The sequence below is a fragment of the Niameybacter massiliensis genome (assembly GCF_001282685.1).
GTDB lineage: Bacteria > Bacillota > Clostridia > Lachnospirales > Cellulosilyticaceae > Holtiella > Holtiella tumoricola.
The window spans coordinates 1-57,671 of record NZ_LN875030.1 but is presented as its reverse complement, the minus strand read 5'-3'; the positions used below and the strand labels follow the sequence as shown (position 1 = coordinate 57,671).

At 34.0% G+C, this 57,671-nt stretch carries 57 protein-coding genes, 9 tRNA genes, 2 rRNA genes, 1 other RNA gene and 1 other annotated feature (1 of these 70 running past the window's edge); of the genes, 17 read left to right on the top strand and 52 right to left on the bottom strand.

The window, feature by feature from the left end:
* The 7 genes from BN2390_RS00630 to BN2390_RS00600 form a co-directional block, all read right to left on the bottom strand.
* Window positions 1-340, bottom strand: partial view of an ABC transporter ATP-binding protein gene (locus BN2390_RS00630; RefSeq protein WP_053982430.1) — the 5' end (the start) only. Its footprint begins 596 nt before the window's first position; the window shows 340 of its 936 coding nt (coding positions 1-340); the start codon lies at window positions 338-340; the stop codon falls past the left edge of the window.
* Between the two features lie 101 nt (window positions 341-441).
* Window positions 442-1,062 (bottom strand): response regulator, encoded by a 621-nt coding sequence (locus BN2390_RS00625; protein WP_053982429.1) that lies wholly within the window; start codon window positions 1,060-1,062, stop codon window positions 442-444.
* Window positions 1,063-1,066: 4 nt separating this feature from the next.
* Window positions 1,067-2,185, bottom strand: coding sequence for a sensor histidine kinase (locus BN2390_RS00620; protein WP_053982428.1), 1,119 nt, complete (start codon window positions 2,183-2,185; stop codon window positions 1,067-1,069).
* Window positions 2,186-2,256: 71 nt separating this feature from the next.
* Window positions 2,257-2,835 carry a recombination mediator RecR gene (gene recR / locus BN2390_RS00615; protein WP_053982492.1) on the bottom strand — a complete coding sequence of 193 codons (579 nt, stop codon included), beginning with the start codon at window positions 2,833-2,835 and terminating at the stop codon, window positions 2,257-2,259.
* Between the two features lie 23 nt (window positions 2,836-2,858).
* Window positions 2,859-3,197 (bottom strand): YbaB/EbfC family nucleoid-associated protein, encoded by a 339-nt coding sequence (locus BN2390_RS00610; protein ID WP_053982427.1) that lies wholly within the window; start codon window positions 3,195-3,197, stop codon window positions 2,859-2,861.
* 12 nt (window positions 3,198-3,209) lie between these two features.
* Entirely contained in the window at window positions 3,210-4,817 is a 1,608-nt protein-coding gene (gene dnaX / locus BN2390_RS00605) for a DNA polymerase III subunit gamma/tau (RefSeq protein ID WP_053982426.1), read from the bottom strand.
* A gap of 55 nt (window positions 4,818-4,872) precedes the next feature.
* Window positions 4,873-5,232: an arsenate reductase family protein gene (locus BN2390_RS00600; protein WP_053982425.1), complete on the bottom strand. Its 360-nt coding sequence runs from the start codon at window positions 5,230-5,232 to the stop codon at window positions 4,873-4,875.
* Window positions 5,233-5,366: 134 nt separating this feature from the next.
* Here BN2390_RS00600 and BN2390_RS00595 point away from each other — a divergent pair, with 134 nt between their 5' ends.
* Complete coding sequence (locus tag BN2390_RS00595; RefSeq protein WP_207642815.1) at window positions 5,367-5,627, top strand: hypothetical protein; 261 nt, start codon at window positions 5,367-5,369, stop codon at window positions 5,625-5,627.
* 80 nt (window positions 5,628-5,707) lie between these two features.
* Here the strand turns inward: BN2390_RS00595 and ffs are convergent.
* From ffs to BN2390_RS00585, 3 genes are all read right to left on the bottom strand, one after another.
* Window positions 5,708-5,972: signal recognition particle sRNA large type (ffs, locus tag BN2390_RS21285), an RNA gene on the bottom strand.
* Window positions 5,973-6,040: 68 nt separating this feature from the next.
* A complete protein-coding gene (locus tag BN2390_RS00590) occupies window positions 6,041-6,481 on the bottom strand; it encodes a hypothetical protein (RefSeq protein WP_053982423.1) in 441 nt (146 codons plus the stop codon).
* A 68-nt stretch (window positions 6,482-6,549) separates the two neighbouring features.
* Window positions 6,550-7,008 (bottom strand): nucleoside deaminase, encoded by a 459-nt coding sequence (locus tag BN2390_RS00585; protein WP_053982422.1) that lies wholly within the window; start codon window positions 7,006-7,008, stop codon window positions 6,550-6,552.
* 110 nt (window positions 7,009-7,118) lie between these two features.
* Between BN2390_RS00585 and BN2390_RS00580 the strand changes: the two genes are divergently transcribed.
* Both BN2390_RS00580 and BN2390_RS00575 read left to right on the top strand, forming a co-directional pair.
* The gene (locus BN2390_RS00580; protein WP_053982421.1) at window positions 7,119-8,546 is read left to right on the top strand and encodes a spore germination protein; all 1,428 of its coding nucleotides are present in this window, start codon (window positions 7,119-7,121) and stop codon (window positions 8,544-8,546) included.
* A 74-nt stretch (window positions 8,547-8,620) separates the two neighbouring features.
* Window positions 8,621-9,421, top strand: coding sequence for a protease inhibitor I42 family protein (locus tag BN2390_RS00575; RefSeq protein ID WP_053982420.1), 801 nt, complete (start codon window positions 8,621-8,623; stop codon window positions 9,419-9,421).
* 29 nt (window positions 9,422-9,450) lie between these two features.
* Here BN2390_RS00575 and BN2390_RS00570 read toward each other — a convergent pair whose 3' ends face one another.
* From BN2390_RS00570 to BN2390_RS00530, 9 genes are all read right to left on the bottom strand, one after another.
* Window positions 9,451-9,885, bottom strand: a complete 435-nt coding sequence (locus tag BN2390_RS00570; RefSeq protein ID WP_053982419.1) for a hypothetical protein — start codon at window positions 9,883-9,885, stop codon at window positions 9,451-9,453.
* A gap of 101 nt (window positions 9,886-9,986) precedes the next feature.
* Entirely contained in the window at window positions 9,987-10,565 is a 579-nt protein-coding gene (locus BN2390_RS00565) for a restriction endonuclease (protein WP_053982418.1), read from the bottom strand.
* Between the two features lie 77 nt (window positions 10,566-10,642).
* Window positions 10,643-11,434 (bottom strand): endonuclease/exonuclease/phosphatase family protein, encoded by a 792-nt coding sequence (locus tag BN2390_RS00560; protein ID WP_053982417.1) that lies wholly within the window; start codon window positions 11,432-11,434, stop codon window positions 10,643-10,645.
* Window positions 11,435-11,439: 5 nt separating this feature from the next.
* On the bottom strand, window positions 11,440-13,104 hold the full coding sequence (locus tag BN2390_RS00555; RefSeq protein ID WP_053982416.1) for a PTS transporter subunit IIBC: 1,665 nt from the start codon (window positions 13,102-13,104) through the stop codon (window positions 11,440-11,442).
* Between the two features lie 32 nt (window positions 13,105-13,136).
* On the bottom strand, window positions 13,137-14,783 hold the full coding sequence (locus tag BN2390_RS00550; RefSeq protein WP_053982415.1) for a glycoside hydrolase family 13 protein: 1,647 nt from the start codon (window positions 14,781-14,783) through the stop codon (window positions 13,137-13,139).
* Between the two features lie 158 nt (window positions 14,784-14,941).
* A complete protein-coding gene (locus BN2390_RS00545) occupies window positions 14,942-15,940 on the bottom strand; it encodes a LacI family DNA-binding transcriptional regulator (protein ID WP_053982414.1) in 999 nt (332 codons plus the stop codon).
* Between the two features lie 125 nt (window positions 15,941-16,065).
* Window positions 16,066-16,139: transfer RNA gene (locus BN2390_RS00540), tRNA-Arg, on the bottom strand.
* 132 nt (window positions 16,140-16,271) lie between these two features.
* Window positions 16,272-17,171, bottom strand: coding sequence for a DUF3881 family protein (locus BN2390_RS00535; protein WP_053982413.1), 900 nt, complete (start codon window positions 17,169-17,171; stop codon window positions 16,272-16,274).
* A 150-nt stretch (window positions 17,172-17,321) separates the two neighbouring features.
* A complete protein-coding gene (locus BN2390_RS00530; protein WP_053982412.1) occupies window positions 17,322-17,519 on the bottom strand; it encodes a hypothetical protein in 198 nt (65 codons plus the stop codon).
* Between the two features lie 151 nt (window positions 17,520-17,670).
* Between BN2390_RS00530 and BN2390_RS00525 the strand changes: the two genes are divergently transcribed.
* Entirely contained in the window at window positions 17,671-18,546 is an 876-nt protein-coding gene (locus BN2390_RS00525) for a DegV family protein (protein WP_053982411.1), read from the top strand.
* 126 nt (window positions 18,547-18,672) lie between these two features.
* Here BN2390_RS00525 and BN2390_RS00520 read toward each other — a convergent pair whose 3' ends face one another.
* The 10 genes from BN2390_RS00520 to BN2390_RS00480 form a co-directional block, all read right to left on the bottom strand.
* A complete protein-coding gene (locus tag BN2390_RS00520; protein ID WP_053982410.1) occupies window positions 18,673-19,596 on the bottom strand; it encodes a polysaccharide deacetylase family protein in 924 nt (307 codons plus the stop codon).
* A 31-nt stretch (window positions 19,597-19,627) separates the two neighbouring features.
* Window positions 19,628-19,930 carry a hypothetical protein gene (locus tag BN2390_RS00515; protein WP_053982409.1) on the bottom strand — a complete coding sequence of 101 codons (303 nt, stop codon included), beginning with the start codon at window positions 19,928-19,930 and terminating at the stop codon, window positions 19,628-19,630.
* 269 nt (window positions 19,931-20,199) lie between these two features.
* On the bottom strand, window positions 20,200-20,580 hold the full coding sequence (locus BN2390_RS00510) for a ribosomal maturation YjgA family protein (protein WP_053982491.1): 381 nt from the start codon (window positions 20,578-20,580) through the stop codon (window positions 20,200-20,202).
* 220 nt (window positions 20,581-20,800) lie between these two features.
* Window positions 20,801-20,944 (bottom strand): hypothetical protein, encoded by a 144-nt coding sequence (locus BN2390_RS21520; RefSeq protein WP_154668743.1) that lies wholly within the window; start codon window positions 20,942-20,944, stop codon window positions 20,801-20,803.
* 20 nt (window positions 20,945-20,964) lie between these two features.
* A complete protein-coding gene (locus BN2390_RS00505) occupies window positions 20,965-21,228 on the bottom strand; it encodes a hypothetical protein (protein ID WP_207642814.1) in 264 nt (87 codons plus the stop codon).
* Window positions 21,176-24,025, bottom strand: coding sequence for a polysaccharide lyase family 8 super-sandwich domain-containing protein (locus BN2390_RS00500; RefSeq protein ID WP_053982407.1), 2,850 nt, complete (start codon window positions 24,023-24,025; stop codon window positions 21,176-21,178). The genes BN2390_RS00505 and BN2390_RS00500 overlap by 53 nt, the downstream gene beginning before the upstream one ends.
* Before the next feature lie 380 nt (window positions 24,026-24,405).
* Window positions 24,406-24,479: transfer RNA gene (locus tag BN2390_RS00495), tRNA-Arg, on the bottom strand.
* 55 nt (window positions 24,480-24,534) lie between these two features.
* Window positions 24,535-24,987, bottom strand: a complete 453-nt coding sequence (locus BN2390_RS00490; protein ID WP_053982406.1) for a DUF3021 domain-containing protein — start codon at window positions 24,985-24,987, stop codon at window positions 24,535-24,537.
* An 11-nt stretch (window positions 24,988-24,998) separates the two neighbouring features.
* The gene (locus BN2390_RS00485; protein WP_053982405.1) at window positions 24,999-25,439 is read right to left on the bottom strand and encodes a LytTR family DNA-binding domain-containing protein; all 441 of its coding nucleotides are present in this window, start codon (window positions 25,437-25,439) and stop codon (window positions 24,999-25,001) included.
* A 199-nt stretch (window positions 25,440-25,638) separates the two neighbouring features.
* Window positions 25,639-26,547 (bottom strand): prenyltransferase, encoded by a 909-nt coding sequence (locus BN2390_RS00480; protein ID WP_053982404.1) that lies wholly within the window; start codon window positions 26,545-26,547, stop codon window positions 25,639-25,641.
* 166 nt (window positions 26,548-26,713) lie between these two features.
* Here BN2390_RS00480 and BN2390_RS00475 point away from each other — a divergent pair, with 166 nt between their 5' ends.
* From BN2390_RS00475 to BN2390_RS00465, 3 genes are read left to right on the top strand one after another with little or no spacing between them, the layout of a single operon-like run.
* Complete coding sequence (locus BN2390_RS00475) at window positions 26,714-27,646, top strand: ABC transporter substrate-binding protein (protein ID WP_053982403.1); 933 nt, start codon at window positions 26,714-26,716, stop codon at window positions 27,644-27,646.
* Entirely contained in the window at window positions 27,646-28,380 is a 735-nt protein-coding gene (locus BN2390_RS00470; RefSeq protein ID WP_053982402.1) for an ATP-binding cassette domain-containing protein, read from the top strand. Before BN2390_RS00475 ends, BN2390_RS00470 begins: the two co-directional genes overlap by 1 nt.
* Window positions 28,377-29,129: an ABC transporter permease gene (locus tag BN2390_RS00465; protein WP_053982401.1), complete on the top strand. Its 753-nt coding sequence runs from the start codon at window positions 28,377-28,379 to the stop codon at window positions 29,127-29,129. The genes BN2390_RS00470 and BN2390_RS00465 overlap by 4 nt, the downstream gene beginning before the upstream one ends.
* A 63-nt stretch (window positions 29,130-29,192) precedes the next feature.
* Here the strand turns inward: BN2390_RS00465 and BN2390_RS00460 are convergent, their stop codons facing one another.
* On the bottom strand, window positions 29,193-29,831 hold the full coding sequence (locus BN2390_RS00460; protein ID WP_053982400.1) for a TetR/AcrR family transcriptional regulator: 639 nt from the start codon (window positions 29,829-29,831) through the stop codon (window positions 29,193-29,195).
* A 337-nt stretch (window positions 29,832-30,168) separates the two neighbouring features.
* Between BN2390_RS00460 and BN2390_RS00455 the strand changes: the two genes are divergently transcribed.
* On the top strand, window positions 30,169-31,437 hold the full coding sequence (locus BN2390_RS00455) for a D-alanyl-D-alanine carboxypeptidase family protein (protein ID WP_053982399.1): 1,269 nt from the start codon (window positions 30,169-30,171) through the stop codon (window positions 31,435-31,437).
* 39 nt (window positions 31,438-31,476) lie between these two features.
* On the opposite strand, the gene BN2390_RS00450 is transcribed toward BN2390_RS00455, so the two are convergent.
* The 3 genes from BN2390_RS00450 to BN2390_RS00440 are packed head-to-tail and all read right to left on the bottom strand — an operon-like array spanning window position 31,477 to window position 32,658.
* Window positions 31,477-31,878, bottom strand: a complete 402-nt coding sequence (locus tag BN2390_RS00450) for a zinc-ribbon domain and TM2 domain-containing protein (protein WP_053982398.1) — start codon at window positions 31,876-31,878, stop codon at window positions 31,477-31,479.
* 12 nt (window positions 31,879-31,890) lie between these two features.
* Window positions 31,891-32,247, bottom strand: a complete 357-nt coding sequence (locus BN2390_RS00445; RefSeq protein ID WP_053982397.1) for a DUF2752 domain-containing protein — start codon at window positions 32,245-32,247, stop codon at window positions 31,891-31,893.
* A gap of 15 nt (window positions 32,248-32,262) precedes the next feature.
* Entirely contained in the window at window positions 32,263-32,658 is a 396-nt protein-coding gene (locus BN2390_RS00440; RefSeq protein ID WP_053982396.1) for a DUF4190 domain-containing protein, read from the bottom strand.
* 127 nt (window positions 32,659-32,785) lie between these two features.
* Here BN2390_RS00440 and BN2390_RS22380 point away from each other — a divergent pair, with 127 nt between their 5' ends.
* On the top strand, window positions 32,786-33,124 hold the full coding sequence (locus BN2390_RS22380) for a DUF2752 domain-containing protein (RefSeq protein ID WP_082238512.1): 339 nt from the start codon (window positions 32,786-32,788) through the stop codon (window positions 33,122-33,124).
* Window positions 33,125-33,343: 219 nt separating this feature from the next.
* Here BN2390_RS22380 and serS read toward each other — a convergent pair whose 3' ends face one another.
* On the bottom strand, window positions 33,344-34,618 hold the full coding sequence (gene serS / locus BN2390_RS00435; protein ID WP_053982395.1) for a serine--tRNA ligase: 1,275 nt from the start codon (window positions 34,616-34,618) through the stop codon (window positions 33,344-33,346).
* A 66-nt stretch (window positions 34,619-34,684) separates the two neighbouring features.
* Window positions 34,685-34,887 (bottom strand) — a binding site (T-box leader).
* Window positions 34,888-35,133: 246 nt separating this feature from the next.
* Window positions 35,134-35,700, bottom strand: coding sequence for a sugar O-acetyltransferase (locus BN2390_RS00430; RefSeq protein ID WP_053982394.1), 567 nt, complete (start codon window positions 35,698-35,700; stop codon window positions 35,134-35,136).
* A gap of 365 nt (window positions 35,701-36,065) precedes the next feature.
* Here BN2390_RS00430 and adhE point away from each other — a divergent pair, with 365 nt between their 5' ends.
* From adhE to BN2390_RS00415, 3 genes are all read left to right on the top strand, one after another.
* Window positions 36,066-38,678 carry a bifunctional acetaldehyde-CoA/alcohol dehydrogenase gene (adhE, locus tag BN2390_RS00425; protein WP_053982393.1) on the top strand — a complete coding sequence of 871 codons (2,613 nt, stop codon included), beginning with the start codon at window positions 36,066-36,068 and terminating at the stop codon, window positions 38,676-38,678.
* Window positions 38,679-38,827: 149 nt separating this feature from the next.
* Window positions 38,828-39,550 (top strand): gamma-glutamyl-gamma-aminobutyrate hydrolase family protein, encoded by a 723-nt coding sequence (locus BN2390_RS00420; RefSeq protein ID WP_053982392.1) that lies wholly within the window; start codon window positions 38,828-38,830, stop codon window positions 39,548-39,550.
* A gap of 62 nt (window positions 39,551-39,612) precedes the next feature.
* Window positions 39,613-40,473: a stalk domain-containing protein gene (locus BN2390_RS00415; RefSeq protein WP_053982391.1), complete on the top strand. Its 861-nt coding sequence runs from the start codon at window positions 39,613-39,615 to the stop codon at window positions 40,471-40,473.
* Window positions 40,474-40,547: 74 nt separating this feature from the next.
* On the opposite strand, the gene BN2390_RS21275 is transcribed toward BN2390_RS00415, so the two are convergent.
* Complete coding sequence (locus BN2390_RS21275) at window positions 40,548-42,257, bottom strand: hypothetical protein (protein ID WP_082238511.1); 1,710 nt, start codon at window positions 42,255-42,257, stop codon at window positions 40,548-40,550.
* A gap of 133 nt (window positions 42,258-42,390) precedes the next feature.
* Between BN2390_RS21275 and BN2390_RS00405 the strand changes: the two genes are divergently transcribed.
* Entirely contained in the window at window positions 42,391-43,302 is a 912-nt protein-coding gene (locus BN2390_RS00405) for a patatin-like phospholipase family protein (RefSeq protein ID WP_053982390.1), read from the top strand.
* A 62-nt stretch (window positions 43,303-43,364) separates the two neighbouring features.
* A complete protein-coding gene (locus BN2390_RS00400) occupies window positions 43,365-44,042 on the top strand; it encodes a peroxiredoxin (RefSeq protein WP_242847628.1) in 678 nt (225 codons plus the stop codon).
* A 52-nt stretch (window positions 44,043-44,094) separates the two neighbouring features.
* Here the strand turns inward: BN2390_RS00400 and BN2390_RS21270 are convergent, their stop codons facing one another.
* From BN2390_RS21270 to BN2390_RS00390, 3 genes are all read right to left on the bottom strand, one after another.
* Window positions 44,095-44,256 carry a FeoB-associated Cys-rich membrane protein gene (locus BN2390_RS21270; RefSeq protein ID WP_198524836.1) on the bottom strand — a complete coding sequence of 54 codons (162 nt, stop codon included), beginning with the start codon at window positions 44,254-44,256 and terminating at the stop codon, window positions 44,095-44,097.
* 18 nt (window positions 44,257-44,274) lie between these two features.
* Window positions 44,275-46,299: a ferrous iron transport protein B gene (gene feoB / locus BN2390_RS00395; protein ID WP_082238509.1), complete on the bottom strand. Its 2,025-nt coding sequence runs from the start codon at window positions 46,297-46,299 to the stop codon at window positions 44,275-44,277.
* A gap of 62 nt (window positions 46,300-46,361) precedes the next feature.
* A complete protein-coding gene (locus BN2390_RS00390) occupies window positions 46,362-46,589 on the bottom strand; it encodes a FeoA family protein (protein WP_053982389.1) in 228 nt (75 codons plus the stop codon).
* A gap of 247 nt (window positions 46,590-46,836) precedes the next feature.
* Between BN2390_RS00390 and BN2390_RS00385 the strand changes: the two genes are divergently transcribed.
* Entirely contained in the window at window positions 46,837-47,220 is a 384-nt protein-coding gene (locus BN2390_RS00385; RefSeq protein WP_053982388.1) for a metal-dependent transcriptional regulator, read from the top strand.
* A gap of 127 nt (window positions 47,221-47,347) precedes the next feature.
* On the opposite strand, the gene nifJ is transcribed toward BN2390_RS00385, so the two are convergent.
* Entirely contained in the window at window positions 47,348-50,911 is a 3,564-nt protein-coding gene (gene nifJ, locus BN2390_RS00380) for a pyruvate:ferredoxin (flavodoxin) oxidoreductase (protein WP_053982387.1), read from the bottom strand.
* A 222-nt stretch (window positions 50,912-51,133) separates the two neighbouring features.
* Between nifJ and BN2390_RS00375 the strand changes: the two genes are divergently transcribed.
* Entirely contained in the window at window positions 51,134-52,342 is a 1,209-nt protein-coding gene (locus BN2390_RS00375) for an FprA family A-type flavoprotein (protein WP_053982386.1), read from the top strand.
* A 105-nt stretch (window positions 52,343-52,447) separates the two neighbouring features.
* Here the strand turns inward: BN2390_RS00375 and BN2390_RS00370 are convergent, their stop codons facing one another.
* The 7 genes from BN2390_RS00370 to BN2390_RS00340 all read right to left on the bottom strand — a co-directional run bounded on the left by BN2390_RS00370 (window position 52,448) and on the right by BN2390_RS00340 (window position 54,711).
* Window positions 52,448-53,203, bottom strand: a complete 756-nt coding sequence (locus BN2390_RS00370; protein WP_053982385.1) for a biotin operon repressor — start codon at window positions 53,201-53,203, stop codon at window positions 52,448-52,450.
* A gap of 954 nt (window positions 53,204-54,157) precedes the next feature.
* Window positions 54,158-54,228: transfer RNA gene (locus tag BN2390_RS00365), tRNA-Gly, on the bottom strand.
* Window positions 54,229-54,260: 32 nt separating this feature from the next.
* A tRNA-Leu gene (locus tag BN2390_RS00360) sits at window positions 54,261-54,341 on the bottom strand.
* Window positions 54,342-54,344: 3 nt separating this feature from the next.
* Window positions 54,345-54,417, bottom strand: a tRNA-Lys gene (locus BN2390_RS00355).
* Window positions 54,418-54,443: 26 nt separating this feature from the next.
* Window positions 54,444-54,515: transfer RNA gene (locus BN2390_RS00350), tRNA-Gln, on the bottom strand.
* 41 nt (window positions 54,516-54,556) lie between these two features.
* A tRNA-His gene (locus tag BN2390_RS00345) sits at window positions 54,557-54,630 on the bottom strand.
* 9 nt (window positions 54,631-54,639) lie between these two features.
* Window positions 54,640-54,711 (bottom strand) — tRNA-Glu (locus BN2390_RS00340).
* A gap of 251 nt (window positions 54,712-54,962) precedes the next feature.
* On the opposite strand from BN2390_RS00340, the gene BN2390_RS00335 reads away from it, so the two are divergent.
* Window positions 54,963-55,232 (top strand): hypothetical protein, encoded by a 270-nt coding sequence (locus BN2390_RS00335; RefSeq protein ID WP_053982384.1) that lies wholly within the window; start codon window positions 54,963-54,965, stop codon window positions 55,230-55,232.
* 154 nt (window positions 55,233-55,386) lie between these two features.
* Here the strand turns inward: BN2390_RS00335 and BN2390_RS00330 are convergent, their stop codons facing one another.
* The 5 genes from BN2390_RS00330 to BN2390_RS00310 all read right to left on the bottom strand — a co-directional run.
* The gene (locus BN2390_RS00330) at window positions 55,387-56,289 is read right to left on the bottom strand and encodes a helix-turn-helix domain-containing protein (RefSeq protein WP_053982383.1); all 903 of its coding nucleotides are present in this window, start codon (window positions 56,287-56,289) and stop codon (window positions 55,387-55,389) included.
* Window positions 56,290-56,831: 542 nt separating this feature from the next.
* Window positions 56,832-57,122, bottom strand: coding sequence for a DUF503 domain-containing protein (locus tag BN2390_RS00325; protein ID WP_053982382.1), 291 nt, complete (start codon window positions 57,120-57,122; stop codon window positions 56,832-56,834).
* Between the two features lie 130 nt (window positions 57,123-57,252).
* Window positions 57,253-57,325: transfer RNA gene (locus BN2390_RS00320), tRNA-Gly, on the bottom strand.
* A gap of 4 nt (window positions 57,326-57,329) precedes the next feature.
* Window positions 57,330-57,447 (bottom strand): 5S ribosomal RNA (rrf, locus tag BN2390_RS00315).
* A 78-nt stretch (window positions 57,448-57,525) separates the two neighbouring features.
* Window positions 57,526-57,671 (bottom strand): 23S ribosomal RNA (locus BN2390_RS00310); the annotation flags it as partial.

Genomic DNA, 57,671 nt, shown 5'->3' with positions numbered 1-57,671 from the left:
TATCTTTTAGCTCTTTTCCTTTAAATCCATAAAGACTTCCAAAGAAGCTTACATTTTCATAAGCACTTAGCTCCTCGAAGATTGCAATTTCTTGAGGTACTACACCTAATTTCTTTTTAATCTCTACGGAGTCTTCCTCTATATCTTTACTCATTATTTTTACTTCACCCAAGTCTTTTTTCTTGACCATACTTAAAATATTAATAAGCGTTGTCTTACCCGCTCCATTGGGCCCTAACAATCCAAAGATTTCACCTTCATCTACTGAAAGATTTATATTTTTAAGAGCGATAAGTTCTTTAAAGTTTTTGTATAATCCTTTAACTTCTACTATTTTCATGTTTTCCCTCCCAAACTTCTCTATTTTATATTCCTATTGTAATAAAATAAGATGTTACTTTTCAGTACTAAAAGTAACATCTTACTATGACTTTAGTCATATCATTTTTTTAAATACGCTATCGCAATTTGTGTGCGATGTTTAAGGTCCATCTTAGTTAAAATAGATGTCATATAATTTTTAACTGTTCCTTCAGATATGTATAATTTACTTGCTATTTCTTTATTTGAAAGTCCTTCTGCAACCTCTTCTACAATCTCCATCTCTCTTTGAGACAATCCATAAGTATTCCAGTCCACCTTATGATTTGTTTCTACATTCCCTATACTCTTCAGTACATCTGGGTGGAATACACTATTCCCACTGGCTACTGTTCTAATAGCATGTACAATATGATCTGGCGTACTATTTTTAAGAATATATCCATCTGCCCCATAATATAAGGCACTCTTTATAAGATCATCTTCATCAAATGTAGTAAGAACTAAATAACGCTCTTTTTTCTCCTCCTGACTTTTTTGCTTTAATACTTCTATCCCATCCATAATAGGCATACGCAAATCAAGCAAAACCAAGTCCGCTTCATTGTGTTTCAAAAAATCTAAGCATCCTTTTCCACTCTCACAAGTCCCAATAACATCTAGATCCTCAAAAGTAGATAAAATAAGCTTTAGGCTTTCTCGAATGAGTATATCATCATCTACAAGCAATACTTTAATCATTTTCTTACCTCTTTATCAACATAATCGTTTCAAATCCATTATCTATATTCAAAATAAGCTTACCACCAACGCCTAGCGTTCGTTCTTCTATTCCTATTAACCCTAAACCTGATTTGATAGGCCCCTTTATAAAGCCATTATCCTTAAAACTTACTTTAATCAATTGATGTAATACTTCAATCTTCACTTCAAATTGATCCCCATTAGAGTATTTCATAAAATTAGTTAAAGTTTCTTTTAAGTTTTCTTGTATAACAAACCATATATCTAAGCTAATTCTTTCTAAATCCCCTTTATAAATAAGTTCACTTACTATGCCAGATTTTTCTCTAAATCCTTCTAGTATCCCTTTAACCTGACTTAATCCGCTTTCACTTGCCGCTGGTTTTAATTCTTTAAGAGTATAACGTACTTCTTCCATTCCTCCTCTTAAACTTTCTATGACTCGTGTCATAAGCTCTAAGCCTTTGGCTTGGTCTTTAATTATAATTAACTTAATCGCTTCTAGCTGCATAACATTTCCTGCTAAGAGATGCCCTATTTTATCATGCAACTTCTGTGCTAGCTGATTACGTTCAGATACCTTTGTAATATAAGCTGTTTGTTTCTTTTCTTGCTTACTAGCTTCTACTGCATGCCCTAAAGAACTTATCTGTCCCATAAGTATGGTTCTTTGCTTATTAAATGCCTCTAGCTTACTCCTATCCCAGTAATGACAGATCTCAGATATAGTTAGTACACTATATATAAACCAATTAACCAGTATATGTTGTATATTAATGAATCCTATACCTAAAATTCCAACTAATAGAATTACCTTCTCCATAGGATTGCTTATATCACACCAATAGGCTAATAATACTAAAATTAATAGAATCATGAAAATCGGATATTGTCCTATGACTAATACACTTAAATAGGCCATATCTACACTTAATAAAATCTTTTTAACTGCTACAGTATGTACAACTTGGCTAGACAAATAAATAATAAGATGTATGGACAACAATAATATAACTTGCTCAATAGACACTTGTCCACCTAACACGTTTTGTCCACAAAACACGTTTTGTCCACAAAACAATACAGCTAGCCCCTGTAAGAAGAATTCTCTTCCTTTCATTCTAGCCTCCTTAAGTAATAAAAATAGGAGTTACCACAAAACAATTGCTTTATGATAACTCCTGATGTTTTCTATATTTCGCGTCTTCCTTGTAAAGCACGTGATAAAGTAACTTCATCTACATACTCTAAGTCTCCACCTACTGGTACACCATGTGCAATACGTGTTGTCTTGATACCCAGCGGTTTAAGAAGCTTACTCACATACATAGCTGTTGCTTCTCCCTCAATATTAGGGTTAGTAGCAATAATTACTTCTTCAATTTGCTCTTTTTGTATACGCTCAAGTAATTCTTTAATTTTAATATCACTTGGCCCTACTCCCATCATAGGAGAAATCGCTCCATGAAGAATGTGATAAAGGCCTTTGAACTCTTTTGTACGCTCATAAGCAGCCATATCTCTTGAGTCTTCAACAACCATAATTTGATGTTGATTACGCGCATCATCTTTACAGATTGGGCATAACTTATCATCTGTGATTGTACAACAGCGCTCACAATAACTAATGTGTTCTCTTGCATCAATAATTGTGTTTGCTAATTGTTGTACCTTATCTTTTGGCAGACTAATGATATGAAAAGCTAGTCTTTGAGCTGACTTTGCTCCTATACCTGGTAGCCTTGATAACTCTTCTATAAGAGATATCATTTTGTTGCCATAGTAGCCATTCACTAGAATAAGCCTCCTGTTGGCATACCACCTGTTAATTTGCCCATTTCTTTTTGACTAAGTTCTTCAGCTTGGCGAATTGCTTCATTAACAGCTGCAAGTACTAAGTCTTCTAATGTTTCAATATCATCTGCATCTACCACTTCTGGTTTGATTGTAATAGATTTAACTTCTTTGTTACCAGTAGCAACAACTTCTACCATTCCACCACCAACTGTAGCAGTTACTTCCATTTCACCAATTTTAGCTTGTGCTTCTTCCATTTGTTTTTGCATTTTTTGTGCTTGTTTCATAAGTTGTTGCATATTAGGCATTCCGCCACCAAATCCTTGTCTTGCCATTGTGTAATCCTCCTAATTTATAGTTTCTATTTTATAATTTATTTTTGAATAAATATCTCTAAGTGTACCACTAATCGATTGTGTTACATCGTTTTGTGGCATTTTAGTTCCATGTGTTTCTTTAACTTTAGATTCATAGTGTTTCACATCAATCGGTACAACCTTAACTTCTTTTTGCATCGTTTGGTTAATAAGTTTACGTACTTCTTCTATATGTGAATTAATACTAGGCTCCATATTTACACCATGTACAATATAGAAAGTATCTCCCTCTATAAGTCCTGGAGAAGTTGATTTGAACACAAGCTTAGCTGCTGTTCCTAGCTTCTCTTTGATACCATCCCACTTCCCTACAAGTGCCTTAATATCTTCTGGTACAGCTTCTGGAAGTCTCGTTGGCACAATTTCCTTTTCTGGTTCTTTAGGTGCTGCTTGATGAACAACTTGAACTGGTTCACGCGCTTCTAGTTTTTCAAGTTTTGCCTGAAGTGCTAAGAGCTTCTCTTCTAGTCCATTAGAGGATTCATCTACTACAGCTTCACTTAACCTAAGTACTGTAACTTCTAATAAAATACGTTGATTCGAAGCTATTTTCATCTCTGAATCTAACTCTGAAAACACTTTGATATATTGCATCAATGCATGAACATCTATTCCACTTGCCTGTTCATTAAGTCGTGCAATATACTCCTTGCTATAGTCTAACACACTCGTATCACCCTGTGTAGTCTTTACAACCAATAAATTGCGCGCATGTCCTAGAAGGTCAAGTGCAAACTGTCTAATGCTGCGTCCTTGCGTATTAACCTCTTGAACTACCTGAAGAGCCCTCTTACTATCATATGTGCTAAATGCATCAATCATATCAAATAAGTAATGTGTATCTACTGCTCCTACTAAATAAAGCACCTTATCTACAGTAATATGCTCATCAAAGTAGAAAGAAATACACTGTTCTAATATACTTAAGGCATCCCTCATACCACCATCTGCTAGACGTGCAATATAACTTAATGCTTCATCTTCAATATCTATCTTTTCTTCTTCCATGTATTCATGTAAGGTTTCTTGGATAGAAGTAGCTGGAATACGCTTAAAGTCAAAACGTTGACATCTAGATAATATGGTTACAGGAATCTTTTGAGGATCCGTTGTTGCTAAAATAAAGATGACATGAGCAGGTGGTTCTTCCAGCGTCTTTAATAAAGCATTGAATGCACCTGTAGAAAGCATATGTACCTCATCTATGATGTATACTTTATACTTTCCCACTGCAGGGCTATACTTAACCTCTTCATTGATCTCACGGATATTATCTACCCCGTTATGAGATGCAGCATCTAGCTCTATAATGTTAATACTTGCACCATCTTCAATTTGTTTACATGCTTCACATGCCATACAAGCTGAACCATTATTAGGATTAGTACAGTTAACTGCTCTTGCAAAGATTTTAGCAATAGTCGTCTTCCCTGTTCCTCTACTTCCTGTAAAAAGATAGGCATGAGAAATACGACCTGTTTTTATTTGGTTTTGTAATGTCCTTACAATATGTTCTTGTCCCACAACTTCATCAAATGTTCTAGGTCTATACTTTCTATATAGTGCTAAATAACTCATAGCCTATTCCTTTCTCATTTTGGTATGATTTTCTTTCTATATTATACCACAAAATCTATTTTCTAAGTGTCTCTTCGTAAGCTTCTTGTTTAAATCCTACAAGGACTTTATCATCTGTTACTAAGATAGGACGTTTAATAAGCATGCCATTAGAGCTTAAAAGTTCTAATGCTTCATCTATAGAAAAACTTCCTACTTTATCTTTTAAATTCATTTCTTTATAAAGTTTGCCTGATGTATTGAAAAAATTTTTAACTTCTAGTCCACTTTTTTCAATCCATGCTTTCAGCTCTTCTTTTGTTGGTACCTCTTCAACGATATGTCTATCTTGAAATTCTACTCCTGTATCTTTTAAACAGTTTAATGCTTTTTTACATGTAGTACATTTTGGATATTGTACGAATAAATTACTCATCTAAAACACTCCTTATCTTTTGATTTATTTTGTCCCCTCTTCTTACCTCAATGTATATACTGATATAGAACAAATTCTTTATGTCTTAATTTTTTAAATGAGGTGAAATAATGTCCTATATCATATCTCCTTCAATGATTAACTACGTATTTGTAAATGATTTAATCGAAATCCAACTAGAGGAGCCTCCTAATAACAGAAAATGGGAACTTGATCTCCCTCGTGGCTTCCAAACTATAAAAGGTAGTTATAACCCCAATGGCTATACATTAATTAGAAAATGGGTTATACAACCTCTTGTTCCTGGTGAATTCACCATCTATTGCTACTATCGCCAGCTTTGTTGTGGTAACCCTATCGTAGAAACAAGGGCCTATAGAATTATTGTTCAATAGTATATTATACACAAAGTGGCTCCTGAAAGATTATATCCTTCAGGAGCCTATTTATATACGTTATTATATGCTTTTTAAATCCGTGCACTCAGCTTCGACATTAGCCCATAAGCGTGACCCTAGTAGTTAACTCCGACTAGGCACTCTCACGGCACATAGAGCGTGCTCCCTTAGTGCTGCTTCCTTCCGGACCTGACACGATTCAAGAGTGCCTATTGCGTAAGACCTAATCATCAACATCACTTGCTAAGGGCAGACCCTACAAGATACTGCCTCGGCTAGAGCATCACCCCTGCTACAGCGGGTTGCAGGTACAGGGCACCGCTACTTCCCCGGCTAGCACGGAAAATGGTTGACATATGAAAATGTCATGTAAATAGTATAACGACTTTATGGCACTCTGTCAATGCCTGTTATTCTCCTAAAACTTGTAAAAAGCGTGCATAGTGATCTTTTGCAATAACTTTAAATAATTCAATTGTACATTTAACAGCTGTTCCTGCATCAAAGTTTGCTTCATGTGCATGGAAAATAGCAGAAGTCATAATTTGTCCTGTTGGAGTAAGCACATATTTTACTGTTGGATACTCAAAGTGGATTTGATTAATTACTTTTAGCATTTCTTCTCTTTTTTCTTCTGGCACTTCAGCTACAATAAGAGATTGCATAGTCACATAGATTGAATCATCTATAATAAACATGAATTGTTTTTTATCGTCTTCTCTCACTGGGTACATACTTCTAAAGAGTATAGCATGTTCCTTTTCTTCTTCCTTAAACATATTTACGCCATCTGTTTCGATAAGAAAATCTCTGAAGATTCTCGCCTTTTTATGTTTTGCTGTAACGTTCATTGAAGTTTCCCCCATTTCTTTTTTTCGGACTACCCCTATATTATATCATTGATTAAACAACTCTCCAATTACTTTTTTTGACGCATTTTTTTGAAGTATTCTTTTAAAATTGCTGCACTCTCTTCCGTACATACGTCACGTATAACTTCGCATCGGTGATTCAGCTCTTCTAATTGTAAAATATTAAGTACAGAGCCTCCAAAACCAGCTTTAGGGCTACTTGCTCCATATACCACTTTGGGGATACGTGCTTGTACAATAGCTCCTGCACACATTGGACAAGGCTCTAATGTAATATAAATAGTACACTCCTCTAAACGCCAATCCCCTATATATTTACAAGCTTCATCAATGGCCAGTATTTCTGCATGTGCCAGGCTATTTTTATCTGTATTTCTTCTATTGCAAGCTCTAGCAATAACTTCACCATTATGTACAATAACTGCACCTATTGGCGTTTCATCAAGCACATAAGCTTTATTTGCCTCTTCTAATGCTATCTGCATATATTGAATATGTTCTTCCATTTCATTACCTACCTCACCATTTCTTTGCCTCTATTGTAGATAAAAATGTATATTTTGTATAGTCCTGCATATGCTAACTACATTATTTCTAAAAACTGGGTGGTTAAACAATGAAACTAACTTCGAATTTACAAGAAAATTTACATGCGCTCCACAAAATTTTACCTGTTGGTAAATCTTTTGACCTTTTAGAGAAGGTCCTTTATATTCATGGTCGTACCTTTTATCTTTACTTTCTAGATGGTTTTGCTAAAGATACAAACTTAGAATATATACGTCGTGATATCTATGCCCTACCAAAAGAAGAACTAGACAAAGTGCATTCAGCAGAAGAGCTCATTCGCTTAGGTATTAGTTCTATAGAAGTCTCTACTGAAACAGACATAGATGAAATGGTTAAGGCTCTCCTTGCTGGACAAACTATCTTACTCTTTGACAACTCCAGTTCTGCTGCAATCATTGACTTACGTACTTATCCTACTCGTGGCATTAATGAACCTGAAAAAGAAAAGACTATTCGCGGTGCTCGAGATGGCTTTGTTGAAACAATCGTATTTAATACTGCACTTATTAGACGTCGTATTAGAGATCCACATCTTATTTTTGAAATGATGAATATTGGTCAGGTCTCTAATACAGATGTAGCTATTGGCTATCTTAGTAATAAAGTAGATAAAAAGCTCCTAAAAAAAGTTAAAGATACACTTAATCAATTGCACGTTAACGCACTCACAATGGGTGATCAAACACTTATTGAAAGTATTAATGAAGAAAAATGGTTCAATCCTTTTCCTAAAGCACGTTACACCGAGCGCCCTGATGTGGCCGCTGCACAAGTAACTGAGGGAAAAATTGTTATCTTAGTAGATAACTCACCAACCGCTATCATTGTCCCTACAGGTATCTTCGACTTCCTGCAAGATGCAGATGACTACTATGTTCCTGTTATTACTGGTAATTATCTACGCTTTGTACGTCATATTATTTTCCTTGTGAATCTATTTTTGACGCCTGTATATGTCCTTATTGTACGTTATGAATCTATGATTCCATCATCGCTCTCCTTCTTACTGCCAGATGATCCACTAAATGTAGCACTCTTTATTCAGTTCTTAGCTCTAGAGGTCGCTGTAGATGGGCTTAAAATAGCTTCACTTAATACACCTAGCTCATTAGGTACTTCATTATCTGTTATCGGTGGTCTTATTTTAGGTGAATATGCTGTTAAAACAGGTTGGGTTGTACCTCATACTATTTTCTATATGGCAATTGTAGCACTTTCTAGCTTTACTCAACCTAGCATTGAACTGAGCTATGGTATAAAAATGATGCGTATGATTATGCTCCTTGGAGCTGGATTATTTGGTATATGGGGATTTGCTATTGCTGTTGTATTAGATATTATTCTTCTTCTAACAACAAAGACTTTTACTGGCGAACCATACCTTTATCCACTTATTCCATTTAACTGGTCTGCCCTTCGTACCTTAATCTTTAGAACAAAAGTTCAAACTAAACAATCTGCAAATAAACATTAATATGAGATATCTATGATTACATTCCTTCAAGTGTTATACTATAAAAGAAGTTAATATTTGAAGGAGTGTGTATCATGCCAAAATTAAAATTAACTCATTTAGTCCTCATTGCTCTAGTAAGTTGCAGTTCTTATGTCTATGCTAATGATACGCCTAAAGAGTTTGTAACAATCCTCTTAGATGGACAAGTAGATACTAAAGTTATTGCCAGTGATAATACAACTTATTTTCCTATTAGACTAATCAATAATTCACTAGGCTATACCCTTACTTGGGATGCTTCTACAAAATCTGTCTTACTAGAAAATGATCAAAACAAAATATCTATAACTGCAGGAAAATCGAATTACATATTAAATAATATAACGCATCAACTTCCAAAACCTATAAAACTTATAGAAAATATACTTTATGCACCTCAAGAGTTCTTTGAACTTGCTTTTAATATCAAACCTACTCATGTGCAAAATAGTATTGAGCTTGTACCATCTACACCAGAACCTACAACGCCAGAAGAACCGGTAGAAACACCCCTACCACCAGATAAGGAAACACCATCTACATCCACTGAAGATCGTGTTCTTCCTCTTTTTGAAGGCACTAATACCTATAACGTTGGTCAAAAGCTTACCATTAAACTCGAGGAAAATCCTTCTACTGGCTATAAATGGCAAGTAACCTTCCCTGAAGGTATTACTATCCTAGAAGATTATTTTACGCCTAGTGGAACAAACTTACCTGGTGAAGGCGGAGAACATACTTGGATTATACGTGCAAATGCTGTTGATACATATGTCATTGAATTTAAAAAAGCCCGTCCTACCGAACCAGATAATGTCATTGATACTAAAGTATTTAAACTTAAAACTAAATAAAAAAGAGGTGAATATATTCACCTCTTTTTTTATTCCATAATAATAGCTTCATTATTCATATCATCTGACATGCCCATGTCGCCACCCATATTCATGCCATCTTCCATATTCATCCCATTATCCATACTTTGATTTGATCCACCAAAACTTCCAATGAATGTAATAGATACAAGTGCAATGCAAGTAACGCCTACCGCTACCCAGCTCCACCATTGTTTGTACCAAAGCTTGCCACCCTTTATTGCAACAAAAAGAAAGACTGGTAAAATTGTAATACCAATAATCATACCTTTCATGATCTCACTCTTCTCTTGAAGAAGTGTTTGTCCTAATGATGGTATTGCAATAAATAAAGTAACAATAATAGGAATACTAATAAGGCAAATCCCTAATATAATAGAACCTATTGAAAGCGTTGACTTCTTTACTACATTCTCAACATTTTGTTTTGTTTCTAATTGCATTAAATTACCCCCTGTTTATGTCTTATAGTTTAACAATATACTAACACAAACAGGGGCACTTATTAATAATTTTTCCATTATTTATTATTACAATATGATTACTATACTTCTTGTGTACTAGAAGATACTTTTGTTGTTTCTTTTTCATTTGTTACTTTCATAATCTTTTTTAATAGTTCTTGTTGATCAATCAGGTTTACATGATTAGCCTTTGCAAATTGCTTTGCCTTTTCATTATACGTACCTGTTGTAATCAGCATACACTTGTTAGCTTTATAGAGATTCATACTTCCATATACTTGTTGAAGTGGTAAAATTCCAATCTCCTCTGCACCACTTACACACTTAATGCAAATTATATCCTGCTTTTTCCTCGCAATGATATCGCACCCTAATTCATCTTTAGATTTCAACAAATCAATAAAATACCCTAATCTCTTATAAAGATTAGCAGTATACGCTACGAATTCATCTTGTTCCATTTTCTTAATCTGATTAATATCTGAACACATTAAAAATGTCTTTTCTCTATCTCTACGTACACTCTCCATTCCAAGTAAAAGTAAAGCTACAATAAGTATTTTAGTTAAGGCGCTAATAATATTAGAAGAACGTAATATAAACCAAAAATATAATAAAAGAGCACTAGCAAATAAACTTATTTTAATCCATGTTTTCATTTTCTCACCTCTTAGTGTGATTATGGGTTAAAATAAAGATTTTTATTCACTAGTGCAACTTAAATGCTTACTATATTCTACTTTTGTATCTTCACTTCTACGCCGAAGTGGTCTGATACAATAGGTTGATTCTCACCATTAAAGCATACTTGTGAAGAAATGACCTCAACAGGCTGACTAGACCATACCAAATCTATTCTAAGTTGTTGTTTATTTTCTTCCCAACCATCTATTTTACCCAATACTGTTACACCTGAGTCTTTGTTCCGTGCTAGTGTATACGTATCTTGCCAACCTTTTGAAAGCATGTAGTCATATCCTTCACTCCTTGTATTGGCATTATTATTAAAATCGCCCATTAGGAATGCAAGACGCCCATTTTTAATCTCTTCATCTAATCTATCTACTTGGAATTTAAATGATTCTTCTTCATCATTCCACCAACCTAAATGGCAAGAATAAAAATCAATCAATTCTTCATTATACTGGATCGTTACTTTAATAATCCTTCTAGTCTTCCAGTAGTTAGTATCTGTACCATTGGTAATGAAAAATTCCTCTTTCTCATAAATAGGATGTTTAGTCAAGATACCAAGTCCTTCTTCATACACCTCATAGCCAATATGAGAGAATGCCCATGCATAATCATAATCTGTTACGCCTATTTGCTTTAGCTCATCTAATAATGCGTAAAGATAGTTACCTTCTTTAAGATTATCTCTTACAATTTTGCCATTTTGATGTTGGCTTACTTCTTGAAGGGCTATTACATCATAGCCCTCCTCTTTAATTTGCTTTGCTAAACATTTTAATTTATATGCTTGCTCTTCCTCTTGCCAAGAATGACAGTTAAGCGTTAGTAACTTCATACCTCTTATCTCCCTAAGATATCTTGTATCGTACACTTAAGCACATCTACTTGTGGACCATAGATTGCTTGCACACCATTATTTTTGTGCACAAGACCAATAGCACCATTTTGTTTCCATGCTGTTACATCTCCTACTAAACTAGAATCTTTAACTGTAACACGTAATCTAGTCATACATGCATCTACATCTACGATATTTTCTTCACCACCTAAAAGCTCAATAGCTCTTATAGCTTGCATATCTTTTGATCCTGATGCTTTTGCTAATTTTGCTCCATCTCCTGCCTTTATATCTTCAGCCTCATCGTCAATATAGTTACCTTTACGTCCTGGTGTTGCAATGTTGAATTTCTTGATTAAGAAGCTGAATGCTCCAAAGTTAAGGAAGAAAAATACAACACTTGTAATAATAAAGTTTACAATATCCATACCAATTCCTGCATTGACCATCATTGGTGCACGAGTAAGGAATTCAATAAATCCAAATGCATGTACTCTAAGGTTGATAATATCTGCTAACGCAAATGCAAGACCTGTTAACACTGCATAGACTACATAAAGAATTGGTGAAACAAACATGAACATAAATTCAATTGGTTCTGTTACCCCTGTTAAGAATACAGCTAAAATTGCAGATAAGAAAATAGTTTTGTATTTAGATCTTTTATCTGGATCTACATTTTTGTACATCGCATAAGAAATACCTAATAATGATGCACTTGAAAGAATAACTTGTCCTACTTTAAAACGAGCTGGTGTTATTGTTGTTAATAATTCATTGTATGCTGCCATATCTCCAGCAGCTTTTAAGTTATTAAGGTCTGTAATCCAAGCTAACCAAAGTGGATCTTGCCCTGCTACGACTTGTCCTGCAGCTGGACCTGTTAACATTGTGTATAAACCACCAAGCTCTGTATAGTTAACTGGTACTGTTAACATATGATGTAATCCAAATGGTAAAAGAAGTCTTTCTAATGTTCCATATACAAATGGAGCTAATACTGGAGCTGTATCCTTTGATGCAGCTAACCATTGCCCAAAGCTATTTAAACTACCTTGAATGAATGGCCATACAATTGAAAGGAAAATAGCCATTACTGTTGAACCTACAATAACCATGAAAGGCACAAAACGCTTACCATTGAAGAATGCTAATGCTTGAGGTAATTTATCAAAGTTATAATATTTATTATATAAGTATGCACCTAAGAAACCTGAAATAATACCGATAAATACACCCATATTTAATGCTGGTGCACCTAAAATAGATGTAAAGTAATCTGGTACTGTAAGTTGTTGACCAAATAAGCTTGTTACTGCTGCACTACTATCGCTAAGCATCCCTGCACTTACACCAAAGATTGCACCTGTAATTCTATTTGTTAAAATAAATGTTAATAATGCTGCAAATGCTCCACCTGCACGGTCATTTGCCCAAGATCCCCCGATTGCTACTGCAAATAAAATGTGTAAGTTCCCAATAATAGCCCAACCAATGTCTTCCATAACTCTAGCTACAGTCTGGAATACTTGAGCATCAAAATTCATCCCAATAAGTTTACCAAATGAAACCATTAACCCCGCTGCTGGCATTACTGCAATAACTACTAATAAGGCCTTACCAAATTTTTGCCAGAAATCGAATGAAAATATTTTTTTGTCCTTCATCTCGCTACCTCTCTTCACCTTTTAATATTGTCTCAGCTTATTTTGTATAATCTTGCTTCATAAGGTTTAAGAACCCCTTCATTTATCTCATCATCTAGATAGTTGCATAAAAGTAATTCCTTATATGCTAATTCTTGATCTAGTTGATAAAGTGCTTCTTGATCTGTCAAATTACATAAGATTAAATATTGACCCTCTCTATCTGTACGTGTATAGGCATAGATTTTTGGATTTTCTTCAAGTATTAAGTTATATTTACCATATACTAATGAAGTATGTGACTTTCTTAATCTAATCATCGCCTTGTAGAAATTCAAAATAGAATTTGGATCTTCTAATTGATATGCTACATTAATCTCATGATAATTCGGATTCATATCTATCCAAGGTGTACCCGTTGTAAACCCTGCATTGTACTCATCATTCCATTGCATAGGTGTTCTTGCATTATCTCTTGAGCAATTCCACATATATTTGAGGGCTTCTTCTTCACTTTTACCCATTGCAATCATTTCATTATATTTATTCATTGAAGATACATCATTGTATTCATCAATATGAGTATAACGTACATTTGTCATACCAATTTCTTGTCCTTGGTAAATAAAAGGTGTACCTTGTTGCATGAAATACATAAGCCCTAGAGCCTTCGCGCTTTCAGCCCAATACTCTTTGTCATTACCCCATTTTGATACTGCTCTTGGAATATCATGATTTTCAATAAATAATGCATTCCAACCTTTTTCATGAAGTGCATCTTGCCATTTAGAAAGTGTCTTCTTAAAAGTTAGAACATCTAAAGGTTCTTCACCATTTGTATCCCACAATTCAAGATGCTCAAATTGAAAAATCATATCAAATTTACCTTGTTCTTCATCTACCCATAAATAACCTTCATCCGCACTTACCCCATTAGCCTCTCCAACAGTCATAATGTCATAATGTGCAAATGTACGCTCCTTAAGCTCTTTCAAGTAATCATGAATACCTTCCATATTCATATGCTTACTAAAGGAAGATACATATTTAAGTCCTTCTGGATTATCTAAATCTGTAAGACCTTCTTCTTTTTTGATATGACTAATAGCATCTACTCTAAAACCATCAATACCTTTATCTAACCACCAATTGATCATTTGATATAAGGCTTCTCTTACTTCTTTGTTTTCCCAATTTAAATCTGGCTGACGCTTACTAAATAAATGTAAGAAATATTCATCTGTAGCTTCATCATATTCCCATGCTGAACCACTAAAAATACTTTCCCAGTTATTTGGTTCTTCACCCTCTTTTCCTGGTCTCCAGATATACCAATCTCTTTTGTTACTATTTTTTGATGACCTAGATTCTAAGAACCATTCATGTTCATCTGAAGTATGATTGATTACTAAATCTATAATAAGCTTCATACCTCTTTTATGAACTTCAGCAAGTAAAGCATCAAAGTCTTCCATTGTACCGAAGTCCTCTAAAATATCTTCATAGTCGCTAATATCATAACCATTGTCATCATTTGGAGATTTATACATTGGGCAAATCCAAATGACATCTATACCTAAATCCTTAATGTAATCTAATTTTGAAATAATTCCTTGAAGATCACCTATACCATCCCCATTAGAATCCATAAAACTACGAGGATAAATTTGATAACCTATAGCTTCTTTTTTCCAGTTCATGTCGTCTCCTTGTTGTGCAACCGCTTGCATTATTATTTAAAAAATATATGGCTATTATGACCATATTTTCATTGAAATAACCGATTACTTTGTACAAAAAATATACTGTACCCATATTATAGCTTTTTTATACGTTTTGCGCAACCGGTTTCATAATATTATTTTGATTTTCTTTTAATAAATTCTGTTTCTACTATATAATGTGTTTGCTCTTGTCGCTTTTCTTCTAATTGCCCAATAATTAGCTTACCTGCATACCATCCTAACTTTTCTGCATTAATATCTACAGATGAAAGTGGAGGATTTTGATAGGCACCTATTGCTGTATTATTAAAGCCAATAAGCTCTTTTGAGTCTATACCTACCTCATCAAAATAGTGTTTTATACCTACTGCAATAAGGTCATCCGTTGTAATGATAGCTGTTAGCTCATCTAATTCCACTAATCTCTTAGCAGCTTCTTCGCCTGTTAATTCATTAAATTCTTTCCCGTGATAAATATATCTTTTATTTAAATCTATACCATAAGCCTGTAATGCTCTTTTATACCCTTCATAGCGGTCTTTAGATACAGCCCACTCTGTATTAGCCCCCACAAATCCAATGGTCCTGTGTCCACATTTAATGAGTTCTTCTGTTACACGATATGTAGCATCTATATTATCATTATCTACCCATAACGTTTCATCTAATTTTTCAGGATGACCTATTACAACAAAAGGAAATTTCATTTCTTGTAAGTAAGCTATTGTTTTATCTTGTACTTCAGCTTTTAAGATAACGATTCCATCTACCCTTCTATTGTCTGTAAGTTCCTTTACATACTTGAGCTCATCCTTTTTATCTTTTGCAAAAGCATACATTACATAGTAATGATATTGGCTTGCATATAAACTAATTCCTTGCATTACTTGTATAAAAAACGGATTTGAAAAAGAATTCTCTATTTCATTAGGTAACATAATCCCTAATGTTTGGGTCTTGTTATTTGCCAAACTCCTTGCTATCGCATTAGGCTTAAAGTTTAACTTCTTAATAGCTTCACGAACCTTAGCCTTTGTCTCCTCGCTAATACGTTCACTATTAGAAAGTACTCTTGATACAGTTGATGGCGCTACTCCTGCTTCTTTTGCCACATCTCGAATAGTTACTTTCATTGTTTCACTCCTTCAATCCCTATTGTATTTCTTTATCATACTCTTTTTCCTTATTAAATTATAGCCTCTTTGTATAAGAAAATATAATACAAAAAAGGTGCTACGAGTAATCGTAACACCTTTTACGTTCCCGACTGGAATCGAACCAGCGGCCTACCGCTTAGGAGGCGGTCGCTCTATCCTACTGAGCTACGGAAACAGAACTATTTGACTATTTTATATTACGCCTTTAATAGTTATTCGTCAAGTATCATAGCTATACTTAATACTATGATTTTTATAAGGATTATTTTTAATCAACAGAATAAAAAGTGCAAGTTGTCTTGCACTTTTATTCCATTATGACTTGACCTTGTATCCAGCAAGTTCCCATAAAGCGCATACCTACACTTGGCATGCCTATTAATTCATCCTTATGAATAACAACTTCTAGTATTAAATCATTAACGTCTAAGGTGAGGACATACATTTCTTCATTAGTGATCTTATTTTTTCGCTCTTTAATAGCTAAAATCTCACCTAGAATAGCATATACAGAATCTTCTACTGTAGCCGGCATAAAGTACCCACTCATTACAGTTAAAAAGTCTTCTTCTCTAAGACGCTCTTTCAGTAAAAGGTCTAGTTCTTTTTCTTCCTTTTCTAATAATGATCTTGCTTCTTCATCTCCTTCTTTCATCTTTTGAAGGATACTACGTAGTTTTTCTCGTTCTTCTTTTTCAACACGTTCTTCTTCTTCATCTTTTTCAATAGGTAAAATAATTGTGCCTTCAGAAGCTATTCCAACTACGTTAACTTCTTTGATGGTCTTTCCTTGTCGTACACCTTCTAAATACTGTACTGTATTTTGCAAAATAAAAATAATTTCCATTGAACTTTCTTTTTCTTCAAATATTACATAGTAATCAGTATCTTCTTCATCGTATTCATCGCCTCGTTCAATAGAAAGCTCTTCAATTTGCATATTATTTTCTGCTTCAACGAATGCATCACAGTTATAAACTGTAATTTCTGGGTCTTTGTCACTATCATTATCTTTTTTTACTGTTACTCTGACAATAAGATATGTATTTTCTGCTAGCTCCTGTAAGTATTCTGCAAAGATGACCTCTGGTGTAAGTTCAATTGCCATTTGTTTAGATGGATTGTTTAAAATACCTTCAATAATATCTTCTGTATCATACTTATTTGAGGATTTTGAAAACCCAACTGCATTTAGTGGAGATTCCATAGTCGTCCTCCTCTCCATTATTTTATCTTACATTATACATGAGTAAGTAAAGACCTTGCAAGTAGATGCTTCTTTACATTGTATGAAATTTTTTTATATTTCATACTCATTATGATTATATAAGAAAAAGAGGTGTCTAAGACACCTCTTTTAATAATGTTTAATCCACTGACCTACTTGTCCACAATTAGGACAGCGCACTGAATTATTAATTTGACTATTGTAAAGTCCTGCTACATCCATAAATGTTGTATCAACACCTGGATAAAATGTTGAATTTAAAGTAGATGCATATCGCTCTATACCTGTCATGTCATATCCGCAACTTTGGCATTGAAATTGTTCCATTATGCTATTCCCTCTTTTCATTCATTAACTTAATCCTTAGTGTATATGAATTTTTAAATTTTATACATTTTGCATCAATAATGGCCTTGCATTGGTTTTTACAAAATAATATGTTATAATATTTAAAATATTTATGATAAGGAGTGACTATATGAATTTTCTTATTGCTGTAGATTCAGGAGCTGATTTATCTCTTTCTTATCTTGAATCTGAAAACTTATATCTTTTCCCTTTAACTTTCACTCTAAATGGGCATGAAATCAAAGATGATTTCGGTAAAAGCTATTCCCATAAAAGTTTCTATGACTCTTTACGTAGTGGTGCAATGCCTACTACTTCTCAAGTAAATATCTTTACCTTTAAGGAGCAATTTACTATATGGGCTAAGGAAAATATACCTGTACTTTACCTCGCCTTCTCTTCTGGTCTTAGCGGTACATATAACAGTGCCTGCATAGCCCTTAAAGAAGTGCAAGAGGAATATCCTGATGCACCTATTACAATCATTGATACATTAGCTGCATCTAGTGGTGTAGGATTACTTGTTTACCATGCATGTACTCTACGTAAGCAAGGTAAAGATATTAAGGAGGTCGCAGATTATATCCGTGCAACAGCACCTTATCTTTGCCATCTCTTTACTGTAGATGATTTATACCACCTTGAGCGTGGAGGACGTGTAAGCCACGCTTCTGCTTTTGTAGGATCTTTACTTCAAATCAAGCCTGTACTCTATGTAAATGATGAAGGCAAACTTATTCCTTATCAAAAAACTAGAGGTAGAAAAAAAGCCCTACATGCTCTAGTTGACCTTTTTGGTAGTCTAGTAGAAGATACGGCTCAACCTGTTATGATTTCCCAATCTGATTGTGAAGAGGACGCACACTTTGTTGCCAAGCTTCTACAAGAAAAATACAATGTGGAAGCCACTATGATTAATCCTATTGGTTCCGTTATTGGCTCTCATTGTGGTGCAAATGTTATTGCTCTCTTCTTTATTGCTAAACAAAGAGTCCCAAATAATTAAGTATTCCTTCTTGCAAACTTTACATAAATATATTATAATTTACGCCTAATCACTTTATACACTTATATTACAAAAGATAAATCGGAATCAAAAAAACCGCCCTTTACGTCAAGGGCGGTTTTCTTTTTATTTAAATTTAACTGGTTCTGATTCTGTAGAAAGTGCTTCAAATACAAAACCTTGTTGTTTTAATCCTTCTACTATTTGAGGTAGTGCTTCTACTGTTGTTGTCTTTGCAGCTGCATCATGCATTAAGATTACTGCATTGTCATTGTATTTTGCTTGGTTTAAAACAGAATTTACAATAACTTGAGTATCTTGAAGACCTTTTGCAGCATCTTGAGAATCTACATTCCAATCATAGTATACATATCCTGCTTGTGTTACTGCAGGAATAATCTTATCCATAATATCATTTCCACCATAACGATGGCTTACAGTATTATTAGACCCACCTGGGAAACGAAGTACTTTAGTTTCTACACCTGTAAGATCTTTAATATGGTTAGATAGACTTTGTACATCTGCCATAAAGTTATCTACATTTTGATAGATTTCTGCATAGTCATGTGTACTAGAGTGAATAGCAATAGAATGTCCCTCATCTACTATACGTTTATAAAGATCATCATAGCCATCTTTTTCAAGTACAAAGAATGTGGCACGAATTTGATTTACTTTTAAGAAGTCTAAAATTTTAGCTGTATTCGCACTTGGACCATCATCAAATGTTAAATATGCTACTTTTCTATCTTCTTGCTCTTCAGTAATTACTGAAACATCTACACCTTGTTTTTCTAATTCTTGAATTTGAATATTAAGTTCTTCAATTTGTTTAAGAAGTTGTTCATTTTTTGTTGCTAGTTCTTGTACTTGTAATTCTAAATTAGCTTTACTTGCTTCTACTGTAGTAAGTTCTTCTTGTGCTTTTGTAAGAGCTTCTTTTCCTCCACTACTCTTACTCGCAAGGAACCCAGTTCCTGCAAATAACCCTAAAGATAATGCTATAAGTAAAATAGTTATACCTATTTGATTATTTCTTTTCGCCATTTTCAATCACCCAATCCTTCTGCTTCTATTATTATTTCATACTATCCGGAATTATAATAGGCTCAAAGCGCCATAAACCTTCTTCTACTTTTTTTACTTGAGCTTCTAACTCATTTGTTTGCTCTTGTAATTCATTAACTTGTGCATTTAATGCTTCTTTTTGTGCTGTTACTTCTTCAATACGTGCTGTAGTCTCATCTATCTTTTTATCTTTCAAATAGGCATTAATACCTACACCACCACATGCCACTAAACTTACTAAGAAAAGTCCAATTGCTACCTTCTTGACTTGCACTCCTCTTGACTTTGTTTTGGAATAACGATATGTACTCATTGACTTAGATCCTTCCTCTATACTTCTGCTAATTTATTTGTGTCTATATGCTATTTTTCGGCATCTTAAGTAAGATTTTTACTTTATTAGCCATACTTTGTCATCTAATCTAGTATAGCATATTCTTTTTAAAAGAGGGGAAACCACTAATAATTTTTAATAGAAAATTTTTCCTCATTTTTATGACTCATTTTTATAGTAATTAGTTTCACACTTTCTTTAAAATTTATAAAGGAAATATAAAAATAACAAAAATTATTTTATGCGCTTTAGCTTTTTTCATTCATTAATAACTCTATAATGCCCCCTATTAAGATTCCTACACTATAACAAACTAAATCACTCCATAAAAATCCATATCCTAGTACAAGACCACCTAGAGTTGTCGCTCTTATAGCATCAATCCATGGGGCATGATAGAGTTGACTCAATTCTATTCCAAATGCAACAACAAATGCCATCAACATTACATATTTAATAGATACATTTTTAAATACAAAAGCAATCCCTAAAAAGACCATCAGTGCCCATAATGTATCCCCTGAATACATCGCTATAAATTCTGGAAGTCCTGATATTCTTCTGGATAAAATCCCTAGTACTATCGTAATAATTACCAATCCTCCATACCAAATCCTATTTCTATTCATCTTCTTCACCTTTTATTCCTCCTCTATAAAAATAGGCCTAATAAGCTACATCATTGAATACTTTTGCTTCTCATGTAGTCTTATTAGGCCGTTTAGTTTTATACTGAATAGATTTATTATATCATACTCACTTCGAAAATATATAAATTTTATCCTACTAGTCCCTTTTCAGTAATTCTTCTTCATTACTGTAATCATTCCAAATTTTATTAGTAATTTTCTATTTCACCCATTTTACTAATCCTTTTTCTGTTAGAACATACTTATGTTCTACACTAGCTTCCATTAAATCTGCAAATACACAATGTGTTGACTTAATATCTGTTTTTAATTCTTTAGCATCCTCTAACACTACATTATTCACAACAGTAGCCTTTTCATTAGTTAAGTCTTTAAATATCGTACTCCTATAAAACCATTATTAGAATTTTCTATAAGGCTATAAATGACTTGTACTACCTCTTCTCTAGTTACTGGTTGGTTAGGTTCAACCTGATTGTGCTTATCCTTTTGTATATACCCTTTTGCCGTATGTACTACTCCTACTTGCTCTCTTGAAGGTTGTAATAAAGGTCTTTTATCTACATTTTCTTCTTTACTTAGAAGAATTACTAGAAGTGCTCCTAGTATTTGTATTATCATCTTCACTGTTATCTATAACTGGAGCTTTAGTATTGAACTTAATATTAAAACTTTTTCCTTCTGCCTTATTTACATCTACTGTAAATTTAATAGTTGGACTTAAGCTTATTATTTCTATCCCTTCTGATTTTGTTATAACATTATACGCTTTCTGACCAATTTCAACTTCAATTTTTCCAGTGTTTTTCATGGTTGGATCAGAAACAGCTACTTCTAACGTATTCTTTTTTTGTTTTTTCATAATAGAAACTTTTTTATTAACTGTTAGATTATCTACAGTTGCTACTTCATCCTCCCAGAAGTTAGCCGCTAAGATACCTAGTTCTTTTTCCTCTACAGCCTGTACTTGTGGTGTATTAGATACGATTTCAATATTTGGATTAGTAGCATACTTTGCAACTTCTTGTTGTGATTTGCCTGGGAGTAAAACATATTCATAAGTTTTACCAATTGGATTGGCCCCATGTGATAACCACATTTCTACATAATTTTTTGTTACTAACTCTTCTGAACTTTTCTTTTTTACATCTGCCCATTTCCCAGTATTAGCAACTTTTTTCACATTAATTTCTGCTTGTGAAGGGAAGTAATATCCTATATCTGCACCTTGTACATTGCCTTCTAAATATGCCCAACTCGCCTTTATAGTTTCTTCTTGCCCTAATGTATGAACTGCTTCTTTTCCATTTATGGTCACTCTATTCGTTGCATCATCTTTAATTTTTCTATTCTCTATGATTGTTTCAATTTCTCTGCCTTCTGTACTATTGATGTCACTACCTAACATTACAATCTCATCATCGAACATAAAATAAGATTTTTTAGCTTGTAGAGATTTATATTTTGCCATAGGAGATTCTGATCCCCTATCAGTCACTAAATCTCCATTTAATTGCATACCTGATACACCATATGCTCCAATTTGACTTCCTCCTACCCAGTTTTCTTTAGAGAATAATTTTTGGCCAATACTTGCATTATCTCCTGGGTTATTAATATCTAACTTGACAGTGTCCACAGTTGTCCCTGGAAGCCTATAAGGATTTACTGTATTCCAATAATCATCACTATACTGAGCTAAATCACTATTGTAAAGATAAGTCATACCATCTGAAATATGCCATCCTCTTAGATTTTCTCCATTCATATACTCATAGTTACTGATTCTACTTGAGAACATACTTAATCCTAGTAAATAATCTCTTCCTCTATGTACAGTACGGTCCATTAATCCAAAATGCTTATGTATTTCCTCAAAAGGTGCTACCGCTATACTTGTATCATTTAAAACAGACTCTGCTAGATTAATCAATTTAATGTTATTTGTATTTGCTGTAAAATTCGTAGAAGTATCTTCTAGTATCCAAGATTTAGCATATGTTTTTAATTCATTAGCAAGTTGTTCATCTACGATTTCTGAAAGCAGCAGAAATGATCCTATAATATTATGTCCAGAATTTCTATCTGTTTCATTATTTCTAGCTATAGCACGCCCTCTTACCATATCAAGTGCAGCACCTTTATAAATAAATGGTGCAAACGAATCTAAAGCAAACGAAGTAAGTACTTCTAATTTTTCTTTAGGCACTTCCCATTCACTGCCTTCTAATGCTTGAACCACTGTAGATGCACCTGTTAAAAATACGTTACCATAAGTTCCTACATAAGGCACATTTCCATGTTGCACAAATGAACCATCTGTATAGAATCCATCTACATATCTCCCACTACTTTCTCTTTGTTCATACTTTAATAAACTACTAATTGCATCCCTTGTCATAACTAATTGTTCATAATCGTTTCTAAGTACTCCCATTACAAGTGATATCATAGATACATCGACTCTATTAGCAGCTTCAGATTCTCTGTATTCATTTGCTGATGCACCACTTGCTCCTGAATGAAATGGATCTGGCTGATAGAAATAGATAACATCTGTATATTTGTTAATAGTTTCTTGTCCTAACTCATCAAACAACATGATACAAATATTATTTAATGCCTTTGGTATCCCAATTTCCCATTGCCACCAGTTTCCATATTGCTGTTTAATAGAATATGCATTTTCATGTAGCCATTCTAACGCATACTTAATATCCTCTAATAGTTCTTCATTTTTATAGTATTTACTTTCTGGCATTGAATAGCCTTTTGCAAGCCATTCTAAATTAAGATACATTGTTCTGATATGTGCTGGATCTTTTTTATAATTTTCCACATTTTTAGTATCCCATAATATACCACCATCTTTTTTGAGTCCACTCCAATGTGTGTCCACAAAACCTTCTATTCTACTAATAACTCTATTGATATTCTTACTATTTGTATCATTTTCTTTTCCTATAAGGGTCTCTAACCATTTCTTTCTCATTTTTGCATATACAGCATTATCTACTTCTGGAATAGTATCTATATACATGACATCTACTTTCCATGTAACTTCATTATTATAGTTATCTTTTGCTGTAATAGTGCTAAACCCCTTTTCATGAGCTAATACTTTTCCATCCCCATTTACACTAGCTATATTATCATTACTCGATGCCCATGTAATAGGGTCTATCAAGTTTGGTGGCACTTGCAACTGCATCTCTTGATTTCTAAGAATCTTAATAGAAGATGGAGTTGTAATTTGTATATTACTACTTGTTGTAACATTTACCCCTCTATATAATGATTCTTTCAGATAAGGCTTACTTTCCTCTGCTTCTTTTGCATATGTATTCATCATTGGTATTATACTACTAGTAGTATGGACTGTTACGACTGTTGCCATTAACAAACATATTCTTTTTTTGCTCATATTAATCTCTCCTTTTTAATTTATACTTCACATTTATGATAACCCCAAATTTTTGTATAATAAATACACATTTTCCATCTTTATATTCATTTATACATGAATTTTTATTATTTTTTTATGATATATCTAAAATCTTTTATGTATTTAGTTTATAAACGCCTCTTTAAATATCTATTTTTTGTATTTTTTACCCTCTGCCGAAATAGTCCCATACAAAAAAAGCACTAACTTTATAATTTCTATAAAAGCTAAAGCCTAGAATCTCTTTTTAGATATACTCAATATATTCTATTAGATTTTATTTTTATTACACATGCACAAAGCAAAAGAGACAGCCTATGAGTATTAATTAATACTCATAGGCTGTCTCTTTTTAACAACACACGCGGTAGGATTCGAACCCACGACATTCTGATCCGAAGTCAGACGCTCTATCCAGCTGAACTACGCGTGCTTATCTTAGAATAGTTTAACATATCTATATACTAGTTTCAATGGGTATAGCTTCTTTAATACTCTTTTAATTTAGCATTAAGTTGTTTAATTCTCTTCTTCCATTGTAAATATGACATCGCCCATATACCTACATAGATTACTATAAATATACTCAAGTAGATGCAAATATCTTTAAATGTGGTCCCCATCCATCCGGCCATCATAGATACTGGTAAAAATACAATACTTATTATAAGGAAGTGCAAGAAAGTTTGCATTGCCATACTCCACCTCTCCACTTCAAAAATACAAGAAGCTGCTGCAAAAGTAAAACCTATAATACAGCTTAATATATACTGGTTTGTAAAAGCTGTAAGCTCACATCCATTAAACCGTTCTAGCATTTGTGGTGGTACAAGTAGTAATCTTTCATGCCCTAATGAAATAAGTAATACTATTGTTATCGAGATAGCAATGCCAATAGGTACACCTATTAATCCTCTCAATATAACCTGCTTAATTTGCATTATTCTTCACCTCACAATTTTAAATATGCTCTAATTTTACTTACAAATCGCCTTGATACGAAATGTATTTCTCCATTTTTCATTTTTAATCGAATAGTCCCGTTTAGTTCCATATCCAAACTCTCTACATACTTAAAATTAATAATTTCAGATTGAGATATCCTTACAAAGGCAGCATGTAAGTCTTGCTCCTCTATTTCATACAATCGGCTTTTCACTCTATAAATTCCATCTTTAGTAGAAGCAAATACATTTTGTGCTTGTGTAAAAAAGCAATAGATTTCTTCTGGTTCTATAAGAAAAATTGCCTCCTCCTTATATCCAGTAATTAATTTAGTTGTATCATTAGATAGTTTTTTCATTAAATCTACTAACTCTGGTGTCATCTCATTTGTATGGATTATTATTTTAGGCTTCTTATAATTCGGGTCAATTTTTATCTCTATATCCATTGTGCCCTCCTCTAAAATTCAGTTAACTGATACTTCTATTATAAGGATTGTTACAATAAAAGAAATCTAAAATAGATATGCGGTATAAATACTACGATAAGTGGCTTGCTATGAATAACAAAAAGGATGTAGCAAAACTTCTAATCAATACAAAGACTTGTATTAAAAAGTTATTTTACTACATCCCTTTTATCCTTACTTATTTCGATACTAGTAAGGATAAGATAATAATTAAGTTAAACGTCCAGTGAACATTATTTGTATAAGGTATACCTAGTCCTTTAAATGTACTGACTGCTTTATAGGCCTTTAGAGCAATTGGCAATGTAAAGAGTACTACTAATGCAGCCCATGAATAAAGCCCTAATACCACATAGAGAACTGTTAAAATATAAGCTCCAAAAACTAAGCTTGCATAAAGTTTTCTACTCTTCTCACTGCCTATACGTACACTCAATGTTCCTAAGCTTAATCCACTATCTCTTGTAAAGTCTCTCATTTCATTACTTAGCATTAATGCTGGTATAAAGAAACTTGGTGGAATAGCAATAAGTATAGGTTCCCATGAAAAGCTCATACTAAATGGGAAGTAAGCACCATATACCATTAAAGGTCCCATTAATAAGAATGATAACGGTACGCCTAATCCTCTACGCTTATATACAAATGGTTCTCCTGTATAAGCATAAGAACCTATAATGCCTATAAAACCTATTATAAGTAACTTCCAGCTACTCATTAGTACAAGTAATAGCCCAAGCCCTGCTGCTCCTACAAAAGAAGCCATGCCGCATAGGAAAACAAGTACATCAAAATAAGTACGCTCTACTCCTAAAAATACAATCTTTCTGCCTGCAGGTCTATGATATCTAAAGGATCCTTCAAAATAATCATTAATAAAGTTGGCTCCTAATTGTGCTAATATCCCTGCTACTGTAATCATTAAAATTTTGCTAATATCTATAAAATTAGCTTGAATAAGTCCTTGCCTGTAAGCGACTAAAATGCCTATTGTTGTCGATGCAACTGCTAAAGTTAGTGAGAAAGGCCTTGATGCAATCCACAAATCCTTAATCAGTTGTATAAAATATTGTCTGTCTCTTTTCATATTCTTCACCTTTATATGTTTTTACTCAACTATTCATTATGTCATAGTTCCCATAAATATACAACCTGCTTTACTTTTCTCATTTTATCCAAATAAATACATGGTCATATCTGGAAATTTGTAGTACAATACTGCTTGTCTAATTTTATACTTAGGAGGATCTTTCATGAAATTAAATAAAATTTTAGCTCTATGTATATGTATATCTACACTATTTGTCGGATGTAGTTCTACTCCAAAAGAAGAAGTACCAAGTACTTCAACTGAACAAGTAACACATACGCTTAAAGTTGGTGTTATGCCAGCTGTTGATACTGCACCCATTTATTTAGCAGAAGAAAAAGGCTACTTTGATGAACTTGGTTTAGACCTTGAAATCATTCGTTTTAACAATGCGCAAGAACGTCAAACAGCCCTTCAAACACATACAATTGATGGGGCACTTACTGATCTTATTGCTGTAGCTACAAACGTAGATGGTGGTTTTGATCTTAAAGCAACTACATTAACAGATGGGGTATTCCCTGTTCTTGTACGTGAAGGTTATAAAGAGACGCCTGATATCAAAGTAGCTATGATGGAAGTTTCTGTTTCTAACTTCTTAATTGATGAGTGGCTTTCAAAAGACTACAATATAGAAAAAATATTTATTAACGATATTCCTGCACGTCTTGAGATGATTAAATCTGGAAAAGTAGATATGGGTCTTTTCCCTGAACCAATGGCAACAAATGCTACAGCTGATGGCACACTTGAAAAACGTATCTATACACCAGAGGATGGTATTTGTCCAAATGTTATGGCATTTACCTCTCAAGCTTTAGAAGACAAAGAAGAAGCCATCAAACTTTTCCATGAAGGCTTCAACAAAGGTGTAACGGATCTTACTACAAATCCTGATGAAGCACGTGATATATTAATCACAAGCTTAGAACTTAATCCAGCCATCAGAGATACAATGATTCTACCAACTTATACATCAGCACATCTACCAGCTACTGATTATATGCAAAAAATCATTGATTGGGTTCAAGAAAACCTAAAACAAGATATTACTGTTACACCAGATATGTTAGTAGAAGGAAAGTTCGTACAATAATGATCGAACTTTCTAATGTAACTTTTAGTTATGAGGCTAAGAGGGTTTTAGGCCCTCTTAGCCTTTCTATTCAAGCTGGTAGCACTTGTGCCCTTATTGGCCCCTCTGGCTGTGGCAAGACAACCTTGCTCCATTTATTAGCCGGGCTTCTAACACCTACTGAGGGTACAATACAAGTTGCACAACAACCTTTAATAGCTCCTAGAGCTCAAACAAGTGTCATTCTACAAAACTTAGGTCTACTTCCTTGGAAGACTGTTTATGATAACGTAGCACTTGCTCTTATTAATAGCAAACTTTCTAAGGTACAACTACAAGACAAAATCCTTCCTCTACTAGATACTTTAGGACTTAAGGAATATTCCTCTAAATATCCTCATCAGCTTAGTGGTGGACAAAAGCAACGGGTAGCTATTGCTAGGACACTGATTACTAATCCAGATGTGCTGCTTCTTGATGAAGCAACTTCTGCCCTTGATGAAATTACTAAAGAAAAGCTCCAACATCTTATTCTAGACATCTATCATCAAAACCCTATGACACTTGTATTTGTGACCCATAGTATTGAAGAAGCTGTTTTTCTAGGGCAGACCATCGTCATTATGAATAATGGGCATATCTCTCATACTCTATCTAATCCACTTTTCGGGTGTAATGATGCCAAAGAACATCTAGACTTTTATAAACAGTGCCTAGAAATTCGCAAGCTTCTAAAGGAGGACCAGGCTTTATGAACCTACTGAAGAAAATCACCAAATTCCCTACCTTATATGGTATCTTAAGTGTTATTTTTATGTGGCAGCTTCTAAGTTTGGCTCTACAGTCTAATGTTTTGCCTACTCCTTTTAAGGCTATTACTAGCTTTATAACACTTTTTCCTACTATTTTATATAAGCATATTTTAGTAAGTATCTATCGAATTGCTTTAGCCCTTTCTATTTCCTTACTTCTAGGCATTTCCTTAGGAATGGCTTGTGGGCTATATCCAACCTTAGATAAACTTCTTTCCCCTATTACTTATATTTTATATCCCCTACCTAAAGTAGCTTTCTTACCTCTGTTTATGATTTTCATGGGGATCGGAGATGCTTCAAAGGTAACACTTATGGTATCTATCATTATTTTTCAAGTACTTATTGCTGTTAGAGACGGGATTAAAGAAATTCCACTTGAGCTCTTTCAATCTATGAAAACACTTGGCCTAACACCTATTCAGCTTTATAAACATTTAGTTGTACCAGCCATGCTCCCTAAGCTTTTTTCAGCTATTCGCATCAGCCTTGGTATCTGTATTTCTACCCTCTTTTTCGCTGAAAACTTTGCTACATCCTATGGTATCGGCTATCTCATTATGAATGCTTGGTCCATGGTTGAATATCCTAAAATGTTTGCAGGTATTATTGGACTAAGTTTACTTGGCCTTATCTTATTCAAATTAGTTGACCTCTTAGAAACTAAATGCTGCCCATGGCTAAAAAAATAGGACTAAGTAACTCACCCTAGTTACTTAGTCCTATTTTCTTTTTTCTTTGTTCTTTTTTCATCTTTACTTCCAAATTTTACTAAATACTGCTAAATGGTCAACGTCACCATTCATTTGATCTGTAATATAACTTGATACAAGTACGCCTGCAAATAAGTTTGCAAGTTCTTTAGGTTGGTCACTTAAGCTAATTTCTTTTGCTTCTTGTGCTTTCTTACAAATATCTTGGAATAAAGTATTTAAAGTTAAGTTATTGTAGTAAGCATATTCCTCCTCTTCAATACCGTTGAAGAAATATACAAACTCTGCATCAATAAGCTTCATTTCATTATTTTCTTCACCTACAGTAAGTAAGAAGTTAATATAACTATCTACAAAACGACTATATTGAGTCTCTTCATTAAACCATTTGTAAATTTCTCTGATCTTTTCTTCAAAACTTAAATCATCTGGCCACTGTTTGATACGTAATGCAATACGGATTGTAAAGATTCTTAAGAAATAATGGAATACATGATCCTTGGTTGAGAAGTAATTAAAGAAAGTTCCTCTTGAAATTTGAGCACGGCTACAAATTTCATCTACAGTGATAGAAGAGAAGTCCTTCTCTTTAAGTAAGTGGCTTACCGCCTTTAAAATAGTAGTTCTTGTTTTAACAAAATTTATCTTCCTTAATGGAAAATTTTCTAATGATTCGTACATAATAAATCTCCTTTCAATTCCCTTACTAAACTATTCCTTTAAAGTATGGTCCATTTTAAATATTATATTCATTTTTAGGATAATATTTTTTATGGTACTAATAACCTTTTTAATTACTGGTTTTTTAACTGCCTTTTATATTTTCTACCAATCTTTTCATGAACGAACGCCTTACCTATTTCTATTATAACTCTATTTTTTTAACCTAATGTAAAATTGTTATTAATAAATTATGAGACTTATATAAATAAAATATTCATTCTATAGGTATAAATAAAACTAGCTTTTGGCAATAAATATTGCTATATTATAACTAAAAAAGCAAGGACCTGATTCAATGAAAAAAAGTAGCTTATTTCTTTTATTATGTACCTTAGTGTGTACACCTTTAACTTACGCTTCACCTTCTCCTGCTGTAAATGCTGAAGGTGCTATTCTAATCGAACCACATACACGAACAGTTTTATATAAGAAAAATATCAACTCTCCTTTTTATCCAGCAAGCACAACTAAAGTTCTTACTTCTTTATTACTTGTAGAAGATTTAAAAGAAGATGGAACAATCACAAAATCCACAGATAGTGTAGCTAATGTACCTTCTGATAGTAGCCATATAGGTCTTAATATTGGTGATACATACTCTTATGTAGATGGTATCCATGGTATTATGATGGGTTCTGATAACTTCATTTCTTATGATATGGCAGTCTATGATGCAGGTAGTATTGATGCTTTTGCAGCTAAAATGAATGAAAAAGCTAAAAGTCTAGGTGCTAATAACTCTAACTTTGTAAATCCACATGGCTATCATGACCCAAATCACTATACAACACCTTATGACTTATCCTTAATTACTGCTGCTGCTTTTGAGGATCCAGTATTATGTGAAATTGCCGGAACACCTAAATATAATTTTAATATTATTAATTCAGGTAAAACACTTCCTCTTTCTCATACAGCCCAATTCTTTAAAGAAGGGTCTCCTTATTTTAATGAGAATGTACTGGCTGCTAAGACAGGTTATCATACCCCTGCAGGACGTACACTTGTTGCCAAGGCACAATATGGCGACTTAGAGCTTATTGCTGTTGTTATGAAGTCTGGGTATCCAACTTACTTTGAAGATATTAATACCCTCTTTGAATATGGCGCAGAAAACTTTGAATTTGTAAGTGATGCCAATCATAATGTAGGTGTTAAAAATGTTTCCTATTCTGACTGGTCTGCACCTTATGTTCAACATGCTCTATCAAATAAGTGGATTAAACCTTCTGCTAAAAGCTATATGGATAAAGCCTCTGCTAATGAATTTCTTACCATGATTGAGAACATGCTTCCTTATGCTTTAAAATCTGTTGTAACTGAATATATGCCTACTAATAGTACTGGACCATTTAAATTTAACCAACCCATTACACGTAGTGAGAGTATTCGTCTCTTCAAGCAAATAGCTAATTCTTTAGACCTTGAATGGCCTCATATAGAGCAAGGTGTAAAGTTTATACAAAAAGATCAAAGTCAAACACCTCTTACCATAGAAGAGTGTATTTATCTCACTCAGTTAATCGGAGATTCTATTTTAACTGATACGTTAATTACAAATTAAAAGGGATGTAGCCTATAGGCTACATCCCTTTTATCTTTATCAATCTTTAAGTGGTACACCATCTGCATCTGTTTGCACTTGCCCAGCTAAAATTAAAATAGAATCTACAAATGGCCAAATAGCGCCAATACCACATGTAAATATAGTTACTAATATTTGCGCAATAGCAATTGAATTATAACCTAAATAGAAACGGCCTACGCCACCCCATCCTAAAACAAGTTGTAAAATCCCTGCAACAAGTCTAGATTTACGTGTATCAAGTGGTTGATAAGGTTGTTGGTAGTTTGTTTGTTGATACGTTCCTTGTTGCTGACTACCTTCTTGATAATTTGTTTGTTGATAGCTTGCTTCGCCTGCCTCTTTTCTAATTTCAGCACCACATCTTCCACAAAAACGATCAACATCTCTTACTTCTGCTCCACAGTTTGGACAATTCATACTTATTCCTCCTTAAAAGGTTATACCTTTAAACATTTTCTTAATAATCCAATCTAACAAACTTTCTTTATCATATTGTCTATTTATAATTTTTCTGATCACCATATAAAGCTCACTTAGTACAATGCTTAGAGCTATTATAATCCATACATACACTAATGGATTTAGTCTAAATGCCTCTAACATATTCCCTCTGCTCAGTTGGAATAATGCTGCTCTAATATTACACCCTAAACATTTGCTGCCTAATGTATCAAATATACAAGTAGTTTGGTTATTACTAAGTATCCCTACTCCCTTTAACATTAATGGTCCTAATATTAGAAATGCACTAGCTAACATAAGCTTATATTTCGTTATCTTTTTCATTACTTTATCTCTTTCTTATAGTCCTACTACTATTCCCAACATCACAATAAGGAATAGCCCTCCACAAAGTGCAATTCCGATTCCACCTAGGACAATACCTGCAATAGACATGCCTTTACTTGATGGATACTTTAATCCTAAAACCCCAAAAATAATCGCTGCAATAGAGGGAATAACTCCAATGAAAGGAATAATGCAACAGCTAATAAGACTTACAATCCCTAGTACTAAACTGGCAATTCCAAAGCCTATGCCTTCATTATTAGGTGTTACTGCTTGATATCCATTATAAGGTCCATTTATAGGCGGTCTAGGTTGTTGATAATTATTAGTATGCTCAGGTGCTACAGGTGTATAGTTAACTTGGTTAGGGTCTTTACCATCTTGGTTCGTGTGATTGTATTCATCCATTTTATCTCCCCCTTTACATGATTTTATTGTATTATAGTTAAAGATAAGTTGCAATTATTTTTAGACTAATCAATCATTAAACATTATTAATTATTATTAACTAAATTATTAAGAAAGGAGTGTTAATTTGCATCTGCTACGTTTATTCTGCTACCTTCTTATCATTCCACTTGGCTTTATCGCATCACATACTTCTCTAGCAAACGAAAGTATCTGCTACTGGTATACTCATTACAATCTCTTATGCCCTATGTGTGGTGGAACACGCTCCTTTATACATTTTATTACCTTTCAGTTTCAACAAGCCTATAGCTACAACTCTGTCTTAACTCTAAGTGTTTATCCTATTATGGCTTTCCTTGTCCTACAAGATAGTTATACCATCATAGCTAACCACTTCTTTAGCAGGAATCAAAGTTCTCTTTTACTTTTCTTCATTAACTTATTGAATAGAAAGGAATCCTAATATGTCCCATTGGCTTCCTGTTACACTAATCTATATTACTTTTCTTCTTGGGCTCATTCTCTATATGATACCATTCAACCTAAGAAACTTTAATAAGCTCCGTTTAACTTATCTAGGCTTTCTCCTTACATCACTCATTCTCTATCTTATCTGGGGGATTTTCCGTAACTTTAAATAAATAAAAAAAGAGCTGTCTTATGACAGCTCTTTCTTTAAAATCTATTTTGTAATACGCTCAGCACCACCCATGTATGGACGAAGTGCTTCTGGGATAATAACTGACCCATCTTCTTGTTGGAAGTTTTCTAAGATTGCAGCTGTTGTACGACCTACTGCAAGACCACTACCATTTAATGTGTGGATGAATTGTGCTTTATCTTTAATATTATCTTTAAACTTGATGTTTGCACGTCTAGCTTGGAAGTCTTCGAAGTTAGAACAGCTTGAGATTTCTACATAACGACCGTAGCTTGGCATCCAAACTTCAATATCATATGTCATTGCTGAACTGAATCCTAAGTCTCCTGTACAAAGTCTAACAACACGGTATGGAAGACCTAATGCTTGTAAGATACCTTCAGCATCATTTGTAAGTGTTTCAAGTTCTTCATATGAGTTTTCTGGTCTAGCGAATTTAACCATTTCTACTTTATTGAATTGGTGTTGACGGATGATCCCTCTTGTATCACGACCTGCTGAACCAGCCTCTGCTCTAAAGCATGCTGTGTAAGCACAGTGTTTGATTGTAAGGTCTTTACCATCTAAGATTTGATCTCTGTACATATTTGTTACTGGTACTTCAGCTGTTGGTACTAAGAAGTAATCTGTACCTTGTACTTTGAAAGCATCTTCTTCAAATTTTGGAAGCTGACCTGTACCTGTCATACTTGCACGGTTAACCATGAATGGTGGGAATACTTCTGTATAACCATGTTTGTCTACATGCATATCAAGCATGAAGTTCATGATTGCACGTTCAAGTCTAGCACCTAAACCTTTATAGAATGTAAAACGAGCACCTGTTACTTTTGCTCCTTTTTCAAAATCAAGAATATCTAAACCTTCACCAAGATCCCAGTGTGGTTTAATTTCGAAATCAAATTCTCTAACATCCCCAACTCTTCTAAGTTCGATGTTATCTTCATCACTAGCACCTTCTGGAACTTGTGGGTTTGGTAAGTTTGGAAGTGTAAGAAGAATGTTTTGGAGTGTATCATCTACTTCTTTAACTTTTTGATCAATACCTTTGATTTCATCTGATAGCTCTTTCATTTCAGCAAGTACAGCTGTAACATCTTTACCTTCTTTTTTCATAACTGGGACTTGTTTTGATACAACATTTTGTTTGTTTTTAAGTACTTCTACTTCTGCAAGAAGTTCACGTCTTTTAGTATCTAATTCTAAGAATCCTTCTAAGTCATAGTTACCACTTCTCTTAGCTAATGCTGCTTTTACGCCTTCAAAATCGCTACGTAGTCTTTTAATATCTAACATATCTTTCACCTCGTAAATATAAAAATAATAATAAAATAAAAAACGCCCTTTTATCTCGTAAAAAGATAAAAGGACGATTGCATACTCGTGGTGCCACCTTCATTCATCAGTAAATAAACTGACCTCTTATTGCTATAAAGGGCAACTCCCTTCTGGCTCATCACCAGCAACTCAAAGAGCGGAACACTAAAGTCTGTTTACTAGTTCACACCATCCACTAGCTCTCTTAAAAACAAAATCTTAAGCTTTTCTCTCATCAACGTTATTTTACCTATATAATGAAAGTTTTCATATTTGTTTCATTATATGCCATTCATATTCAAAATGCAAGACCTGAATATTGTTTATATTTTTTTTAAATAATGTGTATATAACTTTTTTATTTGGTCCATACTACCATTGTACCAAGTGTGAGGTACATCGCTAAATCCCCCCTCAACCTAGATTTCCTCCCCCGAAGTCTAGGTTATTTTTTTGCCTTTAGGCCTTTCCCCTTAGCATGAACCATGGATTACTTACTTTCCAGTTTGACTTTCAATCTTTCTTATCACTTTGCAAGGATTTCCTACTGCAACTACATCATCTGGAATATTTTTAGTTACTACACTCCCTGCTCCTATAACAACATTCTTACCGATAGTAACACCTGGACAAATAATACTTCCTCCACCAATCCAAGTATTATCTCCTATTACAATAGGATAACCCATTTCTATACCACTCACTCTTAAGTCTGCCTCCACTGGATGGGTCGCTGTATAGACTTGTACATTAGGAGCAAACATAACATTGTCCCCAATAGTTACCGTATTTACATCTAGTATAGTACAGTTATAGTTGGCATAAAAATTCTTTCCTACTTTGATGTTGTATCCATAATCACAAAAGAAGTTAGGCTCCATATATAAATTTTCTTCTGTTTGAAGAAGCTCTTGTAAAACCTCTAATCTTTCTTCATGGTTACCCGGTTCGAGATGATTAAATTTATAGCACAATTGTCTTGCACGTGTACGATCTTCTGTAAGTTCTTTATCTGATGCATCATAGCCTAAACCTTTTAACATTTTTTCTTTTTCTGTCATGGGATTCTCCTTTTCAAATGATCTGCTGAATTCCCTTATATTATATAACTTTCATACATGTATTTACATAGTTCTACTTTTTATCTAACTATTAATTTATACCTTCTAAAAAATTTTTCGTTATTTTTTTAACACTTTTTATTGACACCTACCCTAACCCATGTTATTATTCTAGTGTAAACAGCATTATTTCTTAATCAAAAACTTAATCAAGTCCAGATTAAGTTATATTTTTTAACACGCATTGTTAAAATTATAACTATGTTTGCCTAATTTAAAAGCATATGCTAATTCCTAATTAGGCAAACTATTTCAAGCAGATTATTTCTTAAAATATAAACACATACCCTAAGGAGGCTTTAATCATGGCAGATCAAAAAAAAGAACAAAAAGCACCAGTTATCGACGCTAACGTAATGGTAGACGAGCTTGTAAAAAAAGCTAACGTTGCCCTTGAACAATTTATGGAACTTAATCAAGAACAAGTAGATGAAATCACAAAAGCTATGGCACTTGCTGGTCTTGCAGCTCAAATGAAACTTGCAAGAATGGCAGTTGAAGAAACTGGTCGTGGTATTTTCGAAGATAAAGTTACAAAAAACATTTTCGCAACAGAATACATTTATCACAGTATCAAACATGATAAAACTGTAGGTGTTATTGAAGATAATGAAGATGAAGGTTACATGGAAGTAGCAGAACCAATCGGTGTTATTGCTGGGGTTACACCTGTTACAAACCCAACTTCTACAACAATGTTCAAAGCTATTATTTCAATGAAAACAAGAAACCCAATCATCTTTGGTTTCCATCCATCAGCTCAAAAATGTTCAGTAGAAGCTGCTAAAACAGTAAGAGATGCTGCTATTGCTGCTGGTGCTCCTGAAAACTGTATTCAATGGGTTGAATATCCATCAATCGAAGCAACTTCAGCTCTTATGAATCATCCAGGTGTTGCAATGATTCTTGCTACTGGTGGTTCTGGAATGGTTCGTTCAGCATACTCAGCTGGTAAACCAGCTCTTGGTGTAGGTCCTGGTAACGTACCTGCTTTCATTGATAAAACAGCTGTACTTGAAAGATCTCTTACAGACCTTATCCTTTCAAAATCATTCGATAATGGTATGATTTGTGCATCTGAACAAGCTGCTATCATTGAAGCTCCTGTATATGATAAAGCTATTGCTTACATGAAAAAACATGGTTGCTACTTTGCAACTAAAGAAGAAATCAAAAAAATCGAACCAGTTGTTATCAATCCTGAAAAACAAATGGTTAACCCAGATATCGTAGGTAAATACCCATATGAAATTGCTGCTCTTGCAGGTGTGACCATTCCAAAAGAAACTAAAGTTCTTTGTTGTGAAATCGAAGGTGTAGGTGCTGAGTATCCACTTTCAAGAGAAAAACTTTCTCCAGTACTTGCTGTAATCAAAGCTAAAGATGCTGCTGATGGTATTGAAAAAGCTGCACAAATGGTTGAACTTGGTGGTCTTGGTCACTCATCAGTTATCCATTCAACAGATCAAGCAACTATTAATGCTTTCTCTGATAGACTTAAAACAGGTCGTATCATTGTAAACTCACCTTCTACACATGGTGCAATTGGTGATATCTACAATACAAATATGCCATCACTTACACTTGGATGTGGTTCATACGGACGTAACTCTACTACATCAAACGTTACAGCTTCAAACTTAATCAACAAAAAAAGGGTGGCGAAAAGACGCGTGAATATGCAATGGTTCAAAATTCCAGAAAAAATCTACTTCGAACAAGGTTCTATTGCTTACCTTGCTAAAATGCCAGAAATCTCTCGTGCAATGATCGTAACTGATCCAATGATGGTTCAATTAGGTTATGTAGATAAATTAGTATATCAATTAAACAAAAATCAAAATAAAGTTTCTATCGAAATCTTCAGCGATGTTGAGCCAGATCCAGACTTAACAACAGTAAGAAAAGGTGCTGATATGATGCGTTCATTCAAACCAGACGTAATCATTGCACTTGGTGGTGGTTCTGCAATGGATGCTGGTAAAGCAATGTGGTTATTCTACGAACACCCAGAAGCTGACTTCGAAGGTATGGCTCAAAAATTCTTAGATATTAGAAAACGTGTTTACAAGTTCCCTAAAATGGGTAAAAACTCTAAATTCGTAGCTATCCCAACAACTTCAGGTACAGGTTCAGAAGTAACATCATTCGCAGTTATCTCTGATAGATCTAAAAATATGAAATACCCTCTTGCTGATTATGAGTTAACTCCAGACGTAGCGATCATTGATCCAGAATTCGTTATGAGCGTTCCAGCTTCTGTAACAGCAGATACAGGTCTTGACGTATTAACACATGCGATTGAAGCTTATGTATCAATCCTTGCATCAGATTACACAGATGCACTTGCAATTAAAGCAATTCAATTAGTATTTGAATACTTACCACGCTCATACAAATTCGGAGCTAAAGATCCAGTAGCTCGTGAAAAAATGCATAATGCATCATGTATCGCTGGTATGGCATTTACAAATGCATTCCTTGGTATCAACCACTCAATGGCTCATAAATTAGGTGCAGAGTTCCATATTCCTCATGGTCGTGCAAACGCTATCTTACTTCCTCATGTTGTTGAATACAATGGTCAAACAACACCAAGTAAGTTTGCTATCTTCCCTAAATATGAAAAATATATTGCTCCAGAAAAATTTGCTGAAATTGCTAAAGCTCTTGGACTTAAAGCTTCTACTCCAGAAGAAGGCGTACAATCTTTAGTTAAAGCAATCCGTGATCTTATGAAAGAACTTAACATTCCAATGACAATCAAAGATTGTGGTATCGAAGAAAAAGTATACATGGCAGCAGTAGAAGATCTTGCTTACAAAGCATTCGAAGATCAATGTACAACAGCTAACCCACGTTTACCAAAAGTTGTAGAATTACAAGAGCTTTACAAAAAAGCTTACTTTGGTAAATAGTTTCCTTTAAATAAATTTCCTCAAAGTCACAAAGAGGCACGATCAGGTTAGGCGTGCCTCTTTTTGCTTTGTCTATTTTTGAATAGGCATTTATCCTTCTCTTTTGCATAGTATATAGTATTTATCCCTTTTAGGAAGGAGCTTTAAATATGCCAAAACCTATTATCGGTATTACTACCAATCTACTTTTCCGTTCTAATGCCTATAGTGGCCGCTACTCTACTAATAATAATCAAGATTATGAAGAAGCTATTTTTAAAGCCGGTGGTATGCCTATATTGTTACCCCCTACCTCTAATCCATCAGATATTCAGGCTCAACTTAATCTATGTGATGGTATACTTCTCGCTGGAGGAGATGATCTTACCCCCCTTCTCTATGGTGAAGAACCTAACAAATACCTAGGTGAAACCAATTACCTTGTTGATATGCATCACCTCACCCTTACTAAGCTTGCTCTAGAGGATCATAAACCTATCTTAGGTATCTGTCGTGGCATGCAAGTTCTTAATGCTGCAAAAGGTGGCAACGTCTATCAAGACCTTAGTGAATGCCCTCACGCTTCTTTACAACATCAACAACAATCTCCACGTACTAATCTCACTCACACTGTTTCAACAAGCAAAAATACTTTACTTCAACAACTTATAGGAACATCTTTTGCCACTAATTCCTTTCATCATCAAGCTATTCATCAACTAGGTCAAGACCTTATTGCTACTGCATGGTCAAAAGATTCTATTATTGAAGGTATTGAACTACAAAACTATCCATTTGGAGTCGGTGTACAATGGCATCCTGAAATTATGCTTGCTACATCTTCCTCTATGCTTCCTCTTTTCAAAAAGTTTATTAGCTTGTCTCAAAATTAGTCTACTTCTTGTGTATAAGCATATATATAGGTATAAGGAACTATTTAAAAGGAGGAAAATGTATGCCAAAGTGCTTATTACGCTTCTCGACATTCCTACTTACTCTGTTATTTATACTACCAATTACTTATGCTACCCCTAGTAAGTCACCCTTACTTTTTATCAATGATCAATTAACCTCTATTACTTCTCCTATTATTGAGACCCGTGATCAAATATATGTACCATTAAGAGCAATTAGTGAATGCTTAGATTTGGACCTCTCTTTTGATGATCTTACTCATACTGTCAACGTACAGTACGAAAATAATATATTTACTTATTCTCTTAAAGATACTTGCTCATATTTCAATACTCAACCTATTTCTTTAGATACCTTTGTCCAAGAAGGTAGAATATATATCGATGCACTTCCTTTCTTTCCTCTCTTTGGATTTGATGTAGATTATGATCAATCTCTTTTTATTAGTACTTATTTGGGGCAAGAGCTCTTAGATTTACCTTATTTACCTGAGCCTATGCTCATAGATATTTATGACGATGTACCTGTTACTTCTGTTCTTATCAATCAAATTAAACCTGCTAACAGCTATTGTGAAGGAACTTTTGGAGGCAGAATTATAGATGGTTTTTATGAAAATGAGACACTCTTTATTTCTTTCATACCTTATACGCTCATTCCCTGCCCTGATGAATACAATACACTCTCTACCCCTTGTATCATTAACTTTGATAATCAAGCACTCTGCTTACCAGTGGTACCAACTTTTGAGTATACCTATCTCACAGATCCAGACTTACCTATCAAAAGTCGTGACTTAGATTTACTCTATAAGAAACTTCTAAGAGGAGAAATTTATCTTTCAGAACTTACTACCTCTAATGCATCTATCTCTTCTCTTAAACAACTCTACACACCTTGATTTCTTTTCTAAATGAATATAACAAAAAAGTACTTCACCGCAGTAGAAGTACTTTTTTATTTACTATAATTTTTTTAAAGTGGTCTGCCTAATACAGATAAGTATTGCATAAATGGTTCAAATCTATTTGTTGCACCTCTCCATCTTAAATAAGTTTCAACTAATCCTAAGGTATCCATATTACCTATTCCGATTACCCTTTGTATTGCAGAAACATTAAATTCCCCATTTACATCATAATCAATAGGATTCAATGAAGATAGGCCAAGTAATGCACCTTCTGTTGGTTGCCTTAACTTTCCATTACTATCATATATAGTAGCTAAATACGCCCTATCTCTATCACTGATATCTATTGTATATTGCCATCTAGGTCTATTGGTAATAACCCTAACCTTATAATTATCCTCATATATTACCTTACCTGTGTAATTTTCATTAAATGTTTTAGAATCAAATAATAGCCTTGGCTGCTCATTTTCAAAAGTATAGATATAACTTGTGATAAATCCACCTGATCCACTTGCAAAGATGTTTACCAGAACGTCAGGTATACCATTGGCTGTTAGATCTCCTACAAATAAAATTGGGCTATATCCATCACCATAAGGAAAATCAACGCTTAAAGTTTTTCCACCTGTTTGTACTCTAAGTCCCATATTTCGAATACGGTCAGTACTATTTCCTGTCTGTCTATCTCCAACTAGATAAATACTATCTTGCATACCATCTCCTGTTACATCTGCTTGTGTAAAGTTGATCACTTCTTTATCTAGTACCGCTTGATAATCTGCTGTACTATTTCCATTAGCTATTGGAGACTGCCCTTCTTCATTTACAACCTGATTTGTTTCATTAATACTTGTAATAGGTGTAATTACATTTTGATCTAAAGCCTCTTGCGCCTGTTGGGTATTAATATTTTCTGGTGCTTGTAATTGACCACTAGTAATGGCTTGGAACTGCTCTGGTGTTAGATTGAGCAAATCTAATATTTGCTGCATTCCTGCATTTACAACTTGATCAGTCTCAGTAATACTTGTGATAGGCGTAATTACATTTTGCGCTAAGGCATCTTGGGCTTCTTCTGTGTTAATATTTTCTGCCGGTGGTAACTGTGCAGTAAAAATAGCTTGTAATTGCTCTGGCGTTAGATTAAACAAATCTAATATTTGTTGTATTCCTGCATTTACCACATTATCTGTCTCAGTAATACTAGTAATAGGTGTAGTTACATTTTGTTGTAAAGCTTTCTGTGCTTGCTCTGTATTTACTTTTTCTACTGGTGGTAACTGAGGATTAGTAATAGATTGGAGTTGTTCTAAAGTTAAATTTATCAAATCAACTGTACTATTAGCATCTTTACTAGTTTTTGAATTCTCTCGTGTTGGCTGAATAACTATGCCGTGATAGGCCATGTCATTAATAAACGCAACAAATGGCTGATTTTCTTCTCCAAACAATTGCTCTAACTCTACTACCGCTCCTACTAATGCTGGAGTAATAGAGCTATTCTCTATTGTATTTACTAAATTACCTAATCCAATAGTTTTGTGCTCACTCTCTGGCATAGTATCCATAAAGTACCATTTCATATCTTTGCGCTTCAAAATAGCAATATACTTTTCATCATCATACATATAAGTAAATAGAATTTCTGGCATAGCGTCTTGGTCAATATCTACCAAAACGAAGTTAGGTGTCTGTCTTACTCTACATTCTAAGTCTATGCTAGCATCTTTGGATTTGAATCCTCTAAGAACATTACAAAAGTAACATTTCATTTTTTGATCTCCCTAACCATTTAGTATCATAACATTTTATGATACATTTACTTTATGTATGATATTTTTTGGTCTAGTGTAGTATCTCTTTTCATAAAATAATCTTGATATATATTGTAAGGGAGGATCTAATATGTCTGTCTTCCGTATCATTGCCTTTGATGGAGGTGGTATACGTGGTGCACTTTCTACACGACTTTTAAGACGTATTGTTGAAAAGTATCCTACACTTCTTGACCAAACCCATATGTTCGCGGGAACTTCTACAGGCTCTATTATTGCCCTAGGGTTGGCCTATCAAAAATCCGTAGAAGAAATTGATGACTTTTACTCCTATGATAAAGTAAAGTATATCTTTACCCCAAAACGTCCTAATCTCTTTATTCCTAAGTATAGAAATATTCATCTTCAGGAAACTCTTGAGGAGGTATTCCCCAAAAATCTTTCTCTTGCTTCTCTGCCTAAGTATGCTTTTATTCCGTCCTTTAATGTAAAAGGTTATACATGTAAGGGTTTTGAAGGTGTGTTTTTTACTAACTTAGTCAATAATCCTACAATTTCTGAAAAGGTCATTGATGTAGCACTCTGTAGTAGCGCTGCCCCTACATACTTTCCTTCCGTGAATAACTTTATTGATGGTGGTGTATTTATGAATTCTCCTACTGCTGCTCCTGTTATTTGCGTACGTTCTGTATTTCCAACAACATATAATCTATCCGATTTTCGTTTGCTTTCTATTGGTACAGGATTTTATCCTGAACGTATTGTACGTCGTACAAAAAATTGGGGTGTTCTTCAGTGGGCTATTAATCCATTTACCAAATCAAAAGCTCCCTTTTTGAGTGTCCTTTTGAATACGAATACACCTATAGAAAATCGTTATAGCTATGAGCTATTAAAATCAAATTATTATCGTCTTGATCCTCCTCTTGAAGAACCTATAGAGTTAGATGATTATAAAAAGGTACCTTACCTTAAAGACTTTGCAGACAAGGTTGATTTAAGTGAAGTCTATCGCTATATTGAACGGTATTATCTTCATTAATAATTTTTTTCATAATACAACTCCTATCTTGAATATAAATAGTTTTGTAGGAGGTGATAGGATTGGCAGAAATTATGGGGAATCTTCCTTTAATAGGAGATAAGTTCCCTGATATGACAGTTCAAACAACTTATGGAGTGAAAAAACTCCCTGATGACTACAAAGGTAAATGGCTTATACTCTTTAGCCATCCTGGTGACTTTACGCCTGTGTGCACAACTGAATTTGTATCTTTTGCTCAGAATTATGATACATTCCAAGGACTTAATACGGACCTTCTTGGTCTTTCTGTAGACCAAGTACAGCCTCATATGAAATGGGTACAATGGATTGAAGAAAATCTAGGTCAAAATATTCCATTCCCTATTATTGCAGATCCACTTGGAACAACAGCTACAAAACTTGGCATGATTCAACCTACTAGGAAAACTTCAACTGTAAGAGCAGTATTTTTTATTGATCCTACTAGTACTATTAGACTTATCTTATACTACCCTCTTGAGATTGGTCGTAACATTAGTGAAATTATTCGTGCCCTCGTCGCTTTACAAGTAGGTGATGCAAATAAGGTGGCCCTCCCTGCTAATTGGCCAAACAACGAATTGATCGGAAATAAAGGTATCATTCCTCCTCCAACTGATATTCCTACTGCTGAAAAACGTGAAGGAGAATATACCTGCTTTGACTGGTGGTTCTGTTATAAAGAAATTGACTTTAAACTCCCACCCCAACCAAAATAACTCCCCCTAAGTACATTAAAAGGCGGTATAGCATGCACTATACCGCCTTCTTTTATTTATCTTTATCTTTAGCTTGATGTTTAGATGGGCAGCTTTTTTGTGCACATCCTGAACATCCACAACCGCAAGGGTTATTCTTTTTATCACGATAGATCTTATAACTAGCTCCTGCCATCAGTAATACTATAATTCCTATAATAATAAAATCTGCCATCTTCATCTCACTCCATTTCTATTTAATAAATAATCCGCCTACTTGGTAAATTAAAAATGCTACTATCCATGCAAGCCCTGTTTGATATCCTAGTGCAATAAGTGTCCACTTCCAGTTACCAAACTCTCTTTTCATAGCACCAATAGCTGCGAAGCATGGTGCTGCAAGTAGTGTAAATGCCATAAATGCATAAGCACTAAGTGGTGTAAATAAAGCACCCATATTTGTAACTAATGTTGGGTCTGACTCTGCAACTTCACCTACTCCAAGTAAAACACCAAATGTGGCAACAATAGCTTCTTTTGCTAAGAATCCTGTTACAGTAGCAACAGATGCCTGCCATGTACCAAATCCAAGTGGTGCAAATACTGGAGCAATAAAGTGACCAATAGATGCTAAAATACTTTGATCTGTTTCTACCATTTGAAGACTAAAGTTGAATGATTGTAGGAACCAAATAAGGCCTGAAGCAACAAAGATTACTGTACCAGCTTTTACAATGAAAGCTTTAGAACGATCCCACATTTGCATAAATACGCCTTTAAAGTTAGGCACATGATATTCTGGTAATTCTAAAATATAAGGTGCTGCTTCACCTTTAAATAAAGTATTTTTCAAGATTAATCCTGAAATGATAACCATTAAAATACCTAAAAGGTACATAGAAGGCCCTACCCATGCATGATCAGGGAAGAATGCTCCTACTAAAAGTGCAAATACAGGTAGCTTAGCACCACAAGGAATAAATGGTGTAAGCATGATTGTCATCTTACGATCACGCTCATTTTCAATAGTTCTTGATGCCATAATCCCTGGTACAGAACAGCCTGTTCCAATAACCATAGGAATGAATGATTTTCCTGATAAGCCAAACTTTCTGAAGATCTTATCCATGATAAAGGCAACACGTGACATATAGCCACAATCTTCAAGGATACCAATTAATAAGAAGAGAATCATAAGCTGTGGTACGAATCCAAGTACAGCTCCTACCCCGCCAATAATTCCTTCTACCACTAATCCATGAATCCATGGTGATACACTCATACTTTCAAGGAATATCCCTACTTGATCACCAATACCACCAAATAACTCTTCCATAAATCCAATAGTCATATCACCCACTGTTTGGATTGATAAGAAGTATACTAACCACATGATTCCAAAGAAAATAGGAATAGCTAAAATTCTATTTGTAACAACTCTATCAATCTTATCTGATAGTGTTACCTTATGGCTCATTCTGTTTTTAACAATTTCGTTAATGTACTTAGTAATATACTCATAACGTTGATTAATAACGATGCTTTCAACATCATCTTCATATTCTACTGTAAGTTGCTCGATACAGTTTTTAATCACTTGGTTATCAGCACTTGATAAGTTAAGTTGTGCTACAACTTCTTTATCTTGCTCAAGTACCTTTAATGCAAACCAGCGCGTATCATAATGTGCATCAATTTTTTGATCCTGTAAGATTGTTATTACTTCTTCAATAGCAACTTCTACTGACTTTTCTAATGGTAATGCTTCTGTTTTAATTTGTACTTTCGCTACACATACCTCTAAGGCAAGCTTAATAAGTTCTTCTAAACCTTTATTTTTTGCAGCTGAAATAGGTACAACTTTAACTCCAAAACGTTTTTCTAGTGCTTTAAGATCAATTTTTTCTCCACGTTTCTCAACGATATCCATCATATTTAAGGCAATGATAGTTGGTCTACCTAATTCAACTAATTGATGAGTTAAGTAAAGGTTACGCTCAATATTTGAAGCATCTATAATATTGATAATTAAATCCGGTTGTTCTTTAATAATGTAGTTTCTTGCTACTACCTCTTCTGGAGTATAAGGTGAAAGTGAATAAATACCTGGTAAATCAACAAGTGTTGCTTCTTCTTTAGTACCTCTTAATCTACCTTCCTTCTTTTCAACTGTTACACCTGGCCAGTTCCCAACATAAGCCTTACTCCCTGTTAGAGCATTAAATGCAGTAGTCTTCCCACTATTCGGGTTTCCTACTAATGCTATATTATATCCCATAGTTCGCTAACTCCCTTTCTATTTGTTAGACTAGGCTAACTTATCTCTCAAAAAAAATCGAGTTATACTAACTCAACTAATATGCTCTTCGCATCTTCTTTTCTTAAGCTTAATGAGTATCCTCTTACAGAAATTTCAATAGGATCTCCTAATGGTGCTACTTTTTTAACTGTTACTTCAACACCTTTTGTAATACCCATATCCATGATACGTCTTTTAAGTGTGCCTTGCACATCTATTTGTCTTACGATAGCACTTTTACCACAAGGTACTTTCTTTAAATTACTCATACTATCCCTCCCAAGTTATACAATCATAATACTTCTAATAAGTATCTTTTCTCTATTTTATCAACTAACTTGATTTTCATTATATTATATGTTAACATTAGCAAACAATGTTAACCTTAACTAACATTATTTTATATCGACTTGAATGTTCTGTCAATATTTTTTCACAACTAAAGTGTTTTATTTTTAATTCATTAAAATATTTGTTATAATATATAAAGGGATACTATGAAGGAGGAGGGAAACCATGACTCTAGGACAATCTGGTGAAGATTACCTTGAAACTGTATTAGAACTTGAACAGCAAAATGGTGTTGTCCGTTCTATAGACATAGCAAAAAAACTTAATGTATCTAGACCAAGTGTTAATAAGGCTATTAATAACTTAAAAGATGCTGGTATGGTTACACAGCAATCTTATGGAGATATCAGGCTCACTGACTTAGGGCGTAAAACAGCAAAAGATATCATTTATAGACATACCCTAATCAAGAAGTTCTTGACTCATGTCCTCGGTCTAAGCCCTCAAATTGCAGAAGCAGATGCTTGTAAAATTGAGCATATATTAAGTCCTGAAACTATAGAGAAACTAGAAGACTTCGTTATAAATTATAAAAAATGCCCTAATTAGATTTAAGTATCTAATTAGGGCATTTTTATTGTCTTTCATCTATTGTATTAAAATATTTTTTATCAAAAAAACAGCTGTCACATCTTATATGTGACAGCTGTTTTTAATCGTATGAGAGGAGTATTTATTATTCTTGTTCAGCTAATTTTTTGTAGCCTTCATAACGTTGTCTAGCATGTTTCTCTGCTAATTCAAATAACCCTTCACTATCTTCTGGGAATTGTTTTGCAAGAGATGAATAACGTACTTGATCCATAAGGAAGCTTCTGAAGCTTTCTGTTGGTTCTTTAGAATCTAAGATAAATGGATTTTTACCTTGTTCTTCTAATAATGGGTTGTGTCTGTATAAATGCCAGTATCCAGATTTAACTGCATCTGCCATATTTTCCATTGAGCAGCCCATACCTTTTTTAAGACCGTGGCTAATACATGGTGCATAAGCAATGATGATAGATGGACCTTCATATGCTTCTGCTTCAAGAATAGCTTTGATTGTTTGGTTTTTGTCTGATCCCATAGCAACTTGAGCTACATATACGTTGCCATAAGCCATCATCATTTTACCAAGGTCTTTTTTCTTAGCTCTCTTACCAGATGCTGCGAATTTTGCAATAGCTGCTACTGGTGTTGATTTAGATGATTGACCACCTGTATTTGAGTAAATTTCTGTATCGAATACAAGTACATTTACGTTTTCACCTGATGCAAGAACGTGATCAAGACCGCCGTAACCGATGTCGTAAGCCCATCCGTCACCACCAAGAATCCATTGTGAACGTTTTACTAAGTAGTCTTCTCTTTCAGCAATTTCTTTCACTAAAGTAACTGCTTTTTCATCTGTTAATGTATGATTTGCAAGAAGTTCACTTACAGCTTTACTTGCTGCTTTTGAACCTTCTCCATTTTCTTTGTTGTCTAACCAGTTTGTGAATACTTCTTTGTATTCTGCTGGAATATCCATAGCTACTAATTCTTCCATGTTAGCTTGGATTTTGTTTCTCATTTGTTTTACGCCAAGGAACATACCGTAACCATATTCAGCATTATCTTCGAAGAGTGAGTTAGCCCATGATGGTCCTTTACCTTCGTGGTTTGTTGTATATGGTGTTGATGGTGCACTACCACCCCAGATTGATGAACAACCTGTTGCATTAGAAATCATCATACGGTCACCAAAGAGTTGTGTTACAAGTTTGATGTATGGTGTTTCACCACAACCTGCACATGCTCCTGAGAATTCCATAAGAGGTGTTTTGAATTGGCTATCTTTAACTGTTTTACCTTCTACAAGGTCACCTTTATAAGATACTTCTTTAACTGCATAATCCCAGTTAGCTGATTGTGTTTCTACTTGTTCTCCAAGTGGTTCCATGAATAAAGCTTTTCCTTTAGCAGGACAAACTTCTGCACAGCTACCGCAACCTGTACAGTCAAGAGCACTTACTTGGATTCTATATTCAAGACCATCGAATGCTTTACCAACTGCTTTCTTAGTTTCAAATCCTTCTGGTGCATTTGCTTTTTCATCTGCATTTACAAGGATTGGTCTAATACATGCATGTGGACATACATATGCACATTGGTTACATTGAATACATTTTTCCATATCCCATCTTGGAATATCTACTGCAATACCACGTTTTTCGTGTGCTGCTGTACCTGCTGGGAATGTACCATCTTCGTAATCATTGAATGCACTTACTGGAAGGCTGTTACCTTCTTGAGCATTGATTGGCTCAACGATATTTTTAATGAAATCTGGTTTTTCTTCTGTGTTTGCACCGCATGAACATGATCCACATCCACAACCTGTTGCTTGGTTAGCTGTTTTCCATGATGCTGGTACTTCAACTTTATTAAGAGCATTCATACCTTTTTCTACTGCTTGGTAGTTCATAGAAAGGACTTTTTCACCTTTTTTACCATAAGCTTTGTTGATAGAAGCTTTAAGGTATTCTACAGCTTGATTTTCATCAATGATATTAGCAAGTTTGAAGAAAGCAGCTTGCATGATCATGTTGATACGTGATCCAAGACCAATTTCTTTTGCAATAGTTGTAGCATCTACTGTGTAGAAATTAATTTCATTTTCAGCAATGTATTGTTTCATTGCTGCTGGTAAATGTTCTTCAAGTGCAACTAAATCCCACTCTGTATTAAGTACAAAGTTTCCACCTTTTTTAAGGCCTTTAAGGATATTATATTGATGTACGAATGCTTGTTTATGGCAAGCTATGTAATCAGCTTCATCAATAAGGTATGTTGCACGGATTGGTGAATCACCGAATCTTAAGTGAGACATTGTGATACCACCAGATTTTTTAGAATCATAATCAAAGTATGCTTGAACATATTTATTTGTATGTTCACCAATGATTTTGATTGCTTGTTTGTTAGCACCTACAGTACCATCTGAACCAAGACCCCAGAATTTACATCTGATTGTACCTGTTGAAGCAATTTTAAGTGTATCTTTTGCTTCTAATGATGTGTAAGTTACATCATCTACGATACCTACTGTAAATCTATTTTTAGGTTGTTCACTTGTTAAGTTATCAAATACTGCTTTAAGATCTGTTGGAGTTACATCTTTTGAACCAAGACCATAACGTCCACCAATGATCATTGGTGTTCTTTCACTATCATAGAATGCACCACGTACGTCTAAGTAAAGAGGCTCGCCTAATGCACCTGGTTCTTTTGTACGATCAAGTACACAGATTCTTTTAGCTGATGTTGGAACAGCATTTAAGAAATGTTCTGTTGAGAATGGTCTATATAAGTGAACTTTAACAAGACCAAAGCTTCCACCATTTGCATTTAAAGCATCAACTGTTTCTTCAAGAGCTTCTGTTACAGATCCCATAGCAATTACTACGTTTTCAGCATCAGCTGCTCCATAGTAATCAAATAAACTATGTTTTCTACCTGTTAACTCTGACATTTGTGCCATGTAATCTTCTACGATGCCAACAATGTTGTTGTAATATTTATTTGAAGCTTCTCTTGTTTGGAAGTAGATATCAGGGTTTTGAGCTGTACCACGTGTTACAGGGTGGTTTGGAGAAAGTGCTCTATTTCTGAATTCTTGTAAAGCTTCTTGATCGATTAATTTTTCATAATCGCTATAATCTAATACTTCTACTTTTTGTATTTCATGTGATGTTCTGAATCCATCAAAGAAATGAACGAAAGGTAATCTACCTTTAATCGCTGCAAGATGCGCAACTGGAGCAATATCTGCTACTTCTTGTACAGAACCAGATGCAAGCATTACGCAACCTGTTTGACGAGCTGCCATAACGTCTTGGTGGTCACCAAATATTGATAAAGCTTGAGCTGCTAAAGCACGAGCACTTACATGGAATACACCAGGAAGAAGCTCACCAGCTACTTTATACATATTTGGAATCATAAGAAGTAAACCTTGTGAAGCTGTAAATGTTGTTGTAAGTGCACCTGCTTGAAGTGAACCATGGAATGTACCTGCTGCACCTGCTTCAGATTGCATTTCTACTACACTTACTTTTTGGCCAAAGATATTTTTTCTGCCTTGTGCTGCCCATTCATCCACAACTTCAGCCATTGTTGAAGATGGTGTGATTGGGTAAATTGCTGCTACGTCTGTAAATGCATAAGCTACATATGATGCAGCAGTATTACCGTCGATTGTCATCATTTTTTTTGACATGAGTAGTCCCTCCTCGATTTGTGTATAAATTCTTAATTTTGTATTATAGTATAAAATTCTAGAAAGTTTTTAATAATTTGTTTATTATGGATAATAATTATCCTTTAACTTTAATTATATCACGTTTTTATCATTTGAAAAGTAACTTTGTCACATTTGACAACTTTAATTTTTCTATTATAATAATTATTATCTAGTAATATATTATAAAGGAGTCTTGTTATGGCTAAACATCTTAATGTGACTGAAGCTTTATCTTGGGTCGGTGCCTTTGATCCAGATCTAAGAGTATTCGATATCGTAATGGAAACAGAATTTGGAACGACTTATAATGCCTATGTTCTTAAAGGAAGTGCAAAAACTGCTGTGTTTGAAACAGTAAAAGCCAAATTCTTTGATGAATATTTAGAAAACCTAAAAACAGTGATTGACCCTACTGAAATTGACTATATTATCGTTAATCATACTGAACCAGATCATGCAGGTAGTGTTGCACGTCTTCTTGAACTTGCACCTCTTGCTACAGTTGTTGGAACGACTCAAGCAATTAAATATATGAGTGAAATTATTAATGCACCATTCAAAAGCCTTGTTGTAAAAGATGGGGAAACACTTTCACTTGGCGATAAAACTATTCGTTTTATTGGTGCACCTTGCCTACATTGGCCAGACTCTATGTATTCTTACATTGAAGAAGACCGTACACTTGTAACATGTGATTCTTTTGGCGCTCACTATAGTGATGAACGTGTATTTAAAGCTGAACTTGAAGAAGAAAAAGAAGACGATTATATTAAAGCTTACAAATACTATTACGATATGATTATGGGCCCATTTAAACCTTTTGTTCTTAAGGCATTAGCAAAAATTGAAGACTTAGAAATCGATTTTATCTGCCCTGGTCATGGTATGATATTAGACCGTACAAATATGACTAAATATATTAATTTCTATAAAGAATGGAGTAAACCTGTTGTAAGATCTACTCCTAGTATCGTTATAGCTTATGTATCTGCTTATGGTTATACAGAAAAACTTGCAAAAGAAATCCATGAAGGTATTTTAAGCACAAATCCTAATTGTGATGTTTTACTTTATGATCTTGTAACTGCTGATTTTGATGAAGTTCTTGCTGAAGCTAGTATGGCTAAAGGCCTATTAATTGGTTCTCCTACTATTTTAGCCGATACACTTCCTCCTATCTGGAAACTTCTAACTTCATTAAATCCTGTAATTCATAAAGGTATTTCAGCTGGTTGCTTTGGTTCATATGGTTGGAGTGGTGAAGCTACTAAAAATATTGCTGCACGCTTTGCACAACTTAAATTCCCTATGCCAGTAGAACCATTAAATATTGCTTTTAATCCAAGCGAAAGTAATCTTAAAGAAGCCTTTGACTTTGGAGTTAATTTCGTTCAAGCTATTTTATAAATTCTTACTTAGAATATTATTAAGCTTTAGAATAAGTAAAAGGGATATGATGTCTTTATACATCATATCCCTTTTACTTATTCTATTTAATTTTTACTTTATTTCTTATCTTCCATAATAGGCATATAACTTATTTAAAACACGTGCAATAAGCTCACTTCTATTACAATATTCACCAGTAATTTCAGTTAAAGCAATAGCCTTTTCATCTGCTCCGTGTACATATATACCAATACCAACAATCATGCTTTTAATAGTCTTACTCTCTGCTTCTATATACATTTGTGTCATAATACCACTTAATTTTCTATTGTTATAATAAAGGTTATTATCTTCACCTATTTCTGTGTCTACCTGAGTAATTTCTCGTATAACCACTCTAACAGCTTCACTATTTTGTTTAATTATAGTATCCATTGCATCCATAGGGGAATTCAAATCAATCGCTACACTCATATAAACCCCTTTTCCTTGAGGTGAGTAAAAACTTGCTTCTTCTTTAGCTTCTCCTTTTTCTTGTTCCTCACTTGCTACTACTATCCAATTTTTTTCTTTTGCCACATATGAAGCAAGTGCTCTCTTATTCGTAGAATCTACCACTTTGTGCATTTCTACATGGTCTATAGGAAAGCTTTTATCTAAAAATTGCTGTAATTTCATTTTAGATAATATATCGGAGTTAGCATTAAGGATATACCCCTTTTTCTTAGTAGATTCAATATCATATCCTTCTTCTCTAAGTAAGTTTATATTCTTCCATATAGCTGTTCTAGATAATCCTAAACTTTGTGCAATAGCTTCACCTGATAAGTACTCTCCTTTATGGTTCTCAAACAATTCTAGTAGCTTATTTTTAGTCATCTTACTTTCCCCTCTCTTTGTATCTTACTTTTTTATATATAGTAGCCTTTTTTACACATAGCATTATAATTAGATTTAATTTAACATATTTTTATAATAAATTGTTGATTTTTAAGACAAAATGTTTTATTATAATAATGAAATATATTTCAAGTTAAAAGAGACGACTAACAGGCTTATTATTGCTAGTACTCTACCTCAAATAGTGACCTCTATAGTAACTAACAAGCTATACCGGTACTCACTTCTATAATTACTTTATCACAGACATATATCTCAACTAAAGATATTATACCTAACACTACAAACATAGTATTCTGCTATTGTTACCTTCAATATACTCCAAATAGTGACACCTAATAACTTGTTATTACCAATACACTATACTAGTACTTACTTCTATAGTCACTTTATCATAAACATATATCTTACTAAAAATACTTTACCTAAAATTACAGTCATAGTAATTTCCTACTGTTACCTTTGACATACTTTAAATAACTACAACTAATAACTTGTTATTACCAATAAACTATACTAATACTTACTTCTATAGTCACTTTATCCTAAACATATCCCCTACTAAAGATGCTTTATCTAAAACTGCAGGCATAGTAACCTTCTATTGTTACTTTTAATATACTTTAAATAACGGCACCCACTAACTTTCATATACCATCCAAGTTACAATATAGGAAACACAATTAAATATTTTACTATCACTAATATATCACTCTAATAATGACTCTATAGTATTACATGTGATTTTAAACATACTATATTTACAATTAATCAATACCAATATAATTCATTATGAAATAATTAAACTATTTATTAATGCGCCGTTATATCTTTATATTAATACAATCATCCCAAAATCATTTACACGTGCATCTATTGGCAAATATACATAAAAATAAAAGCCTTACTCATATGAGTAAGGCTTTTCGTGTAAGCGGGTGATGGGAATCGAACCCACGTGGCCAGCTTGGAAGGCTGGAGTTCTACCATTGAACTACACCCGCGTGTAAATTATAAATATTATTTTTTTAAAAGATGCGGGTGAAGGGAGTCGAACCCCCACGCCAATGGCGCTAGATCCTAAGTCTAGTGCGTCTGCCAATTCCGCCACACCCGCATATGAGCCACCGGAGGCTCGAACTCCGGACCACTTGATTAAAAGTCAAGTGCTCTACCAACTGAGCTAGTGACCCATGTTATGAATTGTCCATTTGGACAACAGGGCTAGGAGGATTCGAACCTCCGAATGCAGGAATCAAAATCCTGTGCCTTACCGCTTGGCGATAACCCTAAGTTCATATGCTTGAAACTTTATTTAGTTGAAACATATAGGGTGGAGAATGGGAATCGAACCCACGGCCTCCAGAGCCACAATCTGGCGCTCTAACCAACTGAGCTACCCCCACCATATATAATGACCCATAGGAGAATCGAACTCCTGTTACCGCCGTGAAAGGGCGGTGTCTTAACCGCTTGACCAATGGGCCGTCTCTTGACTACTTCGTTATTCTAGCACACTGATTGACGTATGTAAATAGGTTTTTATAATTTTTTTTAAGAAATTTTATTTAAACCTTGTTTACACCCTATTTAAAAGGTGTATACTACAAATAACGGAACTTTCTACTAGTATTCCCAACATTTTAATTATTATTTATCGACTTTTTAACATACAATATAATGTAAAACACTCTTACACTTACCATTACAAAATTTCTATTAAAGAAAGGAAATGCTTATGAATAAAGAGGATTTTGCAAAATTTTTGTTAGATGATCGTCTTGAAATAGAATATGACAACAAAGTCTTTACTAAAAACATTAAAGGTGCCTTAAACAAAATTAAAATTGGTGATGAACTTATTTATGAAGTGCATACAGAGAAAAAGCTTCTTATTGTAGTAGAAGCCCTATATTGTACTTTTAATAGAGACGCTTATTGGGATGTGGCTAAACTTGCTCAATTAGAGGAAGTTATTGCCGACCCTCATACTCTAGTACGTATTTAAATTATTATATATCAAAGGTGTAGCTCTATTCTAGCTACACCTTTTTGTCTAGCTCTATGACTTCAAATTTATTTGTTATTCACATAATGTGTATGATTATCTCTACTTATCCCCAAATCACTCTATTTTATTGGTACTAATGTGTACAACTTTTTCATTTATTACTTTTTAAAATAATTCTTGTTAGTTGCTCTTGATTAAGAAAAGGTGCCCAATCACTCAATATACTTTTATCAATTTTATCATTTAAGGCTTTTTCTACTATTTTATCTTTTTGCTCGCCATTTATAAAAGGCATCATATCTTCTATATATTCATAAAAACTATTTTGGCATATTCTTTCGATCACCAAATCTTTTTCTTCTTTAGATAAGAAAGGATATAAATCTTCTAGATTATCTATTTTATTTCTATCAAAAAAATAATTAATGAGCTTTTCTCTATGCTCTCCATTTAAGAAAGGATAAAAATCATCTAAGTCATATTCCTGTTTCTGATTTATATAATGGTCTATAAGCTGATTCTTATGTTCATTGTTTAGAAATGGATAGATTTCTGATTGTAATCGAGCCACTTTACCAGAAACTATCGCCTGATTAATAATTTTATCTAATACATTAGCTCCTAAAAACGGCAAAAATTCCTCTATTTGATCTAAATCAATCTCTACTTCTTCCATAATCTCATCTAATACCTTTGGCTTTGTAATAGGCGCTATTTCCTTTAAAAGCTCTGCTTTATTTTCTAATGTCTTTAAAATTTCTTTTGCCTCTTTAACTTTTTGAGTTGCTAAATCATTAATAAAAGTCTCTTCTTCTAAATTAATAGATTCTTTTTCTTCTAAAGCCTTTTTCTTTCCATTCAATAATTCATCAATAGAAATATCAAATAGTTTGGCAAGCTCTGGCAGAATTGTAATATCCGGCAAAGATTCTAGCCTCTCCCATTTAGATACTGCCTGGTGTGAAATATGAAGTGCATCTGCTACATCCGACTGTGTCATATTAGCTTCCTTACGAAGCTGTGCAATAAAGTTCCCTACATTATTAATATTCATTTGTATTCCTCCCTGTTAGCTTTGTCTTAAGCTTACCAAATCAGAATACCCTATTCAATAAACCTTCAGTTGAATCTGAAATTAAGATAAATACAACTAACAGTTGCATGTCTCAATATCTTTTGCTACTGGGTTAATTAAGATAAGCTTTGTAGAATTAATAGTACTTTTAATCTAAACTCGGAAATGATTAGACATCTTCACATGAAGGATGTTTAGAAAATGGGGCATGTAGCTTTGCTATTTCTCTCCCGAAAGGGCTATGATGTGATGGGCTGTAAGGTAAGTTGTTGTATAGAAACTTCCTCCACAGACTTTTTAGAGAGGCTTAGCGAATGGAATCAAACTGGTTTTAGGGAAATGTCTGAAGAAAAGTGAACTTCTTTTCTGAGCTTTGACCGTTAGTTTGATGAAATGAACTTAGCCTGTCTTAAAAGTTGAGGACTAGAAGTTGGAATACAATAAGCTTAACTACATGCCCTCACACTTAACCAAATATTTATTCTATTAATCAAAATAGAGAATGTAGAATCTACATTCTCTTAAAAGTCACTTATAATTTCTCTTTCAATATCCAATAAGTCTGCCTCAGTATTTTCTTCAATATAGCCTATAACTTGATTTATTATAGCATCAGCAGCCTTTGTCTCGTTCGTTACAATACTAAAACCTATTATTACTGTTTGATGAACATCCATAGCTTCTACTTCAGCTATAGATATAGAAAACTTACTCCTTACCTTGCCTAGGAGGCTTCTAATAATCATACGCTTTTCTTTTAGTGAATGTACCCATGGGGCATATAATTTAAGTTTACACATTCCTACAACCATTACTTCTTCTCCTTACAGATGAGCTATGAATTTTAATAGTATCAGTATACAACTATATATCTATTGTAATAGGTAATAACAAAAATTATACAACAAAAAAAGGCTTTCGAACTATCGAAAGCCTCTACAGAGCGCGAGACGGGACTCGAACCCGCGACCCTCTCCTTGGCAAGGAGATGCTCTACCAACTGAGCCACTCGCGCATAAATTTGGCAACCACCTACTCTCCCGGTCCGTCTCCAGACAAGTACCATCGGCCGCTTTAGTCTTAACCTACGTGTTCGGTATGGGAACGGGTGTTTCCCTAAAGCGCATCGTCACCAAAAATGCTTAGAATATTTAGTTTAAGTATAAAACCTCATACTCTCAAAAACAAATACTGCAATCAATTAACCTATTTTTTTAGGTCAAACCCTCGAACCGTTAGTATTGGTCAGCTACACATGTTACCATGCTTACACCTCCAACCTATCTACCTCGTAGTCTACAAGGGGTCTTACTCCATTTCTGGATGGGAAGTCTTATCTTGAGGTCTGTTTCACGCTTAGA

Bases quoted from the DNA above. Each gene is read 5' to 3' on its own strand.
- BN2390_RS00625 (WP_053982429.1), bottom strand. From the start codon at position 1,062: ATGATTAAAGTATTGCTTGTAGATGATGATATACTCATTCGAGAAAGC.
- BN2390_RS00620 (WP_053982428.1), bottom strand. From the start codon at position 2,185: ATGAAAGGAAGAGAATTCTTCTTACAGGGGCTAGCTGTATTGTTTTGT.
- recR (WP_053982492.1), bottom strand. From the start codon at position 2,835: ATGATATCTCTTATAGAAGAGTTATCAAGGCTACCAGGTATAGGAGCA.
- BN2390_RS00610 (WP_053982427.1), bottom strand. From the start codon at position 3,197: ATGGCAAGACAAGGATTTGGTGGCGGAATGCCTAATATGCAACAACTT.
- dnaX (WP_053982426.1), bottom strand. From the start codon at position 4,817: ATGAGTTATTTAGCACTATATAGAAAGTATAGACCTAGAACATTTGAT.
- BN2390_RS00600 (WP_053982425.1), bottom strand. From the start codon at position 5,232: ATGAGTAATTTATTCGTACAATATCCAAAATGTACTACATGTAAAAAA.
- BN2390_RS00595 (WP_207642815.1), top strand. From the start codon at position 5,367: ATGATTAACTACGTATTTGTAAATGATTTAATCGAAATCCAACTAGAG.
- BN2390_RS00590 (WP_053982423.1), bottom strand. From the start codon at position 6,481: ATGAACGTTACAGCAAAACATAAAAAGGCGAGAATCTTCAGAGATTTT.
- BN2390_RS00585 (WP_053982422.1), bottom strand. From the start codon at position 7,008: ATGGAAGAACATATTCAATATATGCAGATAGCATTAGAAGAGGCAAAT.
- BN2390_RS00580 (WP_053982421.1), top strand. From the start codon at position 7,119: ATGAAACTAACTTCGAATTTACAAGAAAATTTACATGCGCTCCACAAA.
- BN2390_RS00575 (WP_053982420.1), top strand. From the start codon at position 8,621: ATGCCAAAATTAAAATTAACTCATTTAGTCCTCATTGCTCTAGTAAGT.
- BN2390_RS00570 (WP_053982419.1), bottom strand. From the start codon at position 9,885: ATGCAATTAGAAACAAAACAAAATGTTGAGAATGTAGTAAAGAAGTCA.
- BN2390_RS00565 (WP_053982418.1), bottom strand. From the start codon at position 10,565: ATGAAAACATGGATTAAAATAAGTTTATTTGCTAGTGCTCTTTTATTA.
- BN2390_RS00560 (WP_053982417.1), bottom strand. From the start codon at position 11,434: ATGAAGTTACTAACGCTTAACTGTCATTCTTGGCAAGAGGAAGAGCAA.
- BN2390_RS00555 (WP_053982416.1), bottom strand. From the start codon at position 13,104: ATGAAGGACAAAAAAATATTTTCATTCGATTTCTGGCAAAAATTTGGT.
- BN2390_RS00550 (WP_053982415.1), bottom strand. From the start codon at position 14,783: ATGAACTGGAAAAAAGAAGCTATAGGTTATCAAATTTATCCTCGTAGT.
- BN2390_RS00545 (WP_053982414.1), bottom strand. From the start codon at position 15,940: ATGAAAGTAACTATTCGAGATGTGGCAAAAGAAGCAGGAGTAGCGCCA.
- BN2390_RS00535 (WP_053982413.1), bottom strand. From the start codon at position 17,171: ATGGAATCTCCACTAAATGCAGTTGGGTTTTCAAAATCCTCAAATAAG.
- BN2390_RS00530 (WP_053982412.1), bottom strand. From the start codon at position 17,519: ATGGAACAATTTCAATGCCAAAGTTGCGGATATGACATGACAGGTATA.
- BN2390_RS00525 (WP_053982411.1), top strand. From the start codon at position 17,671: ATGAATTTTCTTATTGCTGTAGATTCAGGAGCTGATTTATCTCTTTCT.
- BN2390_RS00520 (WP_053982410.1), bottom strand. From the start codon at position 19,596: ATGGCGAAAAGAAATAATCAAATAGGTATAACTATTTTACTTATAGCA.
- BN2390_RS00515 (WP_053982409.1), bottom strand. From the start codon at position 19,930: ATGAGTACATATCGTTATTCCAAAACAAAGTCAAGAGGAGTGCAAGTC.
- BN2390_RS00510 (WP_053982491.1), bottom strand. From the start codon at position 20,580: ATGAATAGAAATAGGATTTGGTATGGAGGATTGGTAATTATTACGATA.
- BN2390_RS00500 (WP_053982407.1), bottom strand. From the start codon at position 24,025: ATGAGCAAAAAAAGAATATGTTTGTTAATGGCAACAGTCGTAACAGTC.
- BN2390_RS00490 (WP_053982406.1), bottom strand. From the start codon at position 24,987: ATGCAAATTAAGCAGGTTATATTGAGAGGATTAATAGGTGTACCTATT.
- BN2390_RS00485 (WP_053982405.1), bottom strand. From the start codon at position 25,439: ATGGATATAGAGATAAAAATTGACCCGAATTATAAGAAGCCTAAAATA.
- BN2390_RS00480 (WP_053982404.1), bottom strand. From the start codon at position 26,547: ATGAAAAGAGACAGACAATATTTTATACAACTGATTAAGGATTTGTGG.
- BN2390_RS00475 (WP_053982403.1), top strand. From the start codon at position 26,714: ATGAAATTAAATAAAATTTTAGCTCTATGTATATGTATATCTACACTA.
- BN2390_RS00470 (WP_053982402.1), top strand. From the start codon at position 27,646: ATGATCGAACTTTCTAATGTAACTTTTAGTTATGAGGCTAAGAGGGTT.
- BN2390_RS00465 (WP_053982401.1), top strand. From the start codon at position 28,377: ATGAACCTACTGAAGAAAATCACCAAATTCCCTACCTTATATGGTATC.
- BN2390_RS00460 (WP_053982400.1), bottom strand. From the start codon at position 29,831: ATGTACGAATCATTAGAAAATTTTCCATTAAGGAAGATAAATTTTGTT.
- BN2390_RS00455 (WP_053982399.1), top strand. From the start codon at position 30,169: ATGAAAAAAAGTAGCTTATTTCTTTTATTATGTACCTTAGTGTGTACA.
- BN2390_RS00450 (WP_053982398.1), bottom strand. From the start codon at position 31,878: ATGAATTGTCCAAACTGTGGAGCAGAAGTAAGAGATGTTGATCGTTTT.
- BN2390_RS00445 (WP_053982397.1), bottom strand. From the start codon at position 32,247: ATGAAAAAGATAACGAAATATAAGCTTATGTTAGCTAGTGCATTTCTA.
- BN2390_RS00440 (WP_053982396.1), bottom strand. From the start codon at position 32,658: ATGGATGAATACAATCACACGAACCAAGATGGTAAAGACCCTAACCAA.
- serS (WP_053982395.1), bottom strand. From the start codon at position 34,618: ATGTTAGATATTAAAAGACTACGTAGCGATTTTGAAGGCGTAAAAGCA.
- BN2390_RS00430 (WP_053982394.1), bottom strand. From the start codon at position 35,700: ATGACAGAAAAAGAAAAAATGTTAAAAGGTTTAGGCTATGATGCATCA.
- adhE (WP_053982393.1), top strand. From the start codon at position 36,066: ATGGCAGATCAAAAAAAAGAACAAAAAGCACCAGTTATCGACGCTAAC.
- BN2390_RS00420 (WP_053982392.1), top strand. From the start codon at position 38,828: ATGCCAAAACCTATTATCGGTATTACTACCAATCTACTTTTCCGTTCT.
- BN2390_RS00415 (WP_053982391.1), top strand. From the start codon at position 39,613: ATGCCAAAGTGCTTATTACGCTTCTCGACATTCCTACTTACTCTGTTA.
- BN2390_RS21275 (WP_082238511.1), bottom strand. From the start codon at position 42,257: ATGAAATGTTACTTTTGTAATGTTCTTAGAGGATTCAAATCCAAAGAT.
- BN2390_RS00405 (WP_053982390.1), top strand. From the start codon at position 42,391: ATGTCTGTCTTCCGTATCATTGCCTTTGATGGAGGTGGTATACGTGGT.
- BN2390_RS21270 (WP_198524836.1), bottom strand. From the start codon at position 44,256: ATGGCAGATTTTATTATTATAGGAATTATAGTATTACTGATGGCAGGA.
- feoB (WP_082238509.1), bottom strand. From the start codon at position 46,299: ATGGGATATAATATAGCATTAGTAGGAAACCCGAATAGTGGGAAGACT.
- BN2390_RS00390 (WP_053982389.1), bottom strand. From the start codon at position 46,589: ATGAGTAATTTAAAGAAAGTACCTTGTGGTAAAAGTGCTATCGTAAGA.
- BN2390_RS00385 (WP_053982388.1), top strand. From the start codon at position 46,837: ATGACTCTAGGACAATCTGGTGAAGATTACCTTGAAACTGTATTAGAA.
- nifJ (WP_053982387.1), bottom strand. From the start codon at position 50,911: ATGTCAAAAAAAATGATGACAATCGACGGTAATACTGCTGCATCATAT.
- BN2390_RS00375 (WP_053982386.1), top strand. From the start codon at position 51,134: ATGGCTAAACATCTTAATGTGACTGAAGCTTTATCTTGGGTCGGTGCC.
- BN2390_RS00370 (WP_053982385.1), bottom strand. From the start codon at position 53,203: ATGACTAAAAATAAGCTACTAGAATTGTTTGAGAACCATAAAGGAGAG.
- BN2390_RS00335 (WP_053982384.1), top strand. From the start codon at position 54,963: ATGAATAAAGAGGATTTTGCAAAATTTTTGTTAGATGATCGTCTTGAA.
- BN2390_RS00330 (WP_053982383.1), bottom strand. From the start codon at position 56,289: ATGAATATTAATAATGTAGGGAACTTTATTGCACAGCTTCGTAAGGAA.
- BN2390_RS00325 (WP_053982382.1), bottom strand. From the start codon at position 57,122: ATGGTTGTAGGAATGTGTAAACTTAAATTATATGCCCCATGGGTACAT.